This is a genomic window from Aliihoeflea sp. PC F10.4, assembly GCF_054612275.1.
This window is the reverse complement of the sequence record NZ_JBTSWH010000001.1, coordinates 1,933,500-1,988,972: the sequence shown is the minus strand read 5'-3', so window position 1 is coordinate 1,988,972 and position 55,473 is coordinate 1,933,500. Positions and strand designations below refer to the sequence as shown.

General features: G+C 61.9%; 53 protein-coding genes and 2 tRNA genes (2 of these 55 running past the window's edge). 25 read left to right on the top strand and 30 right to left on the bottom strand.

All coding sequences use genetic code 11. The features are described 5' to 3' along the window. Window positions 1-25, top strand: partial view of a cupin domain-containing protein gene (locus ACX82Z_RS09975; protein ID WP_459588385.1) — the end only. Its footprint begins 326 nt before the window's first position; 25 of the gene's 351 nt are visible here — the last part of the coding sequence; its start codon lies off the left edge, out of view; its stop codon occupies window positions 23-25. A 16-nt stretch (window positions 26-41) separates the two neighbouring features. Here the strand turns inward: ACX82Z_RS09975 and ACX82Z_RS09970 are convergent, their stop codons facing one another. Beyond that, window positions 42-1,286 (bottom strand): cytochrome P450, encoded by a 1,245-nt coding sequence (locus tag ACX82Z_RS09970; RefSeq protein ID WP_459588383.1) that lies wholly within the window; start codon window positions 1,284-1,286, stop codon window positions 42-44. A 74-nt stretch (window positions 1,287-1,360) separates the two neighbouring features. Between ACX82Z_RS09970 and ACX82Z_RS09965 the strand changes: the two genes are divergently transcribed. The 5 genes from ACX82Z_RS09965 to hupB all read left to right on the top strand — a co-directional run bounded on the left by ACX82Z_RS09965 (window position 1,361) and on the right by hupB (window position 7,906). Continuing rightward, complete coding sequence (locus ACX82Z_RS09965) at window positions 1,361-2,476, top strand: NAD(P)/FAD-dependent oxidoreductase (RefSeq protein WP_459588380.1); 1,116 nt, start codon at window positions 1,361-1,363, stop codon at window positions 2,474-2,476. Window positions 2,477-2,601: 125 nt separating this feature from the next. After that, the gene (locus ACX82Z_RS09960; protein ID WP_459588378.1) at window positions 2,602-3,246 is read left to right on the top strand and encodes an ATP-dependent Clp protease proteolytic subunit; all 645 of its coding nucleotides are present in this window, start codon (window positions 2,602-2,604) and stop codon (window positions 3,244-3,246) included. Window positions 3,247-3,514: 268 nt separating this feature from the next. Continuing rightward, window positions 3,515-4,789 carry an ATP-dependent Clp protease ATP-binding subunit ClpX gene (clpX, locus tag ACX82Z_RS09955; RefSeq protein ID WP_459588375.1) on the top strand — a complete coding sequence of 425 codons (1,275 nt, stop codon included), beginning with the start codon at window positions 3,515-3,517 and terminating at the stop codon, window positions 4,787-4,789. 238 nt (window positions 4,790-5,027) lie between these two features. After that, window positions 5,028-7,436: an endopeptidase La gene (gene lon / locus ACX82Z_RS09950; RefSeq protein WP_459588373.1), complete on the top strand. Its 2,409-nt coding sequence runs from the start codon at window positions 5,028-5,030 to the stop codon at window positions 7,434-7,436. Window positions 7,437-7,633: 197 nt separating this feature from the next. Further along, window positions 7,634-7,906: a DNA-binding protein HupB gene (hupB, locus tag ACX82Z_RS09945; protein WP_459588371.1), complete on the top strand. Its 273-nt coding sequence runs from the start codon at window positions 7,634-7,636 to the stop codon at window positions 7,904-7,906. Window positions 7,907-7,975: 69 nt separating this feature from the next. Here the strand turns inward: hupB and ACX82Z_RS09940 are convergent, their stop codons facing one another. Next, complete coding sequence (locus tag ACX82Z_RS09940; protein WP_459588369.1) at window positions 7,976-8,170, bottom strand: Flp family type IVb pilin; 195 nt, start codon at window positions 8,168-8,170, stop codon at window positions 7,976-7,978. A gap of 331 nt (window positions 8,171-8,501) precedes the next feature. Next, a tRNA-Val gene (locus tag ACX82Z_RS09935) sits at window positions 8,502-8,577 on the bottom strand. 204 nt (window positions 8,578-8,781) lie between these two features. Between ACX82Z_RS09935 and ACX82Z_RS09930 the strand changes: the two genes are divergently transcribed. Then, a tRNA-Asp gene (locus tag ACX82Z_RS09930) sits at window positions 8,782-8,858 on the top strand. Window positions 8,859-8,920: 62 nt separating this feature from the next. Here the strand turns inward: ACX82Z_RS09930 and ACX82Z_RS09925 are convergent. From ACX82Z_RS09925 to ACX82Z_RS09915, 3 genes are all read right to left on the bottom strand, one after another. Further along, window positions 8,921-9,112, bottom strand: coding sequence for a hypothetical protein (locus ACX82Z_RS09925; protein ID WP_459588367.1), 192 nt, complete (start codon window positions 9,110-9,112; stop codon window positions 8,921-8,923). Between the two features lie 168 nt (window positions 9,113-9,280). Then, complete coding sequence (gene bmt, locus ACX82Z_RS09920) at window positions 9,281-10,291, bottom strand: betaine--homocysteine S-methyltransferase (protein WP_459588366.1); 1,011 nt, start codon at window positions 10,289-10,291, stop codon at window positions 9,281-9,283. A 61-nt stretch (window positions 10,292-10,352) separates the two neighbouring features. Further along, window positions 10,353-11,198: a helix-turn-helix domain-containing protein gene (locus tag ACX82Z_RS09915; RefSeq protein WP_459588364.1), complete on the bottom strand. Its 846-nt coding sequence runs from the start codon at window positions 11,196-11,198 to the stop codon at window positions 10,353-10,355. Between the two features lie 163 nt (window positions 11,199-11,361). Between ACX82Z_RS09915 and ACX82Z_RS09910 the strand changes: the two genes are divergently transcribed. Next, window positions 11,362-12,393, top strand: a complete 1,032-nt coding sequence (locus tag ACX82Z_RS09910) for a fatty acid desaturase (protein WP_459588363.1) — start codon at window positions 11,362-11,364, stop codon at window positions 12,391-12,393. A 37-nt stretch (window positions 12,394-12,430) separates the two neighbouring features. Next, window positions 12,431-13,123 carry a phosphate/phosphite/phosphonate ABC transporter substrate-binding protein gene (locus ACX82Z_RS09905; protein ID WP_459588361.1) on the top strand — a complete coding sequence of 231 codons (693 nt, stop codon included), beginning with the start codon at window positions 12,431-12,433 and terminating at the stop codon, window positions 13,121-13,123. Here ACX82Z_RS09905 and ACX82Z_RS09900 read toward each other — a convergent pair whose 3' ends face one another. Together ACX82Z_RS09900 and ACX82Z_RS09895 are read right to left on the bottom strand one after the other, a co-directional pair. After that, complete coding sequence (locus ACX82Z_RS09900; protein ID WP_459588360.1) at window positions 13,124-15,700, bottom strand: GcvT family protein; 2,577 nt, start codon at window positions 15,698-15,700, stop codon at window positions 13,124-13,126. Window positions 15,701-15,749: 49 nt separating this feature from the next. Then, window positions 15,750-17,324: a trimethylamine methyltransferase family protein gene (locus tag ACX82Z_RS09895; protein WP_459588357.1), complete on the bottom strand. Its 1,575-nt coding sequence runs from the start codon at window positions 17,322-17,324 to the stop codon at window positions 15,750-15,752. Between the two features lie 222 nt (window positions 17,325-17,546). Between ACX82Z_RS09895 and ACX82Z_RS09890 the strand changes: the two genes are divergently transcribed. The 3 genes from ACX82Z_RS09890 to ACX82Z_RS09880 all read left to right on the top strand — a co-directional run bounded on the left by ACX82Z_RS09890 (window position 17,547) and on the right by ACX82Z_RS09880 (window position 20,753). Then, a complete protein-coding gene (locus tag ACX82Z_RS09890) occupies window positions 17,547-18,716 on the top strand; it encodes an MFS transporter (protein WP_459588356.1) in 1,170 nt (389 codons plus the stop codon). Window positions 18,717-18,903: 187 nt separating this feature from the next. Further along, entirely contained in the window at window positions 18,904-20,280 is a 1,377-nt protein-coding gene (locus tag ACX82Z_RS09885; RefSeq protein WP_459588354.1) for an aspartate aminotransferase family protein, read from the top strand. Window positions 20,281-20,339: 59 nt separating this feature from the next. Beyond that, on the top strand, window positions 20,340-20,753 hold the full coding sequence (locus ACX82Z_RS09880) for a carboxymuconolactone decarboxylase family protein (RefSeq protein ID WP_459588351.1): 414 nt from the start codon (window positions 20,340-20,342) through the stop codon (window positions 20,751-20,753). 239 nt (window positions 20,754-20,992) lie between these two features. Here ACX82Z_RS09880 and mmsB read toward each other — a convergent pair whose 3' ends face one another. Genes mmsB through ACX82Z_RS09865 form a run of 3 tightly spaced genes read right to left on the bottom strand, consistent with a single transcriptional unit; the run spans window position 20,993 to window position 23,395 of the window. Further along, entirely contained in the window at window positions 20,993-21,877 is an 885-nt protein-coding gene (mmsB, locus tag ACX82Z_RS09875) for a 3-hydroxyisobutyrate dehydrogenase (RefSeq protein ID WP_459588348.1), read from the bottom strand. A 19-nt stretch (window positions 21,878-21,896) separates the two neighbouring features. Further along, window positions 21,897-22,220 carry a hypothetical protein gene (locus ACX82Z_RS09870; RefSeq protein WP_459588347.1) on the bottom strand — a complete coding sequence of 108 codons (324 nt, stop codon included), beginning with the start codon at window positions 22,218-22,220 and terminating at the stop codon, window positions 21,897-21,899. Then, a complete protein-coding gene (locus tag ACX82Z_RS09865; protein WP_459911697.1) occupies window positions 22,217-23,395 on the bottom strand; it encodes an isobutyryl-CoA dehydrogenase in 1,179 nt (392 codons plus the stop codon). The genes ACX82Z_RS09870 and ACX82Z_RS09865 overlap by 4 nt, the downstream gene beginning before the upstream one ends. A gap of 171 nt (window positions 23,396-23,566) precedes the next feature. Between ACX82Z_RS09865 and ACX82Z_RS09860 the strand changes: the two genes are divergently transcribed. Then, entirely contained in the window at window positions 23,567-23,926 is a 360-nt protein-coding gene (locus tag ACX82Z_RS09860; protein ID WP_459588345.1) for a hypothetical protein, read from the top strand. 6 nt (window positions 23,927-23,932) lie between these two features. On the opposite strand, the gene ACX82Z_RS09855 is transcribed toward ACX82Z_RS09860, so the two are convergent. From ACX82Z_RS09855 to ACX82Z_RS09835, 5 genes are all read right to left on the bottom strand, one after another. Next, complete coding sequence (locus ACX82Z_RS09855) at window positions 23,933-25,546, bottom strand: ABC transporter ATP-binding protein (protein ID WP_459588342.1); 1,614 nt, start codon at window positions 25,544-25,546, stop codon at window positions 23,933-23,935. Further along, on the bottom strand, window positions 25,543-26,415 hold the full coding sequence (locus ACX82Z_RS09850; protein ID WP_459588339.1) for an ABC transporter permease: 873 nt from the start codon (window positions 26,413-26,415) through the stop codon (window positions 25,543-25,545). Before ACX82Z_RS09850 ends, ACX82Z_RS09855 begins: the two co-directional genes overlap by 4 nt. Then, window positions 26,412-27,359 carry an ABC transporter permease gene (locus ACX82Z_RS09845; RefSeq protein WP_459588337.1) on the bottom strand — a complete coding sequence of 316 codons (948 nt, stop codon included), beginning with the start codon at window positions 27,357-27,359 and terminating at the stop codon, window positions 26,412-26,414. The genes ACX82Z_RS09850 and ACX82Z_RS09845 overlap by 4 nt, the downstream gene beginning before the upstream one ends. 22 nt (window positions 27,360-27,381) lie before the next feature. Then, window positions 27,382-28,860: an ABC transporter substrate-binding protein gene (locus ACX82Z_RS09840; protein WP_459588335.1), complete on the bottom strand. Its 1,479-nt coding sequence runs from the start codon at window positions 28,858-28,860 to the stop codon at window positions 27,382-27,384. Window positions 28,861-28,971: 111 nt separating this feature from the next. Further along, window positions 28,972-30,252 (bottom strand): acetylornithine deacetylase/succinyl-diaminopimelate desuccinylase family protein, encoded by a 1,281-nt coding sequence (locus tag ACX82Z_RS09835; RefSeq protein ID WP_459588333.1) that lies wholly within the window; start codon window positions 30,250-30,252, stop codon window positions 28,972-28,974. A gap of 172 nt (window positions 30,253-30,424) precedes the next feature. Between ACX82Z_RS09835 and ACX82Z_RS09830 the strand changes: the two genes are divergently transcribed. The 3 genes from ACX82Z_RS09830 to ACX82Z_RS09820 are packed head-to-tail and all read left to right on the top strand — an operon-like array spanning window position 30,425 to window position 34,955. Beyond that, complete coding sequence (locus ACX82Z_RS09830; protein ID WP_459588332.1) at window positions 30,425-33,265, top strand: molybdopterin oxidoreductase family protein; 2,841 nt, start codon at window positions 30,425-30,427, stop codon at window positions 33,263-33,265. Continuing rightward, window positions 33,262-34,023: a 4Fe-4S dicluster domain-containing protein gene (locus ACX82Z_RS09825; protein ID WP_459588329.1), complete on the top strand. Its 762-nt coding sequence runs from the start codon at window positions 33,262-33,264 to the stop codon at window positions 34,021-34,023. The genes ACX82Z_RS09830 and ACX82Z_RS09825 overlap by 4 nt, the downstream gene beginning before the upstream one ends. Continuing rightward, entirely contained in the window at window positions 34,023-34,955 is a 933-nt protein-coding gene (locus tag ACX82Z_RS09820) for a dimethyl sulfoxide reductase anchor subunit family protein (protein ID WP_459588328.1), read from the top strand. The genes ACX82Z_RS09825 and ACX82Z_RS09820 overlap by 1 nt, the downstream gene beginning before the upstream one ends. A 4-nt stretch (window positions 34,956-34,959) precedes the next feature. Here ACX82Z_RS09820 and ACX82Z_RS09815 read toward each other — a convergent pair whose 3' ends face one another. The 6 genes from ACX82Z_RS09815 to ACX82Z_RS09790 form a co-directional block, all read right to left on the bottom strand. Continuing rightward, window positions 34,960-35,901: a lipid A biosynthesis lauroyl acyltransferase gene (locus ACX82Z_RS09815; protein ID WP_459588325.1), complete on the bottom strand. Its 942-nt coding sequence runs from the start codon at window positions 35,899-35,901 to the stop codon at window positions 34,960-34,962. After that, window positions 35,898-36,926 carry a zinc-binding dehydrogenase gene (locus ACX82Z_RS09810; protein ID WP_459588324.1) on the bottom strand — a complete coding sequence of 343 codons (1,029 nt, stop codon included), beginning with the start codon at window positions 36,924-36,926 and terminating at the stop codon, window positions 35,898-35,900. Before ACX82Z_RS09810 ends, ACX82Z_RS09815 begins: the two co-directional genes overlap by 4 nt. A 32-nt stretch (window positions 36,927-36,958) precedes the next feature. Then, window positions 36,959-38,227 carry a beta-ketoacyl-ACP synthase gene (locus tag ACX82Z_RS09805; RefSeq protein ID WP_459588322.1) on the bottom strand — a complete coding sequence of 423 codons (1,269 nt, stop codon included), beginning with the start codon at window positions 38,225-38,227 and terminating at the stop codon, window positions 36,959-36,961. 15 nt (window positions 38,228-38,242) lie between these two features. Next, the gene (locus tag ACX82Z_RS09800; protein WP_459588319.1) at window positions 38,243-39,430 is read right to left on the bottom strand and encodes a beta-ketoacyl-ACP synthase; all 1,188 of its coding nucleotides are present in this window, start codon (window positions 39,428-39,430) and stop codon (window positions 38,243-38,245) included. A gap of 15 nt (window positions 39,431-39,445) precedes the next feature. After that, on the bottom strand, window positions 39,446-39,727 hold the full coding sequence (locus tag ACX82Z_RS09795; RefSeq protein WP_252912625.1) for an acyl carrier protein: 282 nt from the start codon (window positions 39,725-39,727) through the stop codon (window positions 39,446-39,448). 112 nt (window positions 39,728-39,839) lie between these two features. Then, a complete protein-coding gene (locus tag ACX82Z_RS09790) occupies window positions 39,840-40,397 on the bottom strand; it encodes a histidine phosphatase family protein (RefSeq protein WP_459588317.1) in 558 nt (185 codons plus the stop codon). Between the two features lie 128 nt (window positions 40,398-40,525). On the opposite strand from ACX82Z_RS09790, the gene ACX82Z_RS09785 reads away from it, so the two are divergent. Together ACX82Z_RS09785 and ACX82Z_RS09780 are read left to right on the top strand one after the other, a co-directional pair. Then, entirely contained in the window at window positions 40,526-41,476 is a 951-nt protein-coding gene (locus tag ACX82Z_RS09785; protein WP_459588315.1) for an AEC family transporter, read from the top strand. Window positions 41,477-41,552: 76 nt separating this feature from the next. After that, window positions 41,553-43,010: an NAD-dependent succinate-semialdehyde dehydrogenase gene (locus ACX82Z_RS09780; protein ID WP_459588312.1), complete on the top strand. Its 1,458-nt coding sequence runs from the start codon at window positions 41,553-41,555 to the stop codon at window positions 43,008-43,010. Window positions 43,011-43,037: 27 nt separating this feature from the next. On the opposite strand, the gene ACX82Z_RS09775 is transcribed toward ACX82Z_RS09780, so the two are convergent. Then, entirely contained in the window at window positions 43,038-43,670 is a 633-nt protein-coding gene (locus tag ACX82Z_RS09775; RefSeq protein WP_459588309.1) for a PAS domain-containing protein, read from the bottom strand. Window positions 43,671-44,008: 338 nt separating this feature from the next. On the opposite strand from ACX82Z_RS09775, the gene ACX82Z_RS09770 reads away from it, so the two are divergent. Then, window positions 44,009-44,752 carry a rhomboid family intramembrane serine protease gene (locus tag ACX82Z_RS09770; protein WP_459588308.1) on the top strand — a complete coding sequence of 248 codons (744 nt, stop codon included), beginning with the start codon at window positions 44,009-44,011 and terminating at the stop codon, window positions 44,750-44,752. A 51-nt stretch (window positions 44,753-44,803) separates the two neighbouring features. Beyond that, window positions 44,804-45,235 carry a CBS domain-containing protein gene (locus ACX82Z_RS09765; RefSeq protein ID WP_459588305.1) on the top strand — a complete coding sequence of 144 codons (432 nt, stop codon included), beginning with the start codon at window positions 44,804-44,806 and terminating at the stop codon, window positions 45,233-45,235. 36 nt (window positions 45,236-45,271) lie between these two features. On the opposite strand, the gene ACX82Z_RS09760 is transcribed toward ACX82Z_RS09765, so the two are convergent. Further along, window positions 45,272-45,526: a YjhX family toxin gene (locus ACX82Z_RS09760; protein ID WP_459588303.1), complete on the bottom strand. Its 255-nt coding sequence runs from the start codon at window positions 45,524-45,526 to the stop codon at window positions 45,272-45,274. A 294-nt stretch (window positions 45,527-45,820) separates the two neighbouring features. Here ACX82Z_RS09760 and gatB point away from each other — a divergent pair, with 294 nt between their 5' ends. The 4 genes from gatB to ACX82Z_RS09740 all read left to right on the top strand — a co-directional run bounded on the left by gatB (window position 45,821) and on the right by ACX82Z_RS09740 (window position 48,976). Next, on the top strand, window positions 45,821-47,320 hold the full coding sequence (gatB, locus tag ACX82Z_RS09755; RefSeq protein ID WP_459588301.1) for an Asp-tRNA(Asn)/Glu-tRNA(Gln) amidotransferase subunit GatB: 1,500 nt from the start codon (window positions 45,821-45,823) through the stop codon (window positions 47,318-47,320). Window positions 47,321-47,330: 10 nt separating this feature from the next. Continuing rightward, a complete protein-coding gene (locus ACX82Z_RS09750) occupies window positions 47,331-47,810 on the top strand; it encodes a GNAT family N-acetyltransferase (protein WP_459911695.1) in 480 nt (159 codons plus the stop codon). A 76-nt stretch (window positions 47,811-47,886) separates the two neighbouring features. Beyond that, window positions 47,887-48,285, top strand: a complete 399-nt coding sequence (locus ACX82Z_RS09745; protein WP_459911693.1) for an NADH:ubiquinone oxidoreductase subunit NDUFA12 — start codon at window positions 47,887-47,889, stop codon at window positions 48,283-48,285. 226 nt (window positions 48,286-48,511) lie between these two features. Then, a complete protein-coding gene (locus tag ACX82Z_RS09740; protein ID WP_459911692.1) occupies window positions 48,512-48,976 on the top strand; it encodes a DUF2155 domain-containing protein in 465 nt (154 codons plus the stop codon). Here the strand turns inward: ACX82Z_RS09740 and aat are convergent. The 6 genes from aat to ACX82Z_RS09710 form a co-directional block, all read right to left on the bottom strand. Further along, the gene (aat, locus tag ACX82Z_RS09735) at window positions 48,973-49,587 is read right to left on the bottom strand and encodes a leucyl/phenylalanyl-tRNA--protein transferase (protein WP_459588299.1); all 615 of its coding nucleotides are present in this window, start codon (window positions 49,585-49,587) and stop codon (window positions 48,973-48,975) included. The genes ACX82Z_RS09740 and aat overlap by 4 nt on opposite strands. Before the next feature lie 23 nt (window positions 49,588-49,610). After that, window positions 49,611-50,954: an acetyl-CoA carboxylase biotin carboxylase subunit gene (gene accC, locus ACX82Z_RS09730; protein WP_459588298.1), complete on the bottom strand. Its 1,344-nt coding sequence runs from the start codon at window positions 50,952-50,954 to the stop codon at window positions 49,611-49,613. Window positions 50,955-50,962: 8 nt separating this feature from the next. After that, window positions 50,963-51,427, bottom strand: a complete 465-nt coding sequence (gene accB / locus ACX82Z_RS09725; RefSeq protein WP_459588296.1) for an acetyl-CoA carboxylase biotin carboxyl carrier protein — start codon at window positions 51,425-51,427, stop codon at window positions 50,963-50,965. Window positions 51,428-51,458: 31 nt separating this feature from the next. Continuing rightward, window positions 51,459-51,893, bottom strand: coding sequence for a type II 3-dehydroquinate dehydratase (aroQ, locus tag ACX82Z_RS09720; RefSeq protein ID WP_459588295.1), 435 nt, complete (start codon window positions 51,891-51,893; stop codon window positions 51,459-51,461). Window positions 51,894-52,017: 124 nt separating this feature from the next. Then, window positions 52,018-52,809: a DsbA family protein gene (locus ACX82Z_RS09715; protein ID WP_459588294.1), complete on the bottom strand. Its 792-nt coding sequence runs from the start codon at window positions 52,807-52,809 to the stop codon at window positions 52,018-52,020. 22 nt (window positions 52,810-52,831) lie between these two features. Next, a complete protein-coding gene (locus ACX82Z_RS09710) occupies window positions 52,832-54,208 on the bottom strand; it encodes a M48 family metalloprotease (protein ID WP_459588291.1) in 1,377 nt (458 codons plus the stop codon). A 196-nt stretch (window positions 54,209-54,404) separates the two neighbouring features. On the opposite strand from ACX82Z_RS09710, the gene ACX82Z_RS09705 reads away from it, so the two are divergent. Continuing rightward, window positions 54,405-55,473, top strand: the 5' portion of a protein-coding gene (locus tag ACX82Z_RS09705; protein ID WP_459911690.1) for a pyridoxal phosphate-dependent aminotransferase. The gene runs 32 nt beyond the window's last position; 1,069 of the gene's 1,101 nt are visible here — the first part of the coding sequence; it begins with the start codon at window positions 54,405-54,407; its stop codon lies off the right edge, out of view.

The following is a 55,473-nucleotide window of genomic DNA, read 5'->3' as shown; positions in this document are numbered from 1 at the left end:
CAAGGAATACGTTATCCGGGTTTAGGCGCGGATTTTCCCGCTCACCACTCCACTTCCAGCCGTTCAAGCCCATGGAAATGATAGGTGTCGCGATAGCGCGGCTCCTCTGCGAGTTTCAGGTTCGGCAGCCTGTCGAACAGCGCCTTGAGTGACGCCTGCATTTCGAGCCGCGCGAGCGGTGCGCCGATGCAAAAATGAATGCCCGCGCCGAAGGAAACGTTCTTCTGGTCCGCCCGGCCGGGACGAAATTCCAGCGGATCGGCAAAGGCGGCAGCGTCCGTGTTCGCCGTGCCGAGCATGAGCCAGATTTGCTCGCCCGCTTTGATCGTCACACCCGGTGCGATTTCGCGTTCCTCGGTGGCATAGCGGTTGAACATGTGAAGCGGTGCGTCGAAGCGCAGGCATTCCTCGACGGTCGCGGCCGTTGCCGCGTCGTCGGTGAAAAAACGACGTGGATCGCCGCCCTGTTTCAGGACTGTGCGCACGGCATTGCCGGTCTGGTGGACGGTCGCCTCGTGACCGGCGTTCAAAAGCAGGATGGCTGAGGCGACGAGTTCATCTTCATCGAGTTTCTGGCCTTCGTCGCGCGCGCTGACGAGCAGGCTGAGAAGATCGTCGCCGGGCTGTGCCGCACGCTTGCGTGCATGTTCGCGGATGTAATCCGAGAAATCGCGCGCCGCGTCGTTGGCTCTCGTCGCCATCTCGCGCGTAGGCCCGTGCATATACATCGTGACCATCCGGTGCGACCAGTCGAGCAGCATCGGCCCGTCCTCGGCAGGCACGCCGAGCATTTCGGCGATGAGTGTGATCGGGATCGGCGTGGCAAACGCGGGGATCAGGTCGGCCCGGCCGTCGGCCTCGAAGCCGTCGATCAATTCATGCGCCAGACGCTCGGCGCGCGGGCGCAGCCGCTCAACCTGACGTGAAACGAAGGCGCGGTTGACCAGCGTGCGCAGTCGCGTGTGGACGGGCGGCTCCAGTTCGAGCATCGAGCGCGCCTCGACGGCATCGAAATCGGAAAGGTGCGCACGGTCTTCGCCGGCTGAAACATAATCGAGATAGCCGCCCGGTTTCTCGCGGCCGAAATTTCGGTCGCGCAGGAAGCCGTTGACATCTTCGTAGGATGCGACGCACCACGCACCGAACTCTTCCCAGTAAAAGACGGGCGTACGCGCTTGCAGCCACTGGTAGGCGGGATAGGGGTTCTGGAAGAACGCAGGCTCGTGCGGGTCGAGGTTGAGGCGAAGCGTTGCCGGGTCGAAATAGAGATAGGGAGGCTGGGTCATCCGCGCTCCATGCCCGACTTGTCACCCTGTTTCCAGACCTTATGGTAGCGGTCGGCGGATGCGAGGGAATTTTGATGAAGGTCATTATTGTCGGCGCGGGAATATCCGGGCTGTCGACGGCATGGGCGCTGACCAAGCGCGGTCACGAAGTCACGATCGTGGAACAGGGGCCGATCCCCAACCCGTTGGCCGCGTCGGGCGACCATCATCGCATCATCCGCCGTGCCTACGGCGCGCATCTGGGCTATGCCACGCAGATCGACGAAGCGTTCGCCGCATGGGAGGAGCTTTGGCGCGATCTCGGCCAGAGCCATTACGACAATCGCGGTTTCCTGTGTGCATCCTATGAGGAGGGCGACGCGGGCGACACGCGCCGCGCGGGACTGGTTGCCGGAGGCCATCCTTTCGAAAATGTGGAGCCTGGGGAGGCGGCAAGGCGCTGGCCGTTCCTCAATCCGGAGGGACTGCGCTATGCGCTTCTCTCCACGGAAGGCGGCGCGCTGCATTGCCGGCGCATCGCCAATGGACTTTGCGAATGGCTGCGCGCGAATGGCGCGGATGTGCGAGAGAACTGCAAGGTCGTCTCTGTCGACGTCGATGGCGCGACGGTCACCTTGGAAAACGGGTCGATCGTAGAGAGCGATCAACTCGTGGTCACAGCCGGTGCCTGGGTTCTGTCGCTGTTTCCCGATCTGGCGGTCGATCTGCAGCCCTATCGCACGGCGGTGGCTTATATGACGCCGCCCGATGATTTGCGCGAAGCATGGGAGCGCGCGCCGACGCTTCTTGGTATCGGCGAAGCGGGTGAGGGCTATCTTATCCCGCCGAGCGGCGATGGCGGACTGAAGTTCGGCACCGGCTTTCACAAACGCGCGACCGATGATCCAGACGCCGACCGTAACGCGAGGCCGGGCGAGGGTGAAGAAATCAGTCGGCGCATGGCTCCGACGATCGCGCGCCTCGATGAGTATGGCGTCTCGGAGGTAATGAGCTGTGTCTATACGTTCACGCGAGACGAGACGTTCTATGGTGCCGCCATCGGCCACGCGCTCGTGGTGTCGGCGTGCTCCGGTCATGGCTACAAGTTCGGTGCTGCCGTGGGCAGGCGTGTGGCCGACGCGGCGGAAAGCGGCGACATCGCGACCTTGCGTCAATGGCTGCGCGCCGAGGAGGCGCCGAAAGCGGTTTGAGCGGGCTGGCTCGAAGAGCGCGTCGAGCGCTCTTGCGCGAGCCGAACCGCCCATCCTATTTATGGCGATATGACGACCATCCAGATTCGGTCCGTCCGGGCCGCTTATCCCTTGAAGGAAGACACATGAGAGACCCCGTCGAAACCTATATGAGCCTCGTTCCGATGGTGGTGGAACAGACCAACCGCGGCGAGCGCGCCTACGACATCTTCTCGCGCCTTTTGAAAGAACGGATCATCTTCATCACCGGCCCCGTCGAGGACGGCATGGCGACGCTCGTTTGCGCGCAGCTTCTCTTTCTCGAAGCCGAGAATTCGAAGAAGGAAATCTCGCTCTATATCAATTCGCCCGGCGGCGTGGTCACGTCCGGCATGGCGATCTACGACACGATGCAGTTCATCAAGCCTGCCGTCTCGACGCTGTGCATCGGACAGGCGGCCTCGATGGGTTCGCTTCTCCTGTGCGCGGGCCACAAGGACATGCGCTTTGCAACGCCCAACGCGCGCATCATGGTGCATCAGCCTTCGGGCGGGTTCTCGGGCCAGGCGTCCGACATCGAGCGTCACGCGCAGGACATCATCAAGCTGAAGCGCCGCTTGAACGAGGTTTACGTCAAGCATACGGGTCAGGATTACGAGACGATCGAAAAGACGCTCGACCGCGACCATTTCATGACGGCGGACGAAGCCAAGGCGTGGGGCCTGATCGATAAGGTGATCTCCGAGCGCGAGGCGGTCGAAGCGGAAGTGAAGGACGCGGCGAACAAATGACGCGGTTTTGACCGGCAGGCGCGACAATTCCGTCACAATCGCCTGCTCCCTCGAAGCGACGTCGTTGGATTAAGCCTATATTCAACGAAAGCAGGCTTATATTTTTGCTGGGGATTTGCGGGGAGAACGCCAATTCGCGTTTGGCATAAAGACACGAATTGGGTTCACTGACGCGACATTCTTGGCAGGCGGGTCCGCCCGCCCTAGAATTCAGATTCGGCGCCGTGTTGGGGCGGGGCCGAGTACCGGTGCCGAAAGGACGTACCAAATGAGCAAGATCAGCAACAGCGGTGGCGATTCCAAGAATACGCTCTACTGCTCGTTTTGCGGCAAAAGCCAGCACGAGGTGCGCAAGCTGATCGCAGGCCCGACGGTCTTCATCTGCGACGAATGCGTCGAACTGTGCATGGACATCATCCGCGAGGAAAACAAATCCTCGATGGTGAAGTCGCGCGAGGGCGTGCCGACGCCGCAGGAAATCCTGAAGGTTCTGGACGATTACGTGATCGGTCAGCCGCACGCCAAGCGCGTCCTGTCGGTCGCCGTTCACAACCACTACAAGCGCCTGGCGCATGCCTCGAAGTCGAACGACGTCGAACTGGCGAAATCGAACATCCTCCTGATCGGCCCGACCGGTTGCGGCAAGACGCTCCTCGCCCAGACGCTGGCGCGCATCATCGACGTGCCGTTCACCATGGCGGACGCGACGACGCTGACCGAAGCCGGCTACGTCGGTGAGGATGTCGAGAACATCATTCTCAAGCTGCTTCAGTCGGCCGACTACAATGTCGAGCGGGCCCAGCGCGGCATCGTCTATATCGACGAGATCGACAAGATTTCCCGCAAGTCGGACAATCCGTCGATCACGCGCGACGTGTCGGGCGAGGGCGTCCAGCAGGCGCTTTTGAAGATCATGGAAGGCACCGTCGCTTCCGTTCCGCCGCAGGGCGGGCGCAAGCATCCGCAGCAGGAATTCCTGCAGGTTGATACGGCCAACATCCTCTTCATCTGTGGCGGCGCGTTTGCCGGTCTCGATCGCATCATTTCCGATCGCGGCCGCAAGACATCGATCGGCTTTGCCGCGAATGTCGCCTCGCCGGAAGATCGCCGTACGGGTGAGCTTTTCCGCCAGGTGGAACCGGAAGATCTGTTGAAATTCGGTCTCATTCCTGAATTCGTCGGCCGTCTGCCGGTTCTGGCAACGCTCGAGGACCTTGACGAGCCGGCGCTGATCCAGATTTTGACCGAGCCGAAGAACGCGCTCGTCAAGCAGTATCAGCGCCTGTTCGAGATGGAGAATGTCGAGCTGACGTTCCACGAGAGCGCCTTGTCGGCGATTGCCAAGAAGGCGATCGAGCGCAAGACCGGCGCACGCGGCCTTCGCTCGATCATGGAATCGATCCTGCTCGACACGATGTTCGAGCTTCCCGCGCTCGAAGGTGTGCAGGAAGTCGTCATTTCGGACGACGTCGTGCAGGGCTCGGCCCGTCCGCTCTACATCTATGCAGAGCGCGAAGCCGAAAAAGGCTCTGCCAGCGCATGACTTGAACGGCGCGGGGCAAACCCGCGCCGGCCATGCCTCGGACGCAACGCTACCTTGCGTCATGCTGCGTCTTGATCTGGCGTTCGATTGACGCCACCTAATGAATATTCAGGCGCAATCCTTCCGTGCCACAAAACGGTGTGCGATGTTCGATCGCAATGGGCGGAAGGCTTTGGGGCCGCTACACTGAGATTCGCGACCGGCCGCGTTCGGCGGTTGCGGACAGAAAGGTTGGAATATGACCAATTTATCGGGCAACCCCGACCAGACGGTTTTCGCAGTCCTCCCGCTGCGCGACATCGTCGTTTTCCCGCACATGATCGTTCCGCTCTTCGTCGGCCGCGAAAAGTCGATCAAGGCACTCGAAGAGGTGATGGGATCGGACAAGCAGATTCTGCTCGCCACCCAGAAAAATGCCGCCGATGACGAGCCACAGGGCGACGGCATCTACGATGTCGGCACTGTCGCGAGCGTGCTCCAGCTTCTGAAGCTGCCCGACGGCACGGTCAAGGTGCTGGTCGAGGGCTCGGCCCGCGCGCGCATCACGTCCTTCACGGATCGCTCGGATTATCACGAGGCGACGGCCGAGATTCTCGCCGAGCCAGATGATGAGGAAGTCGAGATCGAGGCGCTGTCGCGCTCCGTCGTCTCCGACTTCGAAAACTACGTGAAGCTCAACAAGAAGATTTCGCCCGAAGTCGTCGGTGCGGCCGGTCAGATCGAGGATTACTCGAAGCTCGCCGACACCATTGCGTCGCATCTGGCGATCAAGATTCCCGAGAAGCAGGAAATGCTCGCCACGCTTTCCGTGCGCGAACGGCTCGAAAAGGCCATGGGCTTCATGGAAGCCGAGATTTCCGTCCTTCAGGTGGAAAAGCGTATCCGTTCGCGCGTCAAGCGCCAGATGGAGAAGACGCAGCGCGAGTACTACCTCAACGAACAAATGAAGGCGATCCAGAAGGAACTCGGCGAGGGCGAAGACGGCCGCGACGAGGCAGCCGAACTGGAAGAGCGCATCAAGAAGACTAAGCTGACGAAGGAAGCGCGCGAGAAGGCGGATGCGGAGCTGAAGAAGCTGCGCACCATGTCGCCCATGTCGGCCGAATCCACAGTCGTGCGCAACTATCTCGACTGGCTGCTCTCGATCCCGTGGAGCAAGCCCTCCAAGGTCAAGAGCGACCTCGATTTCGCGCAGAACGTACTCGACACCGATCATTTCGGTCTCGACAAGGTCAAGGAGCGCATCGTCGAGTACCTGGCCGTTCAGAGCCGCCAGAAGAAGCTCAAGGGTCCGATCCTGTGCCTTGTCGGTCCTCCCGGTGTCGGCAAGACCTCGCTCGGCAAGTCGATTGCCAAGGCGACCGGCCGCGAGTTCATCCGCATGGCGCTCGGCGGCGTGCGCGATGAGGCCGAGATTCGCGGTCACCGCCGCACCTATATCGGCTCGATGCCCGGCAAGGTCATCCAGTCGATGAAGAAGGCGAAGAAGTCCAACCCGCTCTTCCTGCTCGACGAGATCGACAAGATGGGCCAGGATTTCCGTGGCGATCCTTCCTCGGCGCTTCTCGAAGTGCTGGACCCGGAGCAGAACTCGTCCTTCATGGATCACTACCTCGAGGTCGAATACGACCTGTCGAGCGTGATGTTCGTGACGACGGCGAATACGCTGAACATTCCGCCGGCCCTCATGGACCGTATGGAGATCATCCGTATCGCCGGTTACACGGAAGACGAGAAGGTCGAGATTGCCAAGCGGCACCTGCTGCCCAAGGCGATCCGCGATCACGCTTTGAAGACGGAGGAATTCTCCGTTGACGATAATGCGATCCGCGCGATCGTTCAGGTCTATACGCGTGAAGCCGGTGTGCGCAGCCTCGAGCGCGAGCTGATGAAGCTCGGGCGCAAGGCGGTAACCGAGATTCTTCGCAAGAAGGTCGAGGCCGTGCATATCACGCGCGAAAACCTGTCCGACTATCTCGGCATCGAGCGCTATCGCTTCGGCCAGGTCGAGGGCGAGGATCAGGTCGGCGTCGTGACCGGACTTGCCTGGACGGAAGTCGGCGGCGAACTGCTCACGATCGAAGGCGTCATGATGCCCGGCAAGGGCAAGATGACGGTGACGGGCAATCTGAAGGACGTGATGAAGGAATCGATTTCGGCGGCGGCGTCCTATGTCCGCTCCCGTGCCATCGATTTCGGCATCGAGCCGCCGCTCTTCGACCGCAGGGACATTCACGTCCACGTGCCTGAAGGCGCAACGCCCAAGGATGGTCCGTCTGCCGGCATCGCGATGGTGACGGCCATCGTCTCGGTTCTGACGGGTATTCCGGTCCGCAAGGACATCGCCATGACGGGTGAGGTCACGCTCCGGGGCAGGGTGCTGCCGATCGGCGGTCTCAAGGAGAAGCTTCTGGCGGCGCTTCGCGGCGGCATCAAGAAGGTTCTCATCCCCGAGGAGAACGCCAAGGATCTGGCCGATATCCCCGAGAACGTGAAGAACGCGCTCGAGATCGTGCCTGTCAGCCGCGTTGGCGAGGTTCTGGAGCACGCACTGGTGCGTACGCCCGAGCCGATCGAGTGGGTCGAACCCGCTGCCGCGCCTGCGGTGTCGGCGGACGATTCGGCCACGGCAAGCCTCGCGCACTGATCGGGCCGTAAAAACCGTCTGATAAATCGGAAAGCCGGGCCTTGTGCCCGGCTTTTTCGTTGAAAAAGCCCGGAAAAGGTGGGATTTTGCGCCTCCAAGGCCAGCTTTTGCTTGGTTGTGGACGGTACGTGTGTCTACACTCCGCCGCTGCCGGCAGAACCCAGTTTTCCGGCCTTTCAAACGAAAGGAATTTTTTGATGAACAAGAACGAGCTTATCGCCGCGGTTGCCGAAGAAGCCAGCCTGTCGAAGGCCGACGCTCAGTCGGCTGTCGACGCAGTGTTCTCCGCCATCTCCGGCGAACTCAAGAAGGGCGGCGATGTGCGCCTCGTCGGCTTCGGCAATTTCTCGGTCTCGCGCCGCGAAGCTTCGACCGGCCGCAACCCGCAGACGGGCGCCGAGGTGCAGATCCCGGCCCGCAACGTGCCGAAGTTCTCGGCCGGCAAGGGCCTCAAGGACAACGTGAACTGATCGACTGTCCTCAGTTCCAAGCATAAAAAAACCCCGGCTTTCGCCGGGGTTTTTTTGACGTATTGCGGATTAATCGGTGGTATCGCCGCCGCCAGCCGCGGGACGCAGGCTTCCGGCCACTTCCTTGAATGTGCTGTCGAGACCCTGACCGATCATCGTTGCGCCTCCGATAACCATGACTCCGATCAGTGCGGCGATCAGGCCGTATTCGATGGCGGTTGCGCCGGATTCGTCGTTCTGGAAGCGCTTCAGAAGGTTCGTCATGTGATCTGGGCTCCTTGCCCCCGTTTGGTGGGGCTTGTGCCCCCTCTTTGTGACAAGGCGAAACTACCTGAGCCGTGTTGCGATCTGCTTAATCTGGAGCGTTAACAACTCCTTACACTGCGCATGGTTAAGTACGGAATAATATCTAAAAGTTTATATGATCGACTTTGACTGAAGAAAGCTTCTGCAAGAAACGAGGCGTTTCTTCTCGCCGTGGCGGTCGGTGTCATGAAAGGGGCTGAGGCTGTCACGCGCGGCGACATACGCGTGCGTCCCGTACTTGGCACAGCGTAGAGCCTTAAGGCGGAGGGGAACTGTCGGGAAGGGGAAATGGTGGGCGATGACAGGCTCGAACTGCCGACATCTTCGGTGTAAACGAAGCGCTCTACCAACTGAGCTAATCGCCCGACGGGGCGAACCTTTAGGGTGTTTGGTCGTGGCACGCAAGCCCTTCGATGCCGTTCATCCCGACGTTTCCGTTCGCTTCCGCAGCGTCGTATGCTTAGGCGGCTGAAACTGCGCTTGGACGGGTTCTGCGCGCTTGACACCTCATGCCGAACCGCTTAATTCAGCCACCACGCGGGCCGCACGACAGGCGGCTGGCGCAAAGCGCGGGTGTAGCTCAGTCGGTTAGAGTGCCGGCCTGTCACGCCGGAGGTCGCGGGTTCGAGCCCCGTCACTCGCGCCATTCTTTCCAACGCTTTCAGCGTTCCCGCCTTCAAAAGTTTCAACTTTTTTCTGGCCTAGTTTCTACTTTTCGTATTGGTGTGACTGTCCCAACGACAACCATTCTTGCTGCTGGCTGGTTTCGATATTCGAGCCTGCCGTATCCGGCTCGGTTCTGTTGTCGATCAACTCCGTCAGAAGAAGCAACGCGATCGCGATGCCGGCGAAGAGCTTGAGAAAACCGAAGGCTATCCGCTTGCCCGGATTGTCGATCATCCGTTTGCGTTCCTCATAGCCCGTGATCTCCCCGAAAACAAAAAGGCCGGGCTTTTGGCCCGACCCTCATTGTCTCGACAGTGGTGCCAGTACATCCGTGGTCACCGGCCGGAGACGATCTCTTGTAGAAGCGCATATAGGAACGCCCCTAAGGCACGACAAGGGGCGTCAGCCGCGTGCGCGGCGACGTTCCTTTCGCACGCCTTCGCTGCCGCTTTGCGCGGCCGTCTTGTTGCGTAGCGGTCCGATGCGCGCCTCGATCGCCCCGACGTCGGGCCGGTCGGCCTTCACGTGTTCGTCGAGAGCCTTTCGCATCGCCGCCAGATGGGTGAAGGACGTTCCGCAACATCCACCGACGATCTTCGCGCCGCCATTGACCGCAAGGCGCGCATAGTCGGCCATCAGTTCCGGCGTCCCGGAATAATGGATTTCCGTTCCGCGAAATTCAGGAATGCCGCAATTTCCCTTCACGATGATCGTGGCGTCGGGCCGCGCGGCGCTCATGTCGAGGAGCGAGGCGAGGATGTCGGAAGCACCGACACCGCAATTGGCTCCGACCGCGATCGGCTTTTCCGCCAATTGATCGCCGACGTCGTGGATGGCCTGCGGCGCAAGCCCCATCATGGTACGCCCGGCGGTGTCGAACGATCCCGTATATGTATAGGGTAGGCCGACCTTGATGGCGGCTTCGGCCGCCGCGCGGATTTCGTCGGGAGCCGACATGGTTTCGATCCAGGCAACTTCTGCGCCGCCTTCCTTCAGGCCCGCGATCTGTTCAGCAAAGGCTTCGACCGCTTCGTCATAGGTCAGCGCGCCGAGCGGTTCCAGAAGCTCGCCGGTCGGACCGACGGACCCTGCGACGATGACGCGACGGCCCGCCCGATCCGCGACGGAGCGGGCAAGCTCGGCCGCCTTTCGGTTCAGTTCGTCGACGCGCCCCTCGGCGTGATGCAGCTTCAGCCGGTGCCGTGTGCCGCCGAACGAGTTGGTGAGGATAATGTCCGCGCCGGCATCGACGAAGCCCTGATGAAGCGCGGTGATCTTTTCGGGAGCCGTCTCGTTCCAAAGCTCTGGCGCGTCGCCCGCTTCTAGGCCCATGGAGAAAAGATTGGTTCCGGTCGCGCCATCCGCCAGCAGCACGCCCTTTTGCGCGATAAGTTCGTCGATCGGGTTGACCATGGAAGGCGCTCGCTTTCGATGATGGAGAATATCGAAGGATATAAAGTTTTCCTTATATCCGTCAATCGGCCAGTGAGCGGCTCAATTCTCTGCAATAGGCCGCAGTCTCATGGGCGTTGATTTCGGCCGCACGGATGAGATTGTCGAAATGGCGCGTCAGTTTCTGGATAGGCGTTACGGCGTTCAGAACCAGATACATATCGCCGACGAAGATCGCCGCGCGGATCTGCCCGAAGATCGTGTAGGGGATCGAATAGCGCTGGCGCCCGTCATAGAGATAGAGCCGGAAACTCGGGTAAAGATCGTCGATCAGTTGCGCCATGTGATCGAGTTGCGCGCGGCGATCGATATCCGACAGGCCACTCCAGACGCCGTTCCCCTTGGCGAAGATTTCCAGCATATGGCGGGGCATGCACACTTCCATATCCGTCTCGGGCCGCCGGTTGTAGCCGATCCGATAATCCTTCTCGTCGATCTGGTTTTCGCGGTTCCTGCGCGTGATGCCGGCCTCATAGGCGATGACTGCATCCGAGCGTAGAAGGTCGGGAATGCCCGCCGGCACGTAGCGTACCTTCGCCCCTGCCGCTTCGGCATGCCATGCCGCCAGCAGCGTGTGGTCGAAGCCGCCCGTTCCTTCCTCGATTTCGAGGCTCTCGCGAATTTCCGACGCCAGTCCTTCGTCCTGACTGAGGCCCATCAACCAGTCGAGTGAGACGCCATAGGTTTCGGCGATGTTGAGAAGCGTCTCGGCGCGAGGCAGTCGCGTCGACTGGCCTGCCAGAAGCTGCGAAAGGGCCGACCGATCGATGCCGACACTGGCGGCGAAGGTCGACTGATTGCGCCCGTGTCGCGTTAGAAGCAGCTTGAGGCGTTCGCGGAAGACGGCAGAGAGATCACGCTTATCCATTCCATATATTGCCATGAATGGTGACAAAACGAAACATACGCGGTCAATGTGTTTCACTCGCAACGTTTTGTGCGCGTTATATCGTTTGTTAGACCGACGTTTGGTGTCAGCATTTGTCAGCAGGAATAAGGCCTGTGAATCGCATTGGGGGCGATGGAGACAAATGAGCAGGAACGGGACATCGAGCGCAGATATCCGCACACAGGGAGCGATCCGCGCGACAAAGATCGAATGGCCAACAGTGGCGCTGATCGTCACGTGCTACGCAATGTGGCTGGCCGCCGGCACGGTTGGCTGGGCCTATTCGCCGTTTCTCGCCATCGTCCTGCTCACGCTAACGGTCGCGCTGCAGTCTTCACTTATGCATGAGGCCGCGCATGGCCACCCGACGCGCAATGCGCTTGTAAACGAATTTCTGATCGGGCTGCCCATCGGGCTCGTCTATCCCTATCGCCGGTTCAAGAAACTGCATCTGTGCCACCATGCCGATGAACGCCTGACGGACCCGTTTGACGATCCCGAAAGCTGGTATCAGGCTTTGTGGAAGCATCGGGAGATGCCACCTGTCCTGCAATCTTTGCTCGTCTTCAACAACACGATGATCGGGCGTTTCGTGATCGGCCCCGCGATTTCGAATGTGGCGTTCATTCTGTCTGATTGGAAGCTGCTTCGATCCGGAGATCCGGCCGCCCAGCGCGCCTGGCGTCATCATCTGGTCGGCCTGGCAGTTCTTCTGCCGATCCTCGTTTTCGCATTCGAGATTCCGCTCTGGCTCTATCTGGTGCCGGTCTATCTGGGGCAGTCGATCATCGCGATCCGGACCTTCGCAGAGCATCAATGGTCGGAGCGCCCCGACGGACGCACGATCATCGTGGAGCACTCGCCGCTCGCCTTCCTGTTTCTCAACAACAACCTTCATCTGGTTCATCACAAGCAGCCCACCGTGCCGTGGTATGAACTGCCGCACATCTTTCGCGCTCGGCGCGAGGACTGGGTGCGCATGAATGGCGGATATGTCTTTCCGAGCTATTTCGCGTTGTTCCGCGCTTTTGCGCTGAAGCCCAAGGAAGCGGTCGTCCATCCGGTGTTGCGCCGGACGCCAGAGCCGGGAAGGGCGTTTCGTCCACGTGTACGCCAGCATTCCGTTCACAGTTTCGGGAGCGCGCCCGTTCCGGCCGAACCATCGAAGGAATAGGCTTGATCCCGGCCTTCGGCTGCACGCATAAGTAGTCATGATCGCTTCTCTCCCGATGTATGACTGGCCCGAGGTTCACGGTGAAACCGATGCGCTATGGGGCTCCATCCGCAGCGCATTTCGCAATGCAGGTATCGATGCGCCTGACAAGCTCACGCGCAGGACGGGCAATCTTCACGCCTTCTGGCGTCGTCCCAACCTGTTTTTCGCGCAGACGTGCTGGGGGCCGATGGAGGATGGCCTTTCGGACTATGTGCACGTTATCGGTCAGCCGGATTACTCGGATGTCGAGGGCGGCGAGGGGGCGCATTATCGCAGCGTGATCCTCATGCGTGAGGGCGAAGCGGTCGCGCCGCATGTGCTGATCGCAGACCGCCACGATCTGCTGCGCGGCGGGCGTTTCGCCTACAACCAGCCCGATTCTATGTCCGGTTATCTGGCGCTGCATGGCGATCTCGGCACGCTGAACGATTTCCAGAAGCATGTGCCAACGGGTGGCCACCGCGCTTCCATTCGTGCCGTCGCAGAAGGGCGCGCGGATTTCTGCGCCATCGACTGTAAAAGCTGGGCCTTGGCCAAACGTCACGACCCTGCCGCCACACCCCTCGTTCCGGTGGGGTGGACGAGCCCACGTAATGGCTTGCCCTATATTACGAGCGTATCGACCGCCCCGCAAAAGGCGGCCGTTATGCGTGCGGCCCTTCTCGATGCGGGGCTGATCGTCGCGTAATCAGCCGCGCATGCGCTCGCCGGCCGGGTCGAAAGGCGGTTCGACGGCAATCGTCGCTGCACGGCGCTGGCCGAGAATCTCGATCTCGAACATCCCGTCGCTTGCGTCGTCGGCGAGTGCAGCGGGCACATAGCCCTGCGCCATCGACTTGCCGACATAATGCGCGTAGCCGCCCGATGTGACCCAGCCGACGACCGACCATTCGCCATCCCTGATGCCACGAACGGCCGACGCGTCGGTTGCCGCCTGCGAGCCGGTGACGTCCTTGCCTTCGGCATTGAAACGCGCCGCGCCGAAGCCATGCGGCGGCTCGACAGTGCCGTAATCGGTGCCGTTGATCTTCGCCCAGACGGGTTCATCGCCCATCACGTCGGCATCGAGTGCGTCGACGACGAAGGAGACGCGCTTCAGCTTCGGGCCGTCACCCTGTTCTTTCGCGGCGGCGTCACGCCCGATGAAATCGTTCTTCTCCATCTTGATGAAACGGTCCATTGCACCTTCGAACGGCCCGTAGATTGGCCGCAATTCCCGGAACCAGGTCGGGAAGTTCTTTTCAAGGCGCATGGACAAAAGCGCGCGCATGCCGAAATCGACGATCCCGAACTCCTCGCCTTCGCGCTTGATCGCCTCATAGACGCGGCGCTGATAGGCTGGCTCCAGCCAGATTTCGTAGCCGAGATCGCCCGTATAGGAGATGCGGTTGACCATGCAGGGCGCGCCGGCCACGGCAATCTCGCGATAATCCATGAATTTGAACGCGGCATTCGACACGTCCTCGTCGACAAGCTTTTGAAGAAGGTCGCGTGATCGCGGGCCGGCGATCGACAGTCCGACAATGGTCTGGTCGAAGCGGATGATGCGAACTGAGCGGTCCTTCGGCAGATGCTTTTCGAACCAGCGCATGTGATATTTCTGCGCCGCCGACGAACCCCACACCATGAAGCGGTCTTCATCCGCCTTGGCGATGGTGAAGTCACCGATCAGCTTGCCGAATTCATTCAGCATCGGGGTCAGAACGATGCGGCCGGTCTTCGGCATACGGTTGGTCATCAGACGGTTGAGGAAGTCCTCCGCGCCCGTACCCTGCACCTCATATTTGGCGAAATTCGCGATCTCCGTCACGCCGACGCGCTCGCGCGTCGCCCGCACCTCGTTGCCGACATGTTCGAAATCGTTCGAGCGGTGGAACGAGACGACATCCTTCGGCTCGGTGCCCTCCGGTGCGAACCAGAGCGGCGTCTCAAGACCCCATGAATCGCCCATGACGGCGTTGTTGTCGCGCACCATGACGTCGTAGAGCGGCGTCGTCTGCGCGGGCCGAGCGGCGGGCAGTTCCTCGTTGGGGAAGCGGATCGAGAAACGTCGCGAATAGTTCTCGCGCACTTTCGCATTGGTATAGCGCAGGCTCGCCCACTCGCCGAAGCGCGCGACATCCATGCCCCACACATCGAAGCCGGGATCGCCGTTGACCATCCAGTTCGACAACGCGAGGCCGACGCCGCCACCTTGGGAAAACCCGGCCATGACGGCGCAGGCGCACCAGAAATTGGTCAGCCCCTGTACCGGGCCGACGAGCGGGTTGCCGTCCGGCGCGAAGGTGAACGGGCCGTTGATGATCTGCTTGATACCGGCCTTCTCGATGCCGGGAAAATGCTTGAAGCCAACTTCGAGGGAAGGGGCGATCCGGTCGATATCGGGCTGGAGCAGTTCATGGCCGAAATCCCACGGCGTATTGACCGGCGACCAAGGCCGGCAGTCCTTTTCATAGGTGCCGAGCAGAACGCCGTTGCGCTCCTGACGCGTGTAGATTTCACCCTTGAAATCCATGACGCCGATCATCTCGCGGCCGGTTCGGGCGTTGAATTCCTCGACTTCCGGCATCGGCTCGGTAAGCAGATACATGTGCTCCATGGCCAGAAGCGGAAGCTCCACGCCGACCATGCGGCCGACTTCGCGCGCCCACAACCCGCCGCAATTGACGACGTGCTCGGCCTTGATCGTGCCGTTCTTGGTCACGACGTTCCAGGTGCCGTCGGCGTCCTGCGTCAGTTCCTTGACCGGATTGCGCAGAACGATCTCCGCTCCGAGTTTTTTCGCCGCCTTCGCATAGGCATGCGTCGTGCCGGACGGGTCGAGGTGGCCTTCGACGGGGTCCCACATCGCGCCGACGAAATTCGTTTCGTCCATCAGCGGGAACATTGCCTTGGCTTCGGACGGCGTGATGAGTTCGGTGTCCATGCCCAGATACCGGCCCTTGGCATGAGCAAGGCGCAGGAAGTCCATGCGCTCCGGGCTGTCGGCCAACATCACGCCACCTGTCAGATGCAGCGAACAGGACTGGCCTGAAATCTCTTCGAGTTCCTTGTAGAGCTGGACCGTATAGGCCTGAAGCTTGGCAACGTTCGGGTCGCCATTGAGCGTGTGGAACCCGCCCGCCGCGTGCCAGGACGAGCCGGACGTAAGCTCGGATCGCTCGATCAGCATCACGTCTTTCCAGCCGGCCTTGGCCAGATGGTAGAGCACCGAACACCCGACGACGCCGCCGCCGATCACAACTGCCTTTGCATGAGATTTCATGGATTTACGCTCGCGGTCGGAATCGAAAAATGAAGATGTTGAATCATACTCAAAAATCCGTCGGTGCGCCGCCCTCGGCGATACGCCGTGCGACGAAGGCGTCGAGCGCCTCTTCAACGGCGGGGTCGATGGCCGGCTTTTCGTAGGAGGCGAGGCGCTCTTTCCATACGCGGTTTGCCTTGTCGACGGCCGTGGGGTGGCCGGCAAGGCTCCACGTTTCGAAATTGCGCCAGTCCGAAAGCACGGGTGCGTAAAATGCGTTCTTGTAGCGATCTTGCGTGTGCTGGGTGCCGAAGAAGTGCCCGCCCGGCCCGACATCGCGGATCGCGTCCACCGCCAGCGCGTCGTCCGAAAGGTCGAGCGGTGTCAGGAATTCGGCGACCATTTGCAGAAGGTCGATGTCGAGGATCATCTTTTCGTAGGAGCAGCACAGCCCGCCTTCGAGCCAGCCTGCCGAGTGCAGCATGAAATTGGCGCCCGCCTGCACCGCGCCCCAAAGCGAAAAGACGCTTTCATAGGCGGCCTGCGCGTCGACCGAATTGGCTGCGCAGACATTCGACGTGCGATAGGGAATGCCGTAGCGCCGCGCGAGCTGGCCGCCGACGAGCTGCGCCTTCATATATTCGGGCGTTCCGAAGGCAGGCGCGCCCGACTTCATGTCGACATTGGACGTAAAGCCGCCATAGGCGACAGGCGCGCCCTTCCTGACCATCTGCGTGAACGCGATGCCCGATAGCGCTTCGGCATTTTGCTGCACGAGCGCACCGGCGATGGTGACGGGCGCCATCGCGCCCGACAGCGTGAAGGGCGTGACGATGACGAGTTGCCCCCGGCTCGACATCTGGATGATGCCTTCCATCATCGGAATATCGAGTTTCAGCGGCGAATTGGTGTTGATGATCGTATAGACCGAAGGTTCGGACAAAAGCTGTTCTTCCGAAATGCCGCGCGCCAGCCGCGCGATCTCGATGCCGTCCAGATTGCGTTCCAGCCCCAGCGAATAGATGTGGAATGGCTTGTCGGTCAGCGTCGCGAGATCGCGACCGCATTCGAGGTGCCGGACCGAAGGATGGATATCCACCGGCTCGACCGGATAGCCGCCGGTCGCCTGGATGATGTTGTGGACCTGCGCGAGTTTCAGGAAATTGCGGAAATCGGCCTGATTGCCCGCGCGCCGGCCATTGTCGAGGTCGGAACAGTTCGGCGCGGAGGCGACCTGCGCGAAGATCAGGTTGTTGCCGCCGAAACGAACGTCATGCGCGGGATTGCGCGCGTGAAGGGTGAACTCGCTCGGGCAGTGCGAGACGAGTTCGAGGATCATGTCCGCATCGAAGCGTACACGCTCCGAGCCTTCGCGCACATCCGCGCCGGCTTCTTTCATGATGCGCCGCGCTTCATCGTGCAGCACGTCGACGCCGATCTCCTTCAGCACGCGCAGCGAGGCGAGATGAATCGATTCCAGTTCGTCCACCGACAAAAGGTTCGTCGGTGTCAGCGGGTTTTTGAGATTGCGATAGGGCGGCTGGTCGAAAGCGGATAAAGCGCCGGAGCGCTTGCCGGCGCGCCCACCGCGACGGGCGTGCTGCGTTGGCTGGGTTTCCGGCGATAGTAACGGATCGGTCATCGAGAACTCTTCAAACGAAATCGTGCCGCATAGTGACCCGCCTCATGCTTAGCCGTTAGGGGCACTGCGACATTTTCGAAGACGGAATCGACACGGACGCCAGATGGTTTTCAGCATGGGCGACATGCCCTAGGAATTCCACTTGCGGGCCTCTTTGGGCCGTGGTCTCGTCTGGCCGAATGTGCTTAAGCACTGGCCTTCTCTTCGGGATTTCGTAGCATCGTGGACCGTATCGAGACGCCATTCGCATTGCCGCCGGTCCCGTGGCTGGCCATCGGCGCGGTCACCGCGACGGTCTCCGTGTTCGCGATCGCGCAGGGGCTTTCCTATCCGCTGCTGGCCTTCATCCTGGAGCGTCAAGGCGTATCGCCGACCATGATCGGCCTGTCTGCCGCGATGTCGCCGCTCGGCATGATCGTGGCGTCGTCCTTCGTTCCGCGCCTCGTCAACTGGCTGGGTGGTGTGCGCACAGTGCTCATCTGCTCGGTGATGTGCGCCACCATGTTCGCGCTGATCGGCGCGACACAGAATCTGTGGCTGTGGTTTCCGCTGCGCTTCCTGCTCGGCTTTTCCGTCATTCCGCTCTACGTACTCTCCGAGGTCTGGATGATCGCGCTCGCGCCCGCCTATGCGCGCGGGCGTTTCATGGGCGTCTACACGTCGATCATCTCGCTTGGCTTCGCGCTCGGGCCGGCAACGCTGGCACTGGTCGGCACGCAGGGCTGGGCGCCGTTCCTCGTCGGAATTAGCGCGTTTCTCATCTGCGGACTTTTTGTCCTCGCCGTTTCCGCGCGTCTTCCCGCGTTCCACGAAGACGAACAGCAGGGAACCGTGCGCCGCTTTTTGCCCGTCGCGCCGACGCTTCTTCTGGCGGTCGTCGTCGCGGCCGGTTTCGAGACGGCGATGATGTCGCTCCTTCCGTCATACGGACGCGCGTTCGCGATTGGCGAGGGGCAGATGGCGACGCTGCTGACCGTCTTCATCGTCGGCAATTTCGCCCTTCAGGTGCCGCTCGGTCTTCTGGCCGACCGGTGGAATGCGCGCGGTGTGATGCTTTTATGCGCCGTGATGGCGATCGTCGGCTGCGCGCTCCTACCGCTGGTTCTGGGCACGTCCGCGCAATGGCCGGTCGCCTTTTTCTGGGGCGCGTTCGCTTACGGTATCTATACGATGGCGATCGTCGAACTCGGCCAACGTTTCACCGGTTCGATGCTTGTCGCGGGCAACGCAGCCTTCGCATTGATGTGGGGACTTGGTGGGATTTCGGGGCCGCCAAGCGCTGGCCTTGCGATGCAGGCAGTCGGTGCGAACGGCCTGCCGCTCGTTCTGGCGGGACTTTGCGCGATTCTGGTCGTGGTCGCGATAGTCCGCACATATCGGCGTTCGGCTTGAACGGGGCCGCCCGCACGTCTACAAATTCGCCATGCGCCTTTCGATGATCAGAAAAAACGCACACGCATCCACGCCGTCTCCGCGCACGCGCCATGCGGAATTGTTGCGCCTGTGCGCCCGGATCGGATATTCGCCGCCGCCTGCCGTTTGAACCCTTGAGAAGGTTTTAGACGGAGACAAAAAGCACATGACCTACCAGAACTATTCGCTCGCGCAGCTTCAGGAAATCGACGCCGCGCACCACCTTCACCCCTTCACCGACCACAAGGATTTGCGCCACGCCGGATCGCGGATGATCACGCGCGCCGAAGGCCCGTTCGTCTATGACAGCGAGGGCAACGAAATCCTCGACGGCATGGCGGGCCTTTGGTGCGTCAATGTCGGCTATGGGCGCAATGAACTTGCCGAAGCCGCCTATGCGCAGATGAAGGAACTGCCTTATTACAATTCCTTCTTCCGCTGCACGACGCCGACGCCGGTGCTTCTCGCCAAAAAGATCGCCGAGATCGCGCCGAAGAACATGAACCAGGTGTTCTACGGCTCCTCCGGCTCGGAAGCGAACGACACGGCCTTGCGTCTCGTGCGCCATTACTGGGTGCTGGAAGGCAAGCCGCAGAAGAACCGGATCATCTCGCGCAACTGGGCCTATCACGGCTCGACGATCACCGGCACGTCGCTCGGCGGCATGGCGGCGATGCATACCCAGTTGAACGGTGCGGTGCCGAACATCGCGCATGTGATGCCGCCCTATGCGTTCGAACTGAAGCAGCCGGGCGAAAGCGACCACGATTTCGGCCTGCGCGCTGCAAAGGCGGTGGAGGATGCCATCCTCGAAGCGGGCGCGGACAACGTCGCGGCCTTCATTGGCGAGCCGGTCATGGGGGCAGGCGGCGTGAAGATTGCGCCGGACAGCTATTGGCCGGAAATCCAGCGCATCTGCAAGAAGTACGATGTTCTGCTGATGCTCGACGAGGTTATCACGGGATATGGGCGAACGGGCGAATGGTTCGCCGCGCAGTCGCTCGGCATCGAGGCCGACACGATCACGACCGCCAAGGCGCTGACCTCCGGTTATCAGCCGCTTTCAGCACTGCTGGTCGGCGACCGTATCGCCGCAACGCTGGTCGAAAAGGGCGGCGAATTCTATCACGGCTACACCTATTCGGGGCATCCGGTCGCCTGCGCGGTCGCGCTCGCCAATCTCGATATCATCGAGAAGGAAGGGCTGATCGATCGCGTCCGGGATGAAACCGGTCCCTATCTGGCGAAAGCCTTGAAGGAGCAACTGGGAGGGCACGGCATCGTCGGCGAAGTGCGTTCGATCGGGCTCATGGCCGCAATCGAGATCGTCAAGGACAAGGACTCGAATGCACGCTTTCCCGATGTCGGCGCGGCCGCCGCGACGGTTCGCGACCATGCAATCGCCAATGGCATGATGATGCGTGCTGTGGGCGACACGATGATCCTGTCGCCGCCGCTGATCTGGACGAAGCAGACAATCGACATGGCCTGCGAGCGCATCGGCAAGGCGCTCGACCTGGCTGAGCGCGATTTGCGCAAATAAAACGTCACACGCCCCGCTCGGCAGAAATCAGGCGGGGCGTTTTGCATCGGAGGTAGGAAATGACGAACGCATCGCTCATGCCGCTGATCGAATATGAAGCCGCCTCGGCCGAGGTGCGCGCGGTCTACGACGATATCATGAAGACGCGCGGGACCGACTGGATCAACAATTTCTGGAAGGTGCTGGCGCACGATCCCGTCGCGCTGAAACGAACCTGGGAAGACGCCAAACAGGTGATGGCGCCGGGTGCGCTCGATCCTCTGACGAAAGAACTCGTCTATGTCGCCGTATCCGTGACGAATGGCTGCGAATACTGCACTTATTCGCACACTGCGGCCGCACGCGCCAAGGGAATGAGCGACGCGCAATTCATGGAACTGCTGGCGGTTGTCGGCATGGCGAACGAGACCAACAGGCTCGTCAACGGCCTGCGCCCGCCGGTAGATGCACAGTTCGTTCCCAAGGATATCTGAAGTAGAAATGGCAATCGACACGCAAGAAACCGCGCTCTCGTGAAAGAGACGCGGTCTTGCCAAAGGACGCATGGCACTTCGCTGACAATTACGCTGCGAAGATTACTGCTCCGGTACGCAATACCTGATCCGGAGCGGGAGGCGGCTGCGATGACCGCCTTGTCATTGGTTTTAACCGCTCATCGTTACCAGCGGGTTATCAGTCACTTAAGCAAATATGAATTTGACGAAAATTTGAGTTAACCGGTTTTGCCGCGCAGGAAGTTGATGATGCCCGAAAAATCGGTCCCTTCCTCGCCCATCGCATTGAAGAGGGCGTAAAGCTGCGTGGCCTCCGCACCGAGCGGCGTCACAGCGCCTGCGCTTTGCGCCGCCTCCTGCGCGAGACGCAAATCCTTGAGCATCAGCGCGGCGGCGAAGCCGGGCTTGTAATCCCGGTTGGCGGGGGAGGTCGGCACCGGACCGGGCACCGGACAATAGGTGGTCAGCGACCAGCACTGGCCCGATGAGGTCGAGGCGACGTCGAACAGCGCCTGATGCGACAGGCCGAGCTTTTCGGCGAGCACGAACGCCTCGCCGACGCCGATCATCGAGATGCCGAGGATCATGTTGTTGCAGATCTTGGCAGCCTGACCCGCGCCCGCGTCGCCGCAATGGACGATTTTGCCGGCCATGGGCTGAAGGATCGGCTCTGCCTTGGCGAAAGCCGCCGTCGCACCGCCGGCCATGAAGGTCAGCGTGCCGGCCTCCGCGCCGCCGACGCCGCCCGAAACCGGCGCGTCGACCGAAAGCATACCCGCGTCCTCGGCGATACTGTGCGCCTTGCGCGCGGACTCCACGTCGATGGTGGAGGAATCGATAAAGAGCGTGCCCTTGGCCGCTGCCGCGATGATGTCTTCGTAGACGCTGACGACGTGCTTGCCCGCCGGCAGCATCGTCACTACGATTTCGGCCCCGGAAACCGCCTCGCGGGCGCTCGCCGCGATCGAAAGGCCGTTTGACTTCGCCGTATCGAGATTTGCCGGGACGAGATCGAAGCCTGTCACCTCATGCCCGGCCTTGACGAGATTGGCGGCCATGGGGTTGCCCATATTGCCGAGCCCGATGAAAGCGATAGTTGTCATGAGCGGTTCCTCCCGGACATCAGATTCGTTGTTCGCCATTGCGAATGCAGCCGAGCACCAGACCGTAGGAATAGTGGCCGTTCAGCTTGCTCAGGTCGCGGCAGTCGATTCGGATTTCCGGCGTCGTGGCACGCCATCTGGATCGGGCTTCCGCCTCGCTTTCCCTGTCCGTTTCGATACAGCTTTCGGTCAGGCCCGGTATCGAGGCCGCCGCAGGATTGCTGCCCATGATCATTTCACAATAGGCGTTCGCATCGACGTTAGGAAACGTATCGTTCGCATGCGCCGCGCCTGCGAACGATAGCGAGACAAAGAACCCGAATAGAAGGACTGTCTTTTTCATGCTCGTCCGATCAATTGCCGCGCAATGATCATGCGCATGATTTCATTCGTGCCTTCGAGAATCTGGTGAACGCGCAAGTCGCGCACCATCTTCTCGATCCCGTAATCGTGGAGGTAGCCGTAGCCGCCATGCACCTGCAGCGCCTCGTTGGCGACGTCGAAACATGTGTCCGTCACGAAGCGCTTCGCCATCGCTGACCATTTGCCCGCATCGTGCGCCTTGCGGTCGAGTTTCGAAGCTGCCGTGTAAAGCATCATGCGCGAGGCGTTGAGGTCGGTTTCCATGTCGGCGAGCTTGAATTGCAACGCCTGGAACTGGTCGATCGTCTTGCCGAACGCCTTGCGTTCACCCGCATAGGCGAGCGCCTTGTCGAATGCCGATTGCGCGCCGCCAAGCGAGCAGGCGGCGATGTTCAACCGTCCGCCGTCGAGACCCGCCATCGCGATCTTGAAGCCTTCGCCCTCGCTTGAAAGCAGGTTTTCGGCCGGCACCTTGCAGTCCTCGAAAATCACCTGTCGGGTTGGCTGCATGTGCCAGCCCATCTTGTTTTCGGCCGTACCGAAGGAAAGGCCGGGCGCATCTTTCGGGATGACTAGCGTGGAGACGCCCTTGGGGCCGTCCTCGCCGGTGCGGACCATCGCGACGTAAAGATCGGATTCGCCTGCGCCGGAGATGAATTGCTTGGTGCCGTTCAGCACATAGTCGCTGCCATTGCCGCCCGAGCGCGTTGCCTTCGTCTTGAGCGCCGCGGCGTCGGAACCGGCACCCGGTTCGGTCAGGCAGTAGCTTGCCATCCACTCGAAGGAGGTCATCTTCGGCAGGAAACGTTGACGCTGGTCGTCGTTGCCGAATTTGTCGATCATCCACGCGGCCATGTTGTGGATCGAGATCATCGAGGAAAAGCCGGGGCAGGCGGCGGACAGCGCTTCGAAGATCAGCACAGCGTCGAGGCGGCCCAGCCCCGAACCGCCGACATCCTCGCCGATATAGATGCCGCCGAAGCCGAGTTCGCCCGTCGAGCGGATCACGTCGGACGGGAAATGGCGGTCCTTGTCCCATTCGAGAGCATAAGGTGCCACCTTCTCGGCCGCGAAGGCCGCTGTCATCTCCTGGATGGCGCGCTGGTCCTCGTTGAGCTCGAATTGCGTGGCCGTTGCGTCGAGCGCGGCGTCCATGCGGGGCCTCCCTGTCATCGTCAAAATTCCTCGACGGCAATTTAACCCATTGGCCCCGGCGCGCAATGCGGCCCATGTGCGGGAAACGTTAATTGGATGTGCGCAAAATCGTGCCCGATTGATGCCATCCCATGCGTTTAAGGCAATCGCGATCATGGCGGCGGGAGAACGATGCGAGTGCGAACCGAACAGGACATAGCCATGCCCGTCGAGATGCTTCTCGTCCTGATGATCGTGCTCCACGAGGGCGGGCGCGACGATGAGTTCGCGCTTCTGGCCGAGAAAGTCTATGATCGGTTCTGCCTCGATCCCGCCGAGCGCGAAAGGCTCGCAACGGAACTGGCTGAATATGAGCCGGGCGCGGGGACGTTCCGCGTCATAGCGGCGCTGCGCGAACTCGATGAGCTTTCGCGAAGGTCGACGGCAAAGGAAATTCTGGATTTCGCCGCCTTCGATCCGTTTTTGCGGCCGCACCAGCGCCGTTTGCGCATCCGGGTTCTCGACATTCTCGCTTTGGAAGATGTGGACTGACAACGCTTACAAGGCGTTTCGCCGCTCCAGCGCGCGTTCCAGATCGGGCGCGGCGGCGACCAGCATCCTGCCTGCCTCCGATTGCGGATCGTCGAGCACCGCCGCAGTGTCGCCACGTTCGACGATCTCGCCTTCGTGCATGATCATGACCTGATCGGTGATCGCGCGTGCGACGGTGAGGTCGTGCGTGATGAAAAGGTAGGCAACGCCGAGCCGGGCGTTGAGGTCGGCAAACAGATCGAGCACCTGCGCGCGGATGGACACGTCGAGAGCCGAGACCGGCTCGTCCGCGACGATCAGCTTTGGCCGTGTGATCAGCGCGCGCGCAATCGACAGCCGCTGGCGTTGCCCGCCGGAAAATTCGTGTGGGTATTTGTCCATGTCGGCGGCCGACAGACCGACCTCGGCCAAAGCCTGCGTCACGCGCTCACGCGTTTCAGGCTTCGACGTACGGGTTTCGAGAAGAAGCAGCGGCTCTGCGACCAGCCGTTCGACCTTATGGCGCGGATTGAACGAACCGTAAGGGTCCTGAAACACGACCTGCATGTCCCGCCGGAAGGGGCGTAAATCCGCTTCGGTCTTTGCGGTCAGGTCTTCGCCGCGCAGCCTGATCGAGCCTGATGTCGGCTTGTCGAGGGCGAGGATCATGCGGGCGAGGGTGGACTTGCCGCAGCCTGAACGTCCGACCAGCGCCATCGATTGCCCTTCGTGAAGTTCGAAGGAAACGCCGCGCACTGCATGGATCGGTTCGGGGCTGGAAAAGAGCGAACGCCGCCGCCCGCGATAATCGCGGGTCACGTCGGTAATTTCGAGCAGCGGCGAAGCTCTGGAGGTATCAGCTCGCGCGCGGGCGGGCACATGCGTCGAGGCTTCGGCGAGTTGGCGCGTATAGGGATGGGCTTTTTCGGTCAGCACGCGTCCTGTTGAACCGGTCTCCATCACCTCGCCATGGCGCATGATGGTCACGCGGTCGGCCATGTCGGCGACGACGGCAAGGTCATGCGAAATCAGCAGTAGCCCCATCTTCCGCTCGTCGACGAGATCGCGCAAAAGTTCGAGGATCTGCGCCTGAAGCACGACGTCGAGCGCGGTCGTCGGCTCGTCGGCAACGAGCAGCTTGGGCTGGAGCGCGCATGCGATCGCGATGACGACGCGCTGACGTTGGCCGCCGGAAAGTTCGTGCGGGTAGCGCGAAAGGGGGAATTTCGCTCCCGGCAGGCCGACGCGGTCGAGCATGGCGCGCGCGCGATCCTCCGCGTCTTTCCGGTTCGCGCCAATGTGCCAGCGAATGCCTTCTGCGACCTGTTCGCCGATTGTCTTGACCGGGTTCAGCGCGGTCATCGGCTCCTGAAACACCATGCCGATCTCGTTACCGCGCAGGCGGTTCATCGCCGCTTCCGGTGCGCCGAGAATGTCGATGCCGTCGAACGTCACCTGCCCGGATGCCTTCGCCAGTTCGGGCAAAAGGCGCATCAGCGTCAGTGCGGCCATCGACTTTCCGGACCCGGATTCCCCGACCAGCCCGAGCACTTCGCCCTGATCGATGGACAGATCAACGTCTTTGAGGATGTCAAAATCGCCGATGGAAAGGCGCAGATTTTCGATTTCGAGAAGGCTCATCGCGCACGCCTCAGTCGTGGATCGAGCACATCGCGCAGGCCGTCGCCGAGAAGGTTGAGGCCAAGCACGGTGACGACGATGGCAAGGCCGGGAAAGATCGCCAGATGCGGTGCCATCATCATGCGCGTCTGCGCGTCGAAGAGCATGCGTCCCCAACTGGTCATCGGCGGCTGTGCCCCGAGCCCGAGATAGGAAAGCCCTGCCTCGGCTAAAATGCCGAGCGCGAACTGGATCGTCGCCTGCACGAGCAGGATTGAGGCGATGTTGGGAAGGATATGTTCGATGGTGATCAGCGTGGCGGACTTGCCCGATGCACGCGCGGCGAGAATGTATTCGCGCGGCCAGATGGCCATTGCGCCGGCTCGCGCGACACGTGCGAAGACGGGCACGTTGAAGATGCCGATTGCGATGATGGCGTTGACCGCTCCGGGCCCGAAGATCGCGGTGATCATGATTGCCGAGACGAGGGCGGGAAAGGCGAAGACGAGATCGTTGAAGCGCATCAGCACCTCGTCGATCCACCCGCCGCGCGCGGCCGCCCAGCACCCGAGCGGCACGCCGACCGCGATGCCGATGCCGACGGCGACGAAGGCGACTGCGATGGAGTTGCGTGCTCCGATCATGATCATCGACAGGATGTCGCGGCCGAAATGATCGGTCCCAAAGGGATGTTCGAGCGACAGGCCAAGCATACGATCGGCGACGACAATGTTGGTGATGTCGTGCGGGGTCCACACGAAAGATATGAGCGCCATCGCCGCGATCAGCATGGTGATGACAAGGCCGGTCACGAACGACGCGTTCGAAAATGCCATGCGCAGGAAATGCGCGGCGCCTTCGACGGGCGGGGAGGCGGGTTCGTTGCTCATGTGCGCGCCCGCAGGCGTGGATCGACCAGCGCATAGGCGATGTCGACGAGAATGTTGACGAGCACGACACTTGCGACCAGCAGCATGATGACGCCTTCGACGACGATCAGGTCGCGCTGCGTGATCGCCTGGAAGACGAGGCGGCCGAGGCCGGGAATGTAGAACACGTTCTCGATGATGATCGTACCGGCGAGCAGGAAGGCGAATTGCAGGCCGAGGATCGTCAGGACGGGAATCATGGCATTGCGCAGCGCGTGTCGCCACAGCACCTTGCGACGTGGAAGCCCCTTGGCACGCGCGGTGCGGATGTAGTCTTCGCCGAGCACCTCCAGCATGGCGGAGCGGGTGACGCGGGCAAGGATCGCGGCCTGCGGCAATGCGAGCGCAACCGCCGGCAGGATCAGCGCCTTGAGGCCGGGCCACACCCCGCCCGACCATCCGGGAAAACCGCCTGCCGGAACAAGCCGCAGCCAGACGGCGAAGACGTAGATCAAAAGAAGCGCGAACCAGAAATTCGGGATTGCGACGCCGATCTGCGCCGTGCCCATCGAGACGGTATCGCCAAGCCTGCCGCGCCGTGCGGCTGCGAAAATGCCGACCGGAATAGCGATGGCGGTCGAGAGTGTCAGCGCGATCAGCGCGAGCGGCACCGAAACGGCTGCGCGCTCGGCAATCAGATCGAGAACGGGCGCGCGATATGTGTAGGAGCGGCCGAAATCGCCCGCCAGCATGCCGCCGACCCATGAGACATAGCGCTCGATGATTGGCGCGTTCAGTCCCATCTGCTCGCGCAGCGTGTCGAGAGCTTCGGGCGTCGCGTTCATGCCGAGCATCAGCCGGGCGGGGTCGCCCGGCAAAATTTCCATGACCGAAAAGACCACCATCGATGCCACCAGAAGGGTGACGAGCCCGATCGCGAGACGTTTGGCGAGGAAAAGGGTCATGCGCCGCGAACGAATATGAAGCCTATTCGGTCCAGCGAACCTTCGTCAGGTCGTTTGCCTGAACGGGCATGTTTTCCCAGAGTCCTTCGAGCTTGGCGTCCCACACGCCGACCTTCGGCAACTGGAAAAGGAAGACCACTGGCGCATCCTCGGCGAGAATTTCCTGCGCCTGACCGTAAAGCTCGTTTCGTTGTGCCTCGTCGGACGTTTGGTCGAGTTCGGCAATGACCTCGTTGAACGCCTCGTTCTGGTAATTGAAATAGTAATCGGGCCGCGAGTAGATATCGATATCGTTCGGCTCGGTGTGGGAGATGATCGTCAGGTCATAGTCCTTGTCGGTGAAGACCGTGGAAAGCCAGTCGGCCCATTCGACGGGCTGGATTTCCAGATTGATACCGATCTGGCGCAATTGCGCTGCGATGATCTCGCCGCCCTGCCGTGCGTAGCCGGGGGGCGGCAGCTTGAGCGTTGCGGAAAACCCGTCTGCAAGGCCGGCCTCGGCCAAAAGCTCCTTCGCGCGCTCCGGGTCGAAGGGATAGGTGCCGGTCAGGTCGACATAGGCCGCGTTGGCGGGGGAAAAGTGTGAGCCGATTGGCGTGCCGAGGCCGTTCGAGGCACCTGCGATGACCTCGTCCCGATTGACGGCGTAGGAAATGGCGCGGCGCACCTCGATATTGTCGAACGGTTCCTTGCCATTGTTCATGGCGAGGATGGTTTCGCCTTCGGTCGAGCCGATCACGACCTTGAAGCGCGGGTCGCCCTGAACCTGTTCGTACGCGTCTGGCGGGAACATCGGAAACGCCTGAATGTCGCCGGACAGGATCGCCGGAACGGCCGCCGCCGCATCCGGCACGATGCGGAATTCGGCTCTGTCGAGCGCGACTTCTTCGCCCCAGTAGTCGGGAGATTTCACCAGCACGATCGACGAGCCGCGCGCCCAGCTATCGAAACGGAACGGGCCGGTGCCGACCGGATTTTCCGCATTGGTGGCGGCCGAGGCTTCCGACACGATCACCGCGTCGCCCCAGCCCATATTGTAGAGAAACGCACCCTGCGGATGCGACAGCGTCACGGTGACGGTGGCCGGATCGGTCGCTTCAACGCTTTTGATGGCGGCGAACAGCCCTTTTTGCGCGTTGGTGGAATCGTCCGCGCGCGCCCGGTCGAGCGAGAAGACGACGTCGTCGGCCGTGAAGGGCGCGCCGTCATGGAAGGTCACACCCTCGTGCAGCGCGAAGGTGTAGGTCAAGCCGTCCTCGGAGATTTCCCAGCTTTCAGCCAGGGCGGGCAGCACCTCGCCATTCGGGCCGATGCGCGTCAGCCCCTCGAAGACGTTGGCGTAGACGATTTCGTCGATCGCGGCGGCTGCGCCGGCCGTTGGGTCGAGATGCGGCGGTTCGAGTACGACGCCGAGGACCAGATCGGTGCGAGGCTGCGCGAGCGCGGTGCCGGAGGCGAACGCGATGGCCGCAGCAGCGGCGATGGAAACGATGATTTTCATGCTGTTCTCTCCCCGATAATCGACCCGGCAGGGCGCGCTGTGGGATAAAAGCCCGAATTCATTGTCGAGTAAATGTGCTTCTTGCACTGCGGCATCGCCGGCGTGGCGGCATTATTGCCGTGTCGCGCCGCGCAGCATCACGTCGAGGCCAATCGCCATCACCTTGGCCGATTCCACCATGTCTTCGATACCGACCCATTCGTCCGGCTGGTGGGCTAGATCGAGAATGCCGGGACCGTAGGCAATGCAGTCGTGCAGATGGCCGATGCGCGCAATGTGCTTCTGGTCGTAGGTACCCGGCGAGATGACGTAGTCCGGCTCCTTGCCGAAGATTTCGCGAATGCCCGATGCGACCGCCTCGACGACCGGCGTGTCGCGCTCCGTCATCAAGGGCAGAACTTCCATCAGATCGCGGATGGCGTAGTCGAATTTCGGACGGTCGCGCTTGAGGCGATCGAGGATGGACGTAACCTCCAGCTTGACCTCAGCAATATCTTCTTCGATCAGAAAACGCCGGTCGATGACGGTCCGGCACGTGTCGGGCACATTGGGCGAGGGCAGTCCGGGAAAGAAGTCTTCGGTCTGCCCGCCATGGATCGAGTTGATGTTCATGGTCGATCGCCGGGCACCTTCCGGCACGACGGGCATGCGTGTCTGCTTGTTGTCTAGGGCGGGAAAAAGCTCTTCCTCGAAGGCATTAAGAACCGCGCCCATGTGACGGATCGCCGAATCGCCGAGGAAAGGCATCGAGCCGTGCGCAATACGCCCCTTGGTCTCGATTTCCGCCCACCAGACACCGCGGTGCCCAAGGCAGATCCGATCCTTGTTCAGCGGCTCGGGAATGATGACGTGATCCACGCGCGGCTTTGAAAAATAGCCCTTGTTCGCAAGGTAGGCGACGCCGCCATAGCCGCCCGATTCTTCGTCCACCGTACCGGAAATCTCGATGGCGCCGGAAAAGTCGGGATAGGTCGCCATGAACGCTTCGGCCGCGATGATCGAGGCGGCAAGGCCGCCTTTCATATCGCAGGCGCCGCGCCCGTAGACGCGCCCGTCCTTCACGATGCCGGCGAACGGATCGACGCTCCAGCCCTGGCCTGCCTCGACCACGTCGATATGCGAGTTGAAATGGACGGTCGCTCCGGGTCCGCGCCCGTCATAGCGGGCAACGACATTGGTGCGTGGATAATGGTCCGAATCGCCGGGCGCGCCTTCGCCGCGTATGAACTCGGCTTCGAAGCCCAACCGTTTCAGCCGCCGCGCGATATACTCCGCGCAGGGCCGGTAGGCTTCGCCCGGTGGATTGATCGTCGGGTAACGGATCAGGTCCTGCGTCAGGGCGACGAGGTCTGCCGTGCGATCCTCCACCGCGGTCATCAATCGCTCATTCATGAACCTAGTGAGCGCCGTTACGTGCGGTTTGGCAAGTGGCTCGTTTTACGAGGAGCTAATTTACCCGGCAATTTTTGTGAACGTGGTGCGCAGTGGGGAATGAACTTTCGGGTGGAGGCGTTTTCTTGGCACTGCGTCTTCTGTAAGAGATTGTTTCAAGAAAAGGATTCCAATGCCTGCTCAGCATCGCGTAGACCTGTCCAGACCCGTATCCGACGAGGTGCGCAAGACGACGTGCTACATGTGCGCCTGCCGATGCGGCATCGACGTGCATCTGAAGGATGGCAAGGTCCGCTACATCGAAGGTAACCGCGACCATCCGGTGAACAAGGGCGTGCTTTGCGCCAAGGGTTCGTCCGGAATCATGCAGCACTATGCACCGGCGCGGCTGAAAGCGCCTCTGCTGCGTACCGGCCCGCGCGGGTCGGGCGAGTTCAGGGAAATCTCATGGGACGAGGCGCTGGCGCTGGCCGTCGAGTGGATGGGGCCGGTTCGCGCACGCGATCCCAAGAAACTCGCCTTCTTCACCGGTCGTGATCAGTCGCAATCGCTGACGAGTTTTTGGGCGCAGCAATTCGGCACACCGAACTATGCCGCTCATGGCGGATTCTGTTCGGTCAACATGGCGGCAGGCGGCATCACGACCATCGGCGGCGCGTTCTGGGAATTCGGCGCGCCCGACTGGGACAGGACAAAGCTTTTCATCCTGTTCGGCGTGGCGGAAGACCACGATTCCAACCCGATCAAGATCGGCATTTCAAAGGTGAAGGCGCGGGGTGCGCGTTTCGTCTCGGTCAATCCGGTGCGCACCGGCTATTCGGCCGTTGCCGACAACTGGCTCGGCATCCGGCCCGGGACGGACGGGCTGCTGATCTTCTCGCTCGTCCACGAACTTCTGAGAGCGCGGCGCATCGACGTCGATTATCTGATGCGCTATTCGAACGCGCCGTGGCTGGTGATCGATGCGCCCGGCAGCTCGGATCACGGGCTTTTCGCGCGTGACGGCGAGGGGCGGCCACTCGTTTTCGAAAGTGTGACCGAGCGCGTCGTTCCGGCCGGAACGAAGGGTGCGCGCCCCGCCTTGCATGGCGTCGTCACCTTGCACGACGGACGCTCCGCGCGACCGTCCTTCGAGCTTCTGGCAAACGAATATCTCGATCCCAAATACGCGCCGGACGCTGTTGCGCGCGCCACTGGAATCGATGCGGAAACCATCCGTGGCCTCGCCGCAGAGATCGGCCGCGTCGCTTTCGACGAGGCGATCGAGATCGACCAGCCATGGACCGACGTGAACGGCGAGCGGCATGCGACCTTCGTTGGCCGGCCCGTATCTTTCCATGCCATGCGCGGGATTTCGGCCCATTCGAACGGATTCCAGACCGCACGTGCTCTCCATATGCTGCAGGTGCTGATCGGCGCAGTCGATTGTCCGGGCGGCTTCCGCTTCGAGCCGCCATATCCCAAGCCCGTTGAAGGCCATCCGCGCCCGCACGGCAAGGCGGAGCATTTCGGCTCCAACCAGCCGCTGTCCGGTCCGCATCTGGGCTTTCCGCTCGGGCCGGAAGATTTGTTGATCGATGACGACGGCAAGCCGACGCGCATCGACAAGGCATTCTCCTGGGACGCGCCGCTATCTGCCCATGGCATGATGCACATGGTGATATCCAACGCGCATGCGGGCGATCCCTATCCGGTCGACGTACTCTTTCTCTACATGGCCAACATGGCGTGGAACTCATCCATGAACACGGCCGGCACGATGAAGATGCTGGAGGAAAAGGACGAGGAGACAGGCGAATACCGCATTCCGAAGATCATCTATTCGGATGCATATTCATCGGAGATGGTCGCCTATGCCGACCTCGTCCTGCCCGATACGACCTATCTGGAGCGGCATGACTGCATTTCGCTGCTCGACAGGCCGATCTCCGAGCCGGATTCGGTCAATGACGCGATCCGCTGGCCGGTGGTCGAGCCGGACCGCGACGTGCGCGCCTTCCAGACCGTGCTCATCGATCTGGGCGCGCGGCTGAAACTGCCCGGCTTCGTCGATCATCACGGCAAGGCGCTCTATAAGGATTATGCCGACTACATCGTGCGCCACGAACGCCGTCCGGGGATCGGGCCGCTTGCCGGCTTCAGAGGAAGCGAAGGCGACAAGACGGGGCGCGGCGCGATCAATCCGGACCAGATGCAGCGCTATATAGCGAACGGCTCGTTCTTTTCAGCGCACATCCCGTCCGAAGCACTTTATTTCAAGCATGCAAATCAGGCCTATCAGGATTTCGCGGTGAAGATGGGCTTCTTCGACAAGCAGCAGCCTGTGACATTCCATCTTTATTCGGAAATCTTGCAGAAATTCCGTCTGTCTGCCGAAGGCGTGCGCGAGCCGGTCGCTCCACTGGTGCATCGCGAGCGTATCCTCTCGGCATTCACGCCGTTGCCCGCATGGTACGCGCCGTTGGAGGAAGCCGCCGTCGCCGACGGCGATTTCCCGTATCACGCGATCACGCAACGGCCGATGGCGATGTACCATTCATGGGGCTCGATGAATGCCTGGCTGCGCCAGATCCACACGGAGAATGTGCTCTACGTTCCCGGCGCGATCTGTGACGAACACGGCCTTGAGACCGGCGACTGGGTTTGGCTGACCTCGCATCACAGCCGCATCAAGGTCCCGATCGCGCGCTCCAACGTCGTCAATCGCGATACGATGTGGACATGGAACGCGGTCGGCAAACGCGGCGGCGCATGGGCGCTGAACCCGAAATCGCGCGAAGCGACGCGCGGCTTCCTGATGAACCACCTGATCAACGAGCTTTTGCCGCCGAAGGGCGATGGCATGCGCTGGTCGAATTCCGATCCGGTCACCGGCCAAGCGGCCTGGTACGATTTGAAAGTGCGGATCGAAAAGGCCGAGCCGGACGAAGTCAGCGAACCGCACATGCCCGACCAGCGCCGCGCCGGCCCTGTGCCGACCGAACTGCGCTACGGGCAGGAGTGGAGCAAATGACTTCGCTCCCGTCGCTTCCAACGCCGAAGAAACTCGGCCTGGTCATCGATCTGGACATCTGCGTCGGCTGCCACGCCTGCGTGATTTCCTGCAAGGAATGGAACACGGGCGGCTACGGCGCGGCGCTTTCGGATCAGGACCCTTACGGCCCTGATGTATCCGGCACATTCCTCAACCGGATTCATTCCTTCGAGGTTCTACCGGAAGGCGCTGAAAAGATTGGTGAAGCGGGCGATGCGCGCATCGTCCATTTCCCGAAATCGTGCCTGCATTGCGAAGATGCGCCCTGCGTTACGGTCTGCCCGACCGGCGCGTCCTACAAGCGAGCCGATGACGGTATCGTCCTCGTCGACGAGGATATGTGCATCGGCTGCGGCCTGTGCGCATGGGCGTGCCCCTATGGCGCGCGCGAGATGGACCTTGCGGCGGGCGTCATGAAGAAATGCACACTGTGCGTCGACCGCATCTATAACGAGACCATCGCCGAGGTGAACCGTGTACCGTCCTGCGTGCGCACATGCCCTGCCAACGCGCGTCACTATGGCGATTTCGCCGACCCGAATTCGGATGTTTCGAAGATGGTCGCGGCGCGCGGCGGTATCGATTTGATGCCGGAGCAGGGCACGAAGCCGGTCAACAAATATCTGCCGCCCCGCCCGCGCAAGCCGCTGGCGCAAAGCGCCATGCCGCTGGCTGAAAACTCGCCCGCAGCAACCGGCTTCTTTGCCTGGCTCGATGGCATGCTGGAAAAGATCTGATGCATCCGGCGCTTTCGATCATCGTTTTCACCACCTTGTCCGGCCTCGGCTATGGGCTGGCCGCGCTTTTGGGCGTCGGCTTGTTCGATCCGGCTGCGCTTGGCACGAAGTTCGGCCACGTACTCGCCTTGATGCTGATCGGCGGCGGCCTCGTCTCCTCGACGCTGCATCTTGGCAATCCGCAGCGTGCATGGCGCGCGCTGTCGCAATGGAAAACGAGCTGGCTGTCGCGCGAGGGTGTGATGGCCATCTTGACGTTTGTCCCGCTGACGATCTCGGCCTATGCGGCGATCTTCATGGACCGATATCTGATCCTGCCCGGCGTGATCGGCGCGGTCCTGTGCGCCATCACCGTCTATTGCACGGCCATGATCTACGGCTCGCTGAAGACCGTCCAGATGTGGTCGCAGCGCCTGACACCCGCCGTCTATCTCCTGCTTTCACTGGCTGGCGGCGCGACCTTGGGAACGATTTTTGCGGCGACCGGCGCGGCATCGGTCACAATGCTTGCAGGTCTTGCCATCTTAGCGCTTGTCGCCGCGTGGCTGGTCAAGCGACGCTGGCGGGTGGAGGGCAGGGCGCTCGCGCCGCTATCGACGCCCGAAAGTGCGACCGGTCTTGGATCGATCGGCAAGGTACGGCTTTTCGAGCGGCCGCATGTCAACGACAATTACCTGACCCGCGAAATGGGATTTCAGGTCGCGCGAAAGCATGCCGACAAGCTGTTTGCGATCGCGATCCTGCTCGGTGGGCTGGTTCCGGCCGGGCTGCTTGTGCTCGCGGTTCTTGCTACGGCGACTATGGGACCGGGCTTGACGGCGTTTCTCGCCGCTTTGCTGGCATTCCTGTCGCATTATGCGGGCGTATTCGTCGAGCGTTGGCTTTTCTTCGCCGAAGCGCGCCATGCCGTGATGAATTATTATGGGCGTTGAATAGTCAGTCCGCCCAGCGCTTGTGAAACCACATCCATTGACCCGGATGCTCACGCACCCAGCCTTCGACGATGTCATTCATCATCTGGCAGCTTGCATGGATATCGATTGCACCCGTTTCATTGCGGGGCAGGTCGATCTTGTCCTGCAATTCGAGCCGGTAGCGATTTCCCGGCAGGCGGATCGAGCGTGCGGCATAGACGTCGCAGTCGAACTGGCGAGCCAGCTTGGGCACCAGCGGGTTCGTGCGGCAAGGACGGCCGAAGAAGGTCGTCTTCTGCCCCTTGTGGAATTTCTGGTCGACCAAAACGCCGACATTGCCGTCGCGTTCGAGAACACGGGCAAGCGCGAAGGCCGCCCCGGCCCGCGAGGCGAGCAGGTCGCCCATCGTATCGCGGCGCGTCTTGAGGATGTATTCGGCCATATACGGATTGTTCGGCGCGCGAAACAGCGCTGTCACGGGTAGATCGTAGGCGGAAGCCGCGATCGGCAGCAGTTCGAAATTGCCCGAATGCGCGGTGAAGATGATGTGCGGACGCTTTTCCTCGCGAATGCGCAGGAAAATCTCTTCGCCGATCACCTCGACACGACCGGGGGCGGCGCCTGGCTCGTGGTCGAATATCTGTTCGAGAAAGACATATTCGGCCGCAAGCCGCGCCATGTTGCCCCACATGTCGGAGGCGATAGCCTGAATTTCGGTTTCGGTCTTTTCCGGATAGGCGCGGCGCAGATTGTCGGCCGCGACCTTGTGACGGCTCACCTTCGGCCCGATCCTGCGTGCCATGCGGTCGGCGAAGTCGAGTGCCTTGTCTGCGGGCAGCTTGCGCAGCCCCCAAAGGATGCCCATCGCCAGTCGTGCCGTCGTCCAGTGCTCGGCGGTCTTCAGCGCGCCGGCCGACCGGTAGACGAGCGGTCGAAGGAAGGCCGGCAGCCTGTCGCCCTTCATGATACCCGAAGGATGATCTTGCCGAATACGTCGCGGCCTTCCATGCGCTTCAGCGCGGTGTCGATGCCGGCGAAATCGACTTCGGTGTCGATGACCGGCGCGACCTGACCGGCGGCCATTTTCTGCATGGCGTCGGCCATGTTCTCCATGCGGCATCCGAAGGAGCCGAGGATTTTGAGCTGCTGCTGGAAAAGCTGCATCAGGTTCATCGAGGTGGACACGCCCGAGGTCGAGCCGCAGGTGACGAGCCGCCCGCCGCGCTTCATGCAAAGCATGGAGCCTGTCCAGGTGTCCGCGCCGACATGCTCGAAGACGACGTCGACGCCCTTCTTTTTCGTCAGCTTGCGCACGACGCCCTCGAAACGGTCCTCACGATAGTTGATGACGTGATCGGCGCCCAGCGCCTTCGCAGGTTCGATCTTGGCATCGGAGCCGACCGTTGTGATGACCGTGCAGCCCATGCGCTTGGCAAGCTGGATCGCGGCCGATCCGATCCCCGAACCGCCAGCATGGATCAGGATCGTCTCGCCCGGCTGAAGCTTCGCATTGTCGAACAACATGTGCTCGACCGTCCCGAAGGTGACAGGCGCGACCGCTGCTCCGATCTCATCGACGCCGGGCGGGGCGGGGACGAGAAGGCGCGCGGGCAGGTTCATCTTTTCCTGCGCGAAGCCGTCGAGATGAAAGCCGTGAACGCCCGAAACGTGCTCGCACAGATTGTCGCGCTTTTCGCGGCAAGGCTTGCACAGCCCGCAGGTGCGCGCGCCGTAGATCGAAACGAGTTGTCCCTCGCGCAGGTTCGAGACGCCGGGACCGACGCTGACGACCTCGCCCGAGGCTTCCGCACCGACCGTGATCGGCATCTTGCGCTTGGCGAACGCCATGCCGCGCCAGCCCCACACGTCGATGTGGTTGAGCGCGACGGCGCGAATGCGCAGCGTGACCTCGCCCTGGCCGGGCGCGTCGGGTTCGGCAATGTCGACGGTTTCGAGGCGGCGATCCTCGATCAGTTGCAATGCGCGCATGGAATTTTCCGCTGTTTTTCTTGGCGGCGGACCTAGAACGGTTCGCGCGCCATGACAAGGCACGTATTCTGACCGCCGAACCCGAACGAGTTCGACAGAACCGTTTTGACGTCCGCTTCGCGCTTGACGTTCGGCACGACGTCGAGGTCGATCGCCGGGTCCGGATGATCGTAGTTGATCGTCGGCGGCAAAACACCCTCGCGCATGGTCATGAGCGAGAAAACGGCCTCGATCGCGCCGGCTGCGGACAGTGTATGCCCGATCATCGACTTGTTCGACGACACGGCCATCTGCTTCAGGTGGTCGCCGAACACCGTCGAGAGCGACAGATGCTCCATCTTGTCGTTTTCGGGCGTCGAGGTGCCGTGCGCGTTGACGTAGGAGATGCCGTCGTCGCCAAGGCCGGCATCGTCGAGCGCGGCCCTGATCGCGCCGATGGCCGGGGAGCCGTCCGGCTTGGACCGGGTGCGGTGGAAATCGTCGGCCTTTTCGCCGCAACCGCGCAGGACACCGTAAACGGTCGCGCCACGCGCCAGCGCGCTTTCCAGCGATTCCAGAACCAGCGCCGCGCCGCCTTCGGCCATGACGAAGCCGTCGCGATCCTTCGAAAACGGTTTTGACGCCTTGGTCGGCTCGTCGTTCGCGGTCGACAGGGCCGAAAGCAGCGAGAAGCGGATCAATGCCTCGGCGGTAGCCGAACCGTCCGCACCGATCGCAAGCGCCCGGCTGCATTCCCCGCGCCGGATCGCTTCGACGCCAAGCTGAATCGCCGTCGCGCCGGAGGCGCAGGCCGTGGAGAGCGTGATGGGCAGGCCGCGCGTGCCGTATTTGTCGGCAAGCCGGTCTGCGATGGTGCCGAATTGCGTGTTTTCGAAGAGACTTGCGGTCAATCGCTCGCGCGCGACCTTCAAAAGGCGCTGATAGCCCTCTTTCTCGTCGTCGGAACCGTAGAGAGACAGGCGGTCCCGCCAGTCGAGTTCGACCGGCGGCGAGGCCAGGAACAGCGGCCCGTCGAACTTGCTTCGCGAGATGCCGGATGCGCTGATCGCCTCGTCGGCGGCAAGGTCAGCCAGATCCTGCGTAAGCGCTGATGCGCCCTTGTCGCTGGTGTCGAGAAAGTCGACGGTGCCGCAGATCGTCGTCGCCAGATGATCGGTCGGAAAGCGGGTGATCGGATGGATGCCCGAGCGGCCGGAGGTGAGCGCGGCCCAGTTGTCGGCAACGCCCTGACCGAGCGATGTGACAACGCCGATGCCGGTGACTGCGACGATGGGGCGTCCCAGATGATCCGTGGTCTTCACGTCGATCTTCCTTTCCTACGCCCGCGCCAGCGAGGCTGCACCCTCGAAGCGGTTGTAGCCGATGGCCGTCGCCACGACGCGTTCGGGCACTGTCGATGCCGCGGTCTCGTTTTCCGGATCGAAAGGCGGATAGGCCGTTCCGTGCGACAAAGCGAGCGCCGCGAGCGCGACGGCGAAGGGGAACTGGGCTTCCTTGAGGTGACCTGTCAGCGAGCCGAAAGCGCGCACGGCATGGCTGCCCTGTTCGCGCAGGGCTTGCCGTTCCGCGCCGGTTGCCGCATGTGCGCCGGATGCGCCGGAAATGACGAGTTCGGTACCGTCGACGTCGGGTAAGGCGCGCAAGAGCCCGGAGACGGCGGCTGCAAGATCCGTATCCTGCCGGCGAGCGCGCCCGGATGCGACGGTGTCGATCTGCGCGTAAGCGGAGCGTCCACGCGCCTTGGCATGTTCGCGCGATTCCAGAACGAGAAACGCTCCACCCGATCCGCTGATGACGCCGCCGCCATCATTCGCGCCACGTTGCCAGACCGGCTTCCAGCGCTTGCGATGCAGAAAGCCGCCGAGTTCGTAGCCCAAGAGCATGTCGGGATGCTCGGTCTGGAACGCGCCGCCGACGAGAATATGGGTCGACTGGCCAGCGCGAATGCGCGCCGCCGCAGTTTCGATCGCGGAGACGCCCGCGCCTTCCTCGCCCATGAAGGTGCGCGAGGAGCCGGTCACCTTGTGGACGATTGAGATGTTGCCGGCCAGAAGATTGGAAAGCTGCGCGAGAAACAGCGTCGGGCGCAGTTCCGTCGTCAGCTTTTCGTTGACGAGCAGGTCGCGGTCGTTACGGGTCAGGGACGCGTCAAGAATGGTCTGGTCGACGCTGGTGTCGCGTTCGCCGCCGCCTGCGGCGACGATCATGTCCATCGAGGCGCAAAGGCCTTCGTCGTCCTTGATTCCGGCATCGGCCAGCGCGAGCCCAGCCGTATAGGTACCGAGCCGCTGCCAGGTTTCCATCTGCCGCTGGTCGCCGCGCTTGGGGATTTGCAGGCTCCAGTCAAGCGCTGGCAAAGGATGGACGGTGTAGGGAGCGAAACGCTCACCGTCGAACACCGGCTTGGCATTGCCCGACGTAAGCGTCGACCAGTGCGCGTCCGTTCCTTCGCCCAGGCTCGAAACGAGGCCGATGCCCGTGATGACGACGTCGTTGGCTGCCATGCGCCCGCCGCCCCGTCAGGCCGCCTTGGCGGCGACGAGCTGGTCGATCTTCGCGCAGAGATTTTCCATGACGAAGTATTCCTCGGTCGAGGCCTTGCCTTCGTTGACTTCCTGCGTCCACTTCTCAAGCGGAATCTTAATGCCGAATTCCTTGTCGATCGCGAAAACGATGTCGAGGAAATCGAGCGAATCAATGCCCAGATCGTCGATCGTGTGGCTCTTGGGCGTGATGGTCTCGCGCTCGATCTCGCTTGTTTCCGCGATGATGTCGGCAACCTTGTCGAATGTGGCTGTCACTGGCTGTCCCTCGATGCGAGGTTGAAAAAGAAGGTTCGCGCGCTCTCTAATCGGTTTTTGGCGGCAGGAAAAGGGCGCGGCGGAAATTGCCGGCAAAGCTATGTGTGCAGACCTAGTTGAACACGATGCGACCTGCCGTCTGAAGGGCGCCATCACGAGCGGTGACGATGATCGCCTCGCCCTCGCGGGGCCGGATGCCAAGAAGGGCATTTACGTACGTATCGTGCGTCACCAGCACCAGAACGCCCGATCCCGTATAGGATTCGACCGCCTCGATCAGGCGTTGCCGACGCGCATCAGCCTCCTCGCCGTTTTCGTCGAACGGGTCGAGCCAGTCGACCGTTTCGACCAGCGATGCGCCGAAGGCGAGTTCGGCGGTGTCTTTGGTCCGGCAATACCGGCTGGCGAAAACCTCCTCGACCGGTGCGGCACGCGCGGCGAAAAGTGCTCCGATTCGCCGTGCCTGCTGGCGGCCGCGCTCTGAAAGATTGCGTTGCGTGCGGCATGATTCGATGTCGAACGAGGCCGGTTCGCTCGCACCCGGCGCATTCGCATGGTTAAGGAGCACGACCTGTCCGCCGTTGCGCAGCAGCGCCCATCCCGCTTCCGTCGCCGCTGCCGGCAAGGCAAGGACGAGGGAGAAGATTGTGACGATCAAGGTGCGGTACATGACGGCTCCGGAACTGTTTGCGCCTTGTCTATATAGGCCGCGAGCCTCCCAGCGAAACCGCAAGGTCGATGTTCGTTTGCCGGAACGGGCGGTTGCAGTGCAGCGAAGCGCGCGCTACTGCCAATCCGATGTCCGCCATGATCGAAACCATCGTCTTTGTCTTCGGCCTTGTCGCGCTCGGCTACGTGTCGGGTTGGACGGGGCTTTTGAAAAGCACGATCGGCGATGCGCTGACTGCTTTCGCCGTCACCGTCGGCATGCCGTTCCTCCTGTTTCGCACTATCGCCCAGGCCGATTTCGAGGGAATGGAGCCGGGCCTTTTATGGACGAGCTACTTCTTTGCCGTCGCAGTCGCATGGACCTGCGGACAACTTTTGACGAGCCGGGCGTTTGGTCGTGACATGCGCGCCAGCGTGGTCGGCGGCGTGGCGTCGGCCTTCTCCAACCTGGTCCTGATCGGACTGCCGCTCATCTACGGCATATTCGGCCAGCAAGGTCTCGAAGTCCTGTCGCTGATCGTGGCCATTCATCTCCCGATCATGATGGCGGCGTCGATCGGTCTCTTCGAATGGGCGAATCGCGGATCGGCCGAAAGCCAGGGAGTCTTGGCGACGATTGTCGATTTTTTGAAGAAGCTCGTCGGAAACCCGCTGATCGTCGGCATTTTTGCCGGTCTGCTGTGGCGTATTACTGGTTTCGACATGCCGGCGCTGGGCCAGCGCTTTGTCGATACTTTCGCCAACCTGGCCGGACCGGTGGCTTTGTTCGCAATGGGTCTTTCCCTGCGCCGTATGGGCATTTCGGGCAATGTGAAGGCGGGCCTGGCTCTTTCGCTGGTCAAGCTCGTCGTCATGCCGGCAGCCGCGCTTCTTGCCGCATGGACGCTTGGTTTGACACCGCTCGCCGCCATGGTCGTCGTGACCGCAGCCTCGCTGCCGACCGGCGTCAATCCGTACCTGATCGCGACGCGTTTCGGCACCGGGCAGGCGCTTGCCTCCAACGTCATGACGATCTCGACGCTTGCCGGCATCGTCAGCACTTTGTTCTGGCTCGGTGTGGCTCAACGCCTTTTCGGATGAACACCTTTGTGCTTTCGGCGCGGTGCCTTACATCTTTGCTCAACCGACAAGACGAACCAGTTTGAGGGAGAGCGTCATGCTCAAGAAGACAAGCCATTTTCTTCGCGAAGCCAACCTGATCGGCGGCGAGTGGGTGCAAGCCGATTCCGGTGAGACAATCGACGTGACGAACCCCGCCAACGGACAGAAGATCGGCGTGATCCCCAAATCCGGCGCTGCCGAGACGCGCCGCGCGATCGAGGCTGCCCACGAGGCTTTCAAGTCGTTTCGCAAGACCAGCGCGCTCGACCGTTCCAAGATGCTGCGCAAGCTGCATGACGCGATCATGGACAATCAGGATTCGCTGGCCGAACTTCTCACCATGGAACAGGGCAAGTCCCTGACCGAATCGAAGGCCGAGATCGGCGCATCCGCCGCCTATATTCTCTGGTTCGCCGAGGAAGCGCGCCGCGCCTATGGTGACGTCATTCCTTCGCCCTGGGCCGATCGGCGTATTCTAGTCACCAAGGAGCCGGTCGGCGTTATCGCGGCCATCACGCCGTGGAACTTCCCGTCCTCGATGCTGTCACGCAAGATCGGTCCGGCGATCGCGGCCGGCTGTACGTCGGTCGTCAAGCCGGCGACGCAGACGCCTTATTCGGGTCTGGCGTGGGGCGCGCTTTGCGAGGAAGTCGGCATTCCCAAGGGTGTCGTCAACGTCGTCACTGGCGGTGCGAGCGAAATCGGCAAGGAGTTGTCGACCAATCCGCTCGTCAAGAAGATCACCTTCACCGGGTCGACTGAAGTCGGCAAGATCCTGATCGGTCAGTCCGCCTCGACCGTCAAGAAAGTCTCGATGGAGCTTGGCGGCAACGCGCCTTTCCTTGTCTTCGACGATGCCGATATCGACCGGGCTGTCGAAGGCGCAATCGCCGCGAAATACCGCAATTCGGGCCAGACCTGCGTTTGTACGAACCGCTTCTTCGTCCAGTCCGGCATCTATGATGCGTTTGTCGAGAAGTTCGCTGCGGCATCGGCAAAGCTCAAGGTCGGTCCCGGCCTGGACGACGGCGTCCAGCAGGGGCCGCTGATCGATGAAAAGGCGGTCGAAAAGGTCGAGGAATTTGTCGCCGACGCGAAAGCGAAGGGCGGCAAAGTCGTCACCGGCGGCAATCGCCACGAACTTGGCGGCTCGTTCTTCCAGCCGACGGTCATCTCCGAAGCCACGCCGCAAATGAAATTCATGAAGGACGAAATCTTCGGCCCGGTCGCACCCGTCTTCCGCTTCGAGAAGGAAGATGAGGCCGTCGAGCTTGCCAACGACACCGAATTCGGCCTCGCCTGCTACTTCTACACCGGTGATCTCGGCCGCGCCTTCCGCGTGATGGAGGGGCTAAAATACGGCATGGTGGGTGTCAACGAAGGCATCATCACCACGCCCGAAGCGCCTTTTGGCGGCGTCAAGGAATCCGGTCTTGGCCGTGAAGGCGGACATCAGGGCATCGAGGATTATCTCGACACCAAATATGTCTGCATCGGCGGACTGGGCTTTTAAGGTCCTGAAGAATCAGGCGCGGAGGATTCAGTCGTCCGCGTCTTTCGATTTTCCGCCATCGTGAACGACGAGGTGGCGCACGCGTCGTGCGCCGCGCTCATCTGCGGGCTCGAACATATCGGGCGCCAGGCTTGGCGTGCGCGCGCCGATGTCTAGAATGGGGATGGCGTCCGGGTCGACGAGACGGGCACCGTGAAGACGCAGGTCCATCACCGGATGCGAGCCGAGCCAGAACGGCTGCTCTTCTGTGGTGACCAACCCGATCGTACGCGGCAGGCCGGGACCGGCATGCAGCGGCAGCAGGAGCAATTCGAAATCCGCCTCATGCCCATCGCCTGTGCCCGCACGCACGTCCATTACGATCGTCGCCTGCTGGTTCAGACTCGCTTCGACGAGCGCCGAGACGGTGACCCGGTCGTCGAAGCTCCACAGGTCGCGAAAATGCGTGTGGCGCAGTTCCTTTCCGAATATCGAACACAGTCGCGTTCCGGCCAGACGGAACTGAACGGACCTGTCGTCGTCGAACTCAAGAATGAAGATATCCGGCAGCCATTTACGGATGGCCGTCGGATCGATTTCCGCCCGCGACGGGGCAGGGCGGCCGGCGCGCAGCATGTTCCAATATCGGAACATCGCGATCGTGCCGTGCAGTCTCATCATTCACGCTCCTGTACCAATCGTATCGAAATGACACGAATCGTATCTTCGAGTGCCCTTCACATGGACAAGGATGCAGGCCGCGTGCCACCCCCGTTAGGAGTTCTTAACGGGACTCGGAGCCGTTAAGGTTAATGAATGGTTTGCGTTGCCGCGGATACGGCTTCGTGTGAACGTAAGCATACGGGAAGCAAGCGTTTCGACACTCCAGTCTCGAAACGGGGAGTACAGGGGCTCGATCTGGCCGTCCGAAGCAATGCGTTCGGACGGTCTTTTTCTGTGCGGGCACTGGCGAAGGGTGCGTGCCGCCTCTATGTCGGTCTGATGCGCGAGATCACGAGATGAACGAGGCCAGCCCGCTCGACCGTCAAGATGACCGGGAATGGCGCGAGACCCCGCCGCCGAAGAGAGAGCCCGTCTTCAACCTTCCGGTGGTGGTGACAGTGCTCATCGCGTTGTGTGCTGGTATCCATGCGGTTCGCGAACTGGTTCTGACCGATCCACAAAATATCGAACTTCTTGTCCGCTTCGCGTTCATCCCGATCCGCTATTCCGGCCAGTACGATATTGACATCTACGCCTGGGTGAGCCCCGTCACCTACGCTTTCCTGCATGGCGGCGTCGTGCATCTGGTGGTCAATATGGTCTGGCTGGCGGCGTTCGGCTCACCCTTGGCGCATCGTATCGGCTGGGTCCGTTTCCTGGCGTTCTGGGCGTTCACATCCGCCGCAGCCGTCGGCCTACACTACGTCTTGCACTCGGGCGATCCGACGCCGGTCGTCGGTGCATCGGGCGCGATTTCGGGCATGATGGGCGCTGCAGCCCGCTTCGCGTTCCAGATTGATCGTTTTGCCGGCAAGCCAGCGTTTCGCGGGCCGATTCTGCCGGTCGGCGTGGTGCTTCGTCACCGCACGACCTTCACGTTCCTTGCGGTCTGGTTCGTCATCAATCTGGCGATGGGCATTGGATTTGCCGCCCCCGGCGTCGGTCAGATCGCCTGGGAGGCCCATATCGGAGGGCTGCTTGCCGGCTTCTTCTGCCTTGCCCTGTTCGACCGTCGCGACCGCTCCTACCGACATTCTTGAAAAAGCGGCGTTCCCGGCGCACCATACTGATATGTGTGTAAGGAGGACGCCATGACCGTAAAAGCCATTCTCGACGCCAAGGGCCGCGACGTATTGACGGTTTCGCCCGATATCACGCTTGCCGAAGCGGCAAGATTGCTCGGCGAAAAGCGCATCGGTGCGGTGGTCGTAACGGCGGATGGCCGGAAGATCGCCGGTATCCTCTCCGAACGCGACATCGTGCGCCAGATCGGCGTCAGCGGCGCGGCGGCGCTTGAAGATCTCGTATCGAGCGCGATGACCGCCAAGGTTAAAACCTGTCAGGAAGGGCACACGGTCAATCAGGTCATGGAGATCATGACGCAGTCCCGGTTCCGCCATCTGCCAGTCGAGCGCGACGGCAAACTGGCCGGCATCATCTCCATTGGAGACGTGGTCAAGCAGCGCATCGAAGATGTCGAGCGCGAGGCCGAGGAAATCAAGCAATATATCGCGACCGCATGAAGCGCCGGCCGGACGCGTTGCGCCCGGCCTTCGCCCTCATCGGTTGTTGAGTTCGGATCGAACCAGTGCGAGGCCTCGCCGCGTGACGCGATAGGGGCCGCCGCTGGATGAAGCGATCGCTCCCTTCTGTTTCAGCTTGCGAAAAAGGATGAGATCGACGCCCGGTAGGCGCCAGCCTTCGCATGTGAAAGCACTGACAGTTTCGATCTTCTTGTCGGTTTTTGCGACTTCGATGCGTCCGCCCTGAGCGAGCAGATGCAAAATGCGCTGTTCGGCGCGGGAAATGTCCATAAGGTGTGTCCGGAAAAGCTGGCGTAAAGCCAATGAAAATCGCCGCGTCCATCGCGATGGCGCGGTCGTTTCAGCTTTTGCCCTGCCTCAATAAGAGGTCAGGGCCTTACCGGGACTCACTGTAAGTGGACATAAAGGCTCCCTTGAAGGACATCGCCGATATATGAAAGGGGAGTTGGTTTGTCCATGGCATCAGCGCCGTGCCCTTGCCACCCGGCCTCGTTTGGACTAGCGACACCGGCAAGGTCCGCGCGCGAGTGGCGCGCCAGTTTTGACAATCGCGACAGGCATCCCATGACGCTCATCGATACCCGCACGCCCGACCCCAAGCGCCTTGTCTCGGGTGCCACCGGAGACTGGGAAATCATCATCGGCATGGAAATCCATGCGCAGGTGACGTCGGAATCGAAGCTCTTTTCCGGCGCGTCGACCACCTTCGGGGCTGCGCCCAACGCCAATGTCAGCCTCGTCGACGCGGCCATGCCCGGCATGCTGCCCGTCATCAACGAGGAATGCGTCAAACAGGCGATCCGCACCGGGCTCGGCCTAAAAGCGCAGATCAACCATCGCTCGGTCTTCGACCGGAAGAACTATTTCTATCCCGATCTGCCGCAGGGCTACCAGATTTCGCAGTTCAAACAGCCTATCGTCGGCGAGGGCGTCGTACAGGTTCAGGTCGGGCCGGACCGCAAGGGCGAGTTCGAGGAGATCGAGGTCGGCATAGAGCGCTTGCACCTGGAGCAAGACGCCGGCAAGTCGATGCACGACCAGCATCCAACCATGTCCTATGTCGATCTTAACCGTTCGGGCGTGGCTTTGATGGAGATCGTCTCCAAGCCGGACATCCGCTCGGCCGACGAGGCCAAGGCCTATGTCACCAAGCTGCGCACGATCATGCGTTATCTGGGAACCTGCGACGGTAACATGGACGAGGGCTCGCTGCGCGCCGACGTCAACGTGTCCGTGCGCCGTCCGGGCGGAGAATTCGGCACGCGCTGCGAGATCAAGAACGTCAATTCGATCCGCTTCATCGGTCAGGCCATCGAGTCCGAAGCGCGCCGCCAGATCGCGATTCTGGAAGACGGCGGCAAGATCGATCAGGAAACGCGTCTCTTCGACGCCAGCAAGGGCGAGACCCGCTCGATGCGCTCCAAGGAAGAAGCGCACGACTACCGCTATTTCCCCGACCCGGACCTGCTCCCGCTCGAATTCGATCAGGCCTATGTTGACGCACTCGCCGCGCATCTGCCGGAATTGCCGGACGACAAGCGTTCGCGGCTGATCGAGAACCTCGGGCTTTCGACGTATGACGCGTCGATCCTCGTTTCCGACAAGGCGATCGCCGATTATTACGAAAAGGTCGCCGAAGGGCGCGACGGCAAGGCAGCGGCGAACTGGGTCATCAACGATCTGCTTGGCGCGCTCAACAAGGCCGGCAAGGATATCGACGAATCGCCCGTCGCCCCCGATCAGCTCGGCGCGGTCGTCGACCTCATCAAGGAAGGCGTCATTTCCGGCAAGATCGCCAAGGATTTGTTCGAAATCGTTTGGAACGAGGGCGGTGATCCCCGCGCGCTGGTCGAAGAGCGCGGCATGAAGCAGGTGACCGATACCGGCGCGATCGAAAAAGCCGTCGACGAGGTGATCGACGCGAACCCGGACAAGGTCGAACAGGCCAAGGCCAAGCCTACAATGGCCGGCTGGTTCGTCGGTCAGGTCATGAAAGCGACAGGCGGCAAGGCCAACCCGCAGGCCGTCAGCGACCTCGTCAAGGCGCGGCTCGGCCTTGAGTGACGCACGTATGATGTTCGTGCGCACGGCGTCGAAGAACGATCTTTCAGCCGTGCGGGACCTTCTGGTCGAGACGTGGCACGCGACCTACGATCCGATCTACGGCACGGAACGGGTCACGGAAATCACCGACGAGTGGCATTCGATCGCCGCGCTCGAGAAGCGTCTCGATGCGCCGATGTCGGAATTTCTGGTTGCCGATGACGGCGCGGCCATCGGTGCCGTCGCATTCGCTGAGGCGATCGAGGACGGCAAAACGGTCAAGCTGCGCCAGCTTTATGTGCGGCCGGCGGATCAGGGCAGGGGCATCGGCTCCATGCTGCTCGACGAGGTTGAAGGCTGCTTTCCCGAGGCCACGCGCATCCGGCTTGAAGTCGAAGAGCGCAACGACAAGGCGGTTGCGTTCTATCTTGCTCAAGGCTTCGCGCGCGTCGGTGAAACCCAAGGTGAAATGCCCACAGCCATTTACGAGCGCCCGATCGTCTGGGCATGAGGCTTGTCATCGGCGGCTTGGCCAGCCATAAGACGTCCAACAATTCAGCGCCCAGTTTCCGGATTTGCGCATGTCCATGAAAACCTTCTTCACGCAATTTTTCACCTGGTGGAACGGCCAGACGCTCGGCACGCGTTTCCATACGTGGCGTCACGGCAAGCCTGTCGGCGAGGATGAGTTCGGCAACCTCTATTACGAGGGTGGCATCGATACCGAAGGCAACACGCGCCGCTGGGTGATCTATAAGAATTACGCCGAGGCGAGCATGATCCCGCCCGGCTGGCACGGCTGGATGCATCATCGCGTCGACACGCCACCCAAAGATGACAATTACCAGCCGCGCGAGTGGCAAAAGCCGCACGAACCGAACCTGACCGGAACGTCGTTCGCCTATCGCCCGAAAGGCTCGATCGCCACGCAGGAACAACGCCCGCGCGTTACCGGCGACTACGATGCGTGGACGCCCGGCAGTTGACGCCTGCAACGCTCTCGCCACAATCTGCCGCTAGGCGGGAAGGGCTGACCAACCGGAGCGGGACTTGGCCAAGATGAAATCGACGCTGGCAATTGCATTCGCGGGCGCGGCGCTTGCGAGCGTTTCGACGGTCGCACTCGCCCAGTTCCAGTGGTTCGAGCCGCCGCCTTCGGACGAATATATCTACGAAGAACCCGCACAGCAGCCGCCACCGTCCGACGAGTACATCTATCAGGAGCCTTCGCAGGAAGCCCCCTCGGACGGCTTCGTCTTCGAGGAAGCGCCCGTCGAGAACGCACCTTTCGAGGACGCGCCGATGATGGAGGAAGCACCGACCGAAGTGCCGATCGAGCGGGTCGCCAATCCGGTCGCCGAGTTTTCCGGCATCGACAAGATAACCGGCCGAATCACGTCCTTCGACGTCTATGTCGACGAAACCGTGCAGTTCGGCGCGCTGCAGGTGACGCCGCGCGTGTGCTATTCGTCTGGACAGGGGCAGGAGCCGCGCACGGACGGCTTCGTCGAGGTTGACGAGATCACGCTCGATCGCAAGATCAGGCGCATCTTCTCCGGCTGGATGTTTGCCGAAAGCCCCGGCCTCAACGCCGTCGAGCATGCGGTCTATGACGTGTGGCTGAAATCCTGCAAGGCGCAGTCCGACGTGCCCGCACCGGAGACCGCCGGCGGCTAGAAAGCGGCCGGTTCGCCGTCCAGCGCGCGTTCCAGCATGGTCTCATATTTGCGGCGCGGCACGTCGATCGCGCCGAAGCCTTTCAGATGCTCGGTCGTGAACTGGGTGTCGAGAAGATCGAAGCCGCGTTCGCGCAACCGCTCTACCAAAGCGACGAGGCAAACCTTCGAAGCGTCGCGCGCGAAGCTGAACATGCTTTCCCCGAAGAAGACGCGTCCGAGCGTCACGCCATAAAGGCCGCCGACGAGTTTTTCGCCCTGCCACGCCTCGACCGTGTGGCAGTGACCGATCTCGAAAAGCTTTGCATAGGCTTCGCGGATCGGCCGGTTGATCCAGGTGTTCGGACGGCCGGGTCGTGCCGCGCCGCAGCCCGACACCACACCGGCGAAATCTGTGTCGAAACGGATGTCGAAGAGGCCGCTGCGCACGGTTCGCGCCAGCCGGCGGGAAACGTGAAAGCCGTCGAGCGGGATCATCCCGCGCAGTTCCGGTCGAACCCAGAAGATTTCCGGGTCGTCGGCGCTTTCGGCCATTGGAAAGACGCCCGCCGCATAGGCGCGCAGCAAAAGGTCGGTCGGAATTTCGAAGCCGGGAGCGAAGGGCCGGGTCATTTTCAGCGCAGCCCTTCGTCCGTTCAGTCCTTGGCGGCCAGATATTTTTCCAGCCAGTGGATGTCGTAGTCGCCATTGGCGATATCGGGGTTGTCGACGAGATCGCGGAACAGCGGCAGCGTGGTGTTGATGCCGTCGACGACGAATTCGTCGAGCGCACGGCGAAGGCGCATCATGCATTCCACGCGATTGCGGCCATGCACGATGAGCTTGCCGATCAGGCTGTCGTAGTAGGGCGGGATCTTGTAGCCGTTATAGACAGCCGAATCGACGCGTACGCCAAGCCCGCCGGGCGGGTGGAACGTCGTCACCGTACCGGGTGACGGTACGAAGGTGCGCGCATCCTCGGCATTGATCCGGCACTCGATTGCGTGGCCGTTGAAGCGGATATCGTCCTGCGTGACCGAAAGACCGCCGCCGGAGGCGACGCGGATCTGCTCGTGAACCAGATCGATGCCCGTAATGGCTTCGGTGATCGGATGTTCCACCTGAAGGCGCGTGTTCATCTCGATGAAATAGAACTCGCCGTTCTCGTAAAGGAACTCGATCGTGCCCGCGCCCGAATAGCCGAGCCCGGCAACGGCATTAGCGCAGATTTCACCGATCCTGGCGCGTTCGGCAGCGTTGAGCGCGGGAGAAGTCGCCTCTTCCCAGACCTTCTGGTGCCGGCGCTGGAGCGAACAGTCACGCTCGCCGAGGTGGACGGCGTTGCCGCGCCCGTCTCCGAGGATCTGGACTTCGATGTGACGCGGCTTTTCGAGATATTTCTCGATATAGACGGCGTCGTCGCCGAAAGCTGCACCGGCTTCCGAGCGCGCCGTTGCGAGCGCGATGGCCAGTTCGTCTTCCGAACGCGCGACCTTCATGCCGCGCCCGCCGCCGCCGGCCGACGCCTTGATGATGACCGGATAACCGATCTCGGCCGAGATCGTTTTGGCTTCGTCTTCGTCGGTCACGCCGCCTTCGGAACCCGGGACGACCGGGATGCCGAGCCGCTTGGCCGTCCGCTTGGCCTCGATCTTGTCGCCCATCACGCGGATATGGTCGCCCGAAGGTCCAATAAAGGTGATGTTGTGGGCGGCGAGGATGTCGGCGAACTTGGCGTTTTCCGAAAGGAAACCATAGCCGGGATGGATCGCGTCCGCGCCCGTGATCTCGCACGCGGCGACGATCTGGTGGATGTTCAGATAGCTGTCGCGCGAGGCGGGCGGGCCGATGCACACGCTCTCGTCGGCAAGGCGCACATGCATCGCGTTCGCGTCGGCGGTCGAATGAACCGCGACGGTCTGGATGCCGAGTTCCTTGGCGGCGCGCAGGATGCGGAGCGCGATTTCGCCGCGATTGGCGATGAGGATTTTTTGAAACATGGTCGCTCCTACTCGATCACGACCAGCGGCTCTCCGAATTCGACCGGCTGCGCGTCCTCGCACAGGATCGCGGTGACCTTGCCAGAGCGCGGCGCGGGAATCTGGTTCATGGTCTTCATCGCCTCGATGATGAGGAGGGTCTGGCCTTCCTTCACGTTCTGTCCGATCTCGATGAAGGGGCGTGCACCGGGCGAGGGCGCGAGATAGGCCGTGCCGACCATGGGCGAGGGCACAGCATTGCTGGACTGGTCGGCGGCGCTTGCCGAAGAAGCGCGCTCTTCAGCGGCGGCAGGTGCGGCGTATGACGGTGCCGGGGCCGGGGCATAGGCCTGCATGGCAGGGGCCGTCTGGCGCGACACGCGGATGCGCAGATCGTCCTGCTCGACCTCGATTTCCGAAAGGTTCGTGTCGTTGAGGATGCCCGCCAGATCGCGGATAAGTTGCTGGTCTACGCCGGCTTTCTTGGTCGACATTAATTTCGCCCTTCTTCTTTATTGTCTCCGGTCAAAACCGGGCGGCAAGTGCCTGGATTGCTAGGATGTAGCCGATCGGGCCGAAGCCGCAGATCATGCCGGTCGCGACCGGGGCCACCATGGTCTTGTGACGGAATTCTTCGCGCGAATGGATGTTCGAAAGATGAACTTCGGCGATCGGGATGGATAAAAGACGCAGCGCGTCGTGGATGGCGATCGATGTGTGACCGTAACCTGCCGGGTTGATGATCAGGCCGGCGGCCATGTCCGGCGCTTCCTGAATCCAGGTGACGAGATCGCCCTCGTGGTTGGACTGCCGAAAGTCGAGTTCGAGCGTCAGCCTGCCTGCTTCCGCCCGGCAATCGGCTTCGATATCGGCTAGCGTCTTCGCGCCGTAGATGCCCGGCTCGCGCTTGCCGAGCATGTTGAGGTTCGGCCCATTGAGGACGAGGATGGTTTTCGGCATCAATAAAATTCCACACACCGCGCTTCCTGCGCGGCGCACCTTCTATAGTCGCCTTGTTCCGCAACGCAAAGGTTGCGGACGCTACGCACACCCTCAACATGCGACAAAGATGTCGAAAACTTGATTAGGAGGGATTTTCCTCGCGCGCCTGCGCGATTTTCTCCGCCAGAACGTCACGACCCATCGCGCCGAACACTACCTCATTGCCGATGACATAGGACGGCGTGCCGGTGATCGAGAGTTGGTCGGCCAGCTCATAGGTCTCCTGGAAAGCGGCAATGATCTCCGGGTTCTGCATTTCCTGGCGCAGGGCTTCTTCCTCGGCGCCATGGCGTATCGCGACCAGAACGGCTTCGTCCTCGGTCACGCGCGCCTCGCTGGCGAGAAGGTCGCGATGGAACGCGTCGTAGTTTTCCGGATAGAGATTGTGGAAAGCCACGGAAACGACGTGAGCGCGCTGCGAATCCGGCCCGAGAATGGGAAATTCCTTGAGGACGAAGCGCAGGTCGGAATCCTCGGCGACGAGCGCTTCCATGTCGGGCAGCGCGCGCTTGCAGTAGCCGCAATTGTAGTCGAAGAACTCGACGATCGTCACCGATCCTTCCGGATTGCCGATGATGCCGTCATGCTGGGCATTGAAGATGCGGTCGGCCGATTCCCGGATGATCTCGGTCTGGACGAGCCGCTGGCTTTCCATCTGCCGGGTTTCGAGCGCCTGCTGCACCTCGATCATGATCTCGGGGTTGGTTACGAGATAGTCGCGCACGATCGCTTCGACGGCGGTACGGTCCGGGGCGGCGGCGGCGGTCGGGGGCATGGTCGTCGCGGTGGCGGGGGTCGATCCGGCCATATAGCCCGCGACGGTTGCGCCGATCGCGACGATCGCGCCGGCTGCGACTGGGATCAGAGCGTTCATCGTTTCATCCTTTCGGGGACCGTCAATTCTGCGGTCGCTGATTGATTATGTCCTGCGCGCGCACATAGCTAGGCGAACCGGGCTGGAGCCGTGACTGCGCGCGGGCGGCGAACTGCCGCGCTTCTCGGAAGTTGCCCGCGTAATAGTGTCCTTCGGCGGTTGCAAGCTCTGCCTCGGCGATCTCGCCCATCTGGCCGTAAGCCTGCGCGAGATAGCGATAGGCGCTCACATATTCCGGTGCGCGCGAAAGCCCCTGCGTCAGGGCGTCAACGGCCTTCATGGGCGCGTCCGCGCCGCCCGACGCCAACAGCGCCTGTCCGAGACCGAACTGCATAAAGCCGGAATTGGCCGGGTCGAGGCGTGCTGCGCGCTGGAAGGCGGTGACGGCGTCCTGCGGACGGTTGCCGCGAATCAGCACCTCGCCGCGCAACTCGTGGAAGTACGGATTGTTCGGCTCGCTGGCGATCAGCGCGTCCACCTTCTGCAGGGCGGCTGCCGGTGAGCCGGACAGATGGGTGATGATGGCGTCGCCGTAGCGCGCGGGCATACCGGTCGTGTCGCGGAAAAGGCGCGACGTGGTGGCTTGTCCCTGCGTATAGGCGGCGATCTTGGCGCGCATCATGTCGTGACGGCGCTGGAGAGCCGGCGGATCTTCGCGGCTGTAGAAGCGGCTGGCCTGCGCCAGTTCCTGAATGTTCTGGATACGCTCGCGCGGCAAAGGGTGGCTGATCTGGTAGGGATCGACGCGCGCGCCGGAAAGCGCGAGCGTGCCTGCCATGCGCTCGAAGGTGCGGACCATTCCGCGCGCGGACTGGCCGGTCTGCTCGAGATAGGTGATCGCAGAGCGGTCCGCCGTGGCCTCCTCGCTGCGCTGATAGGCGAGTAGCCCGCGCCGCGCCATTTCGCTGCCGCCGAGCGCGAGGCCCATGCCGCCTTGCGCCAGCCCGCTTGCGCCGCTGGTCGCGCCGCCGATGGCCGCGCCGAGGCCGAGAAGGCCGGCGACGATCGCCATGGTCTGCGCCGCTTCGATCTGCTGGCGCAGGCGCTGCTGATGTCCACCTGCGATATGGCCGGCCTCATGCGCGATGACGCCGATGATCTCGTTGGGCGTCTCGCTCGCAAGCAGCGCGCCTGTATGGATGAAGATGCGGCGGCCCGCGACGAAGGCGTTGAAGGAATTGCTGTTGACGAGGATGATCTCGATACCCGAGCGCGACAGGCCCGCCGCCTGGAGGATAGGGCCGGCATATTCGCGCACCAGCGCCTCGATCTCCGCATCGCGCACGACGGGAATGCTGCCGCGCTGCGCGTGCGCGGTCGAAAGGGGCGCGAAGGCGAACTGCAGCGCAAGCAGACCGATGGTCACGGATTTCAACAGGCGTCCTGCAGTGGCCAGCATGGCGATTCCCTGAAAAAGCGTCGTGCCGGCTATCCCTAATCCAGAGGGCGCGGGTTGGAAAGTCCGGCGCCGGAACCGCGCGGACTTGTGATCCCCCGGTCGATCGGGCATCTGTGCGGCCCTTGCAGTTTCAGGACAACCAGACGTGCCGCAGTTTTCAGCCTCCCGCCGCTCCGAAGTGGAGCCGTTTCACGCCATGGATGTGCTTGCGCGTGCCAACGCCTTGCGCGCGGCCGGTCGGAGCATCGTTTCGCTGGCGGTCGGCCAGCCGTCAGATCCCGCACCGGCCATCGTGCGGCAGGCCGCCGCCGACGCGCTTGCGGGCGGGGCGATAGGCTATACCGACGCGCTCGGCCGACGCGATTTGCGCGAGGCGATCGCGCGTCACTATCGCGAGCATTATGGGGTCGACGTTCCTGTTGCGCGCATCGCGGTGACGACCGGATCGTCGGCTGGTTTCAACCTCGCCTTCCTTGCGATGTTCGATCCGGGTGACAAGGTGGCGATCACCGTTCCCGGCTATCCGGCCTATCGCAACATCCTCAAAGCGCTGGGGATCGACGTTGTCGAGATCGATCTCGAAGGCGAGGCGTTCCTGACGGCAAAGCGACTTGAAGAGGTGCATCGCACCGAGCACCTGAAAGGACTGCTTTTCGCCAGCCCGGCAAACCCGACCGGTGCGATCACGCCGCCGGACGAGTTGCAAAAACTGCTGGCGGCGAGCCGGGCGATGGGCATCGCGGCGATCTCCGACGAAATCTACCATCGCCTGTCCTATACTGCCGGCGACGTGACGGCGCTCGGCTTCGACGACGACGTGACGGTCATCAATTCCTTCTCCAAATACTATTGCATGACCGGCTGGCGGATCGGCTGGATGGTCGTTCCCGAACGTCTCGTGCGTGCCGTCGAGCGTATCCAGCAAAGCCTTTACATTTCCGCGCCGGAACTGTCGCAGATCGGCGCGGCCAAGGCTTTCGACGCCACCGATGAACTGGACGTCGTGCGGGGCCGCTATCTGGAAAACCGCGCTCTGCTCGGCGAAGCGTTGCCGCGTCTGGGCTTTTCCCTTGCCGCACCGATGGATGGCGCGTTCTACGCCTATTGCGATATCTCGCGGCATTCCAACGACAGCATGGAATTCGCCTCGCGCATGCTCGAGGAAGCCGGCGTGGCGGCGACACCCGGCCGCGATTTCGACCCGTTCGAAGGCGCGCGCTACATGCGCTTTTCCTATGCGGGCAGCAACGGGGATATCGCCAAGG

Excerpts from the sequence above, each read along its gene's own strand:
- ACX82Z_RS09970 (WP_459588383.1), bottom strand. The coding sequence starts at position 1,286 with ATGACCCAGCCTCCCTATCTCTATTTCGACCCGGCAACGCTTCGCCTC.
- ACX82Z_RS09965 (WP_459588380.1), top strand. The coding sequence starts at position 1,361 with ATGAAGGTCATTATTGTCGGCGCGGGAATATCCGGGCTGTCGACGGCA.
- ACX82Z_RS09960 (WP_459588378.1), top strand. The coding sequence starts at position 2,602 with ATGAGAGACCCCGTCGAAACCTATATGAGCCTCGTTCCGATGGTGGTG.
- clpX (WP_459588375.1), top strand. The coding sequence starts at position 3,515 with ATGAGCAAGATCAGCAACAGCGGTGGCGATTCCAAGAATACGCTCTAC.
- lon (WP_459588373.1), top strand. The coding sequence starts at position 5,028 with ATGACCAATTTATCGGGCAACCCCGACCAGACGGTTTTCGCAGTCCTC.
- hupB (WP_459588371.1), top strand. The coding sequence starts at position 7,634 with ATGAACAAGAACGAGCTTATCGCCGCGGTTGCCGAAGAAGCCAGCCTG.
- ACX82Z_RS09940 (WP_459588369.1), bottom strand. The coding sequence starts at position 8,170 with ATGACGAACCTTCTGAAGCGCTTCCAGAACGACGAATCCGGCGCAACC.
- ACX82Z_RS09925 (WP_459588367.1), bottom strand. The coding sequence starts at position 9,112 with ATGATCGACAATCCGGGCAAGCGGATAGCCTTCGGTTTTCTCAAGCTC.
- bmt (WP_459588366.1), bottom strand. The coding sequence starts at position 10,291 with ATGGTCAACCCGATCGACGAACTTATCGCGCAAAAGGGCGTGCTGCTG.
- ACX82Z_RS09915 (WP_459588364.1), bottom strand. The coding sequence starts at position 11,198 with ATGGATAAGCGTGATCTCTCTGCCGTCTTCCGCGAACGCCTCAAGCTG.
- ACX82Z_RS09910 (WP_459588363.1), top strand. The coding sequence starts at position 11,362 with ATGAGCAGGAACGGGACATCGAGCGCAGATATCCGCACACAGGGAGCG.
- ACX82Z_RS09905 (WP_459588361.1), top strand. The coding sequence starts at position 12,431 with ATGATCGCTTCTCTCCCGATGTATGACTGGCCCGAGGTTCACGGTGAA.
- ACX82Z_RS09900 (WP_459588360.1), bottom strand. The coding sequence starts at position 15,700 with ATGAAATCTCATGCAAAGGCAGTTGTGATCGGCGGCGGCGTCGTCGGG.
- ACX82Z_RS09895 (WP_459588357.1), bottom strand. The coding sequence starts at position 17,324 with ATGACCGATCCGTTACTATCGCCGGAAACCCAGCCAACGCAGCACGCC.
- ACX82Z_RS09885 (WP_459588354.1), top strand. The coding sequence starts at position 18,904 with ATGACCTACCAGAACTATTCGCTCGCGCAGCTTCAGGAAATCGACGCC.
- ACX82Z_RS09880 (WP_459588351.1), top strand. The coding sequence starts at position 20,340 with ATGACGAACGCATCGCTCATGCCGCTGATCGAATATGAAGCCGCCTCG.
- mmsB (WP_459588348.1), bottom strand. The coding sequence starts at position 21,877 with ATGACAACTATCGCTTTCATCGGGCTCGGCAATATGGGCAACCCCATG.
- ACX82Z_RS09870 (WP_459588347.1), bottom strand. The coding sequence starts at position 22,220 with ATGAAAAAGACAGTCCTTCTATTCGGGTTCTTTGTCTCGCTATCGTTC.
- ACX82Z_RS09865 (WP_459911697.1), bottom strand. The coding sequence starts at position 23,395 with ATGGACGCCGCGCTCGACGCAACGGCCACGCAATTCGAGCTCAACGAG.
- ACX82Z_RS09860 (WP_459588345.1), top strand. The coding sequence starts at position 23,567 with ATGCGAGTGCGAACCGAACAGGACATAGCCATGCCCGTCGAGATGCTT.
- ACX82Z_RS09855 (WP_459588342.1), bottom strand. The coding sequence starts at position 25,546 with ATGAGCCTTCTCGAAATCGAAAATCTGCGCCTTTCCATCGGCGATTTT.
- ACX82Z_RS09850 (WP_459588339.1), bottom strand. The coding sequence starts at position 26,415 with ATGAGCAACGAACCCGCCTCCCCGCCCGTCGAAGGCGCCGCGCATTTC.
- ACX82Z_RS09845 (WP_459588337.1), bottom strand. The coding sequence starts at position 27,359 with ATGACCCTTTTCCTCGCCAAACGTCTCGCGATCGGGCTCGTCACCCTT.
- ACX82Z_RS09840 (WP_459588335.1), bottom strand. The coding sequence starts at position 28,860 with ATGAAAATCATCGTTTCCATCGCCGCTGCTGCGGCCATCGCGTTCGCC.
- ACX82Z_RS09835 (WP_459588333.1), bottom strand. The coding sequence starts at position 30,252 with ATGAATGAGCGATTGATGACCGCGGTGGAGGATCGCACGGCAGACCTC.
- ACX82Z_RS09830 (WP_459588332.1), top strand. The coding sequence starts at position 30,425 with ATGCCTGCTCAGCATCGCGTAGACCTGTCCAGACCCGTATCCGACGAG.
- ACX82Z_RS09825 (WP_459588329.1), top strand. The coding sequence starts at position 33,262 with ATGACTTCGCTCCCGTCGCTTCCAACGCCGAAGAAACTCGGCCTGGTC.
- ACX82Z_RS09820 (WP_459588328.1), top strand. The coding sequence starts at position 34,023 with ATGCATCCGGCGCTTTCGATCATCGTTTTCACCACCTTGTCCGGCCTC.
- ACX82Z_RS09815 (WP_459588325.1), bottom strand. The coding sequence starts at position 35,901 with ATGAAGGGCGACAGGCTGCCGGCCTTCCTTCGACCGCTCGTCTACCGG.
- ACX82Z_RS09810 (WP_459588324.1), bottom strand. The coding sequence starts at position 36,926 with ATGCGCGCATTGCAACTGATCGAGGATCGCCGCCTCGAAACCGTCGAC.
- ACX82Z_RS09800 (WP_459588319.1), bottom strand. The coding sequence starts at position 39,430 with ATGGCAGCCAACGACGTCGTCATCACGGGCATCGGCCTCGTTTCGAGC.
- ACX82Z_RS09790 (WP_459588317.1), bottom strand. The coding sequence starts at position 40,397 with ATGTACCGCACCTTGATCGTCACAATCTTCTCCCTCGTCCTTGCCTTG.
- ACX82Z_RS09785 (WP_459588315.1), top strand. The coding sequence starts at position 40,526 with ATGTCCGCCATGATCGAAACCATCGTCTTTGTCTTCGGCCTTGTCGCG.
- ACX82Z_RS09780 (WP_459588312.1), top strand. The coding sequence starts at position 41,553 with ATGCTCAAGAAGACAAGCCATTTTCTTCGCGAAGCCAACCTGATCGGC.
- ACX82Z_RS09775 (WP_459588309.1), bottom strand. The coding sequence starts at position 43,670 with ATGATGAGACTGCACGGCACGATCGCGATGTTCCGATATTGGAACATG.
- ACX82Z_RS09770 (WP_459588308.1), top strand. The coding sequence starts at position 44,009 with ATGAACGAGGCCAGCCCGCTCGACCGTCAAGATGACCGGGAATGGCGC.
- ACX82Z_RS09765 (WP_459588305.1), top strand. The coding sequence starts at position 44,804 with ATGACCGTAAAAGCCATTCTCGACGCCAAGGGCCGCGACGTATTGACG.
- ACX82Z_RS09760 (WP_459588303.1), bottom strand. The coding sequence starts at position 45,526 with ATGGACATTTCCCGCGCCGAACAGCGCATTTTGCATCTGCTCGCTCAG.
- gatB (WP_459588301.1), top strand. The coding sequence starts at position 45,821 with ATGACGCTCATCGATACCCGCACGCCCGACCCCAAGCGCCTTGTCTCG.
- ACX82Z_RS09750 (WP_459911695.1), top strand. The coding sequence starts at position 47,331 with ATGTTCGTGCGCACGGCGTCGAAGAACGATCTTTCAGCCGTGCGGGAC.
- ACX82Z_RS09745 (WP_459911693.1), top strand. The coding sequence starts at position 47,887 with ATGAAAACCTTCTTCACGCAATTTTTCACCTGGTGGAACGGCCAGACG.
- aat (WP_459588299.1), bottom strand. The coding sequence starts at position 49,587 with ATGACCCGGCCCTTCGCTCCCGGCTTCGAAATTCCGACCGACCTTTTG.
- accC (WP_459588298.1), bottom strand. The coding sequence starts at position 50,954 with ATGTTTCAAAAAATCCTCATCGCCAATCGCGGCGAAATCGCGCTCCGC.
- accB (WP_459588296.1), bottom strand. The coding sequence starts at position 51,427 with ATGTCGACCAAGAAAGCCGGCGTAGACCAGCAACTTATCCGCGATCTG.
- aroQ (WP_459588295.1), bottom strand. The coding sequence starts at position 51,893 with ATGCCGAAAACCATCCTCGTCCTCAATGGGCCGAACCTCAACATGCTC.
- ACX82Z_RS09715 (WP_459588294.1), bottom strand. The coding sequence starts at position 52,809 with ATGAACGCTCTGATCCCAGTCGCAGCCGGCGCGATCGTCGCGATCGGC.
- ACX82Z_RS09710 (WP_459588291.1), bottom strand. The coding sequence starts at position 54,208 with ATGCTGGCCACTGCAGGACGCCTGTTGAAATCCGTGACCATCGGTCTG.